This window comes from Pollutimonas rozaliensis (assembly GCF_048751585.1).
In the GTDB taxonomy this organism is placed as follows: domain Bacteria; phylum Pseudomonadota; class Gammaproteobacteria; order Burkholderiales; family Burkholderiaceae_B.
Window position 1 is genome coordinate 55206 of record NZ_JAZHOB010000007.1, and the last position, 57671, is coordinate 112876.

The 57671-nt window shown below is 61.2% G+C and carries 54 protein-coding genes (2 of these 54 cut by a window edge); 15 read left to right on the forward strand and 39 right to left on the reverse strand.

Features of this window, described 5'->3' with window-relative positions; genetic code table 11:
• Positions 1-314, forward strand: partial view of a redoxin domain-containing protein gene (locus tag V0R37_RS13885; protein ID WP_420375088.1) — the 3' portion only. 169 nt of this gene lie to the left of the window's left edge; the window shows 314 of its 483 coding nt (coding positions 170-483); the start codon falls outside the window, past its left edge; the stop codon is at positions 312-314.
• Here V0R37_RS13885 and V0R37_RS13890 read toward each other — a convergent pair.
• The 6 genes from V0R37_RS13890 to V0R37_RS13915 form a co-directional block, all read right to left on the reverse strand.
• Positions 311-1072, reverse strand: a complete 762-nt coding sequence (locus V0R37_RS13890; RefSeq protein WP_420375089.1) for a slipin family protein — start codon at positions 1070-1072, stop codon at positions 311-313. The genes V0R37_RS13885 and V0R37_RS13890 overlap by 4 nt on opposite strands.
• Positions 1062-2426: an NfeD family protein gene (locus tag V0R37_RS13895; protein ID WP_420375090.1), complete on the reverse strand. Its 1365-nt coding sequence runs from the start codon at positions 2424-2426 to the stop codon at positions 1062-1064. The genes V0R37_RS13890 and V0R37_RS13895 overlap by 11 nt, the downstream gene beginning before the upstream one ends.
• Before the next feature lie 109 nt (positions 2427-2535).
• The gene (locus tag V0R37_RS13900) at positions 2536-2898 is read right to left on the reverse strand and encodes a DUF488 domain-containing protein (RefSeq protein ID WP_420375091.1); all 363 of its coding nucleotides are present in this window, start codon (positions 2896-2898) and stop codon (positions 2536-2538) included.
• Positions 2899-2916: 18 nt separating this feature from the next.
• Positions 2917-4311: a class II fumarate hydratase gene (gene fumC / locus V0R37_RS13905; protein ID WP_420375092.1), complete on the reverse strand. Its 1395-nt coding sequence runs from the start codon at positions 4309-4311 to the stop codon at positions 2917-2919.
• 130 nt (positions 4312-4441) lie between these two features.
• The gene (locus V0R37_RS13910) at positions 4442-5467 is read right to left on the reverse strand and encodes a type I glyceraldehyde-3-phosphate dehydrogenase (protein WP_420375093.1); all 1026 of its coding nucleotides are present in this window, start codon (positions 5465-5467) and stop codon (positions 4442-4444) included.
• A gap of 127 nt (positions 5468-5594) precedes the next feature.
• Positions 5595-7103: a CoA-acylating methylmalonate-semialdehyde dehydrogenase gene (locus V0R37_RS13915; protein ID WP_420375326.1), complete on the reverse strand. Its 1509-nt coding sequence runs from the start codon at positions 7101-7103 to the stop codon at positions 5595-5597.
• A gap of 155 nt (positions 7104-7258) precedes the next feature.
• On the opposite strand from V0R37_RS13915, the gene V0R37_RS13920 reads away from it, so the two are divergent.
• Positions 7259-8188 carry a LysR family transcriptional regulator gene (locus V0R37_RS13920; RefSeq protein WP_420375094.1) on the forward strand — a complete coding sequence of 310 codons (930 nt, stop codon included), beginning with the start codon at positions 7259-7261 and terminating at the stop codon, positions 8186-8188.
• A gap of 20 nt (positions 8189-8208) precedes the next feature.
• Here the strand turns inward: V0R37_RS13920 and V0R37_RS13925 are convergent, their stop codons facing one another.
• The 3 genes from V0R37_RS13925 to V0R37_RS13935 are packed head-to-tail and all read right to left on the reverse strand — an operon-like array spanning position 8209 to position 11171.
• Positions 8209-8982, reverse strand: coding sequence for an SDR family oxidoreductase (locus V0R37_RS13925; protein ID WP_420375095.1), 774 nt, complete (start codon positions 8980-8982; stop codon positions 8209-8211).
• A 23-nt stretch (positions 8983-9005) separates the two neighbouring features.
• Entirely contained in the window at positions 9006-10157 is a 1152-nt protein-coding gene (locus V0R37_RS13930) for a glycerate kinase (protein ID WP_420375096.1), read from the reverse strand.
• Between the two features lie 42 nt (positions 10158-10199).
• Positions 10200-11171 carry a D-2-hydroxyacid dehydrogenase gene (locus tag V0R37_RS13935; protein ID WP_420375097.1) on the reverse strand — a complete coding sequence of 324 codons (972 nt, stop codon included), beginning with the start codon at positions 11169-11171 and terminating at the stop codon, positions 10200-10202.
• Between the two features lie 115 nt (positions 11172-11286).
• Between V0R37_RS13935 and V0R37_RS13940 the strand changes: the two genes are divergently transcribed.
• From V0R37_RS13940 to V0R37_RS13950, 3 genes are all read left to right on the forward strand, one after another.
• Positions 11287-13131 (forward strand): alpha/beta hydrolase family protein, encoded by a 1845-nt coding sequence (locus V0R37_RS13940; protein WP_420375098.1) that lies wholly within the window; start codon positions 11287-11289, stop codon positions 13129-13131.
• 25 nt (positions 13132-13156) lie between these two features.
• Positions 13157-13768 (forward strand): glutathione S-transferase family protein, encoded by a 612-nt coding sequence (locus V0R37_RS13945; RefSeq protein WP_420375099.1) that lies wholly within the window; start codon positions 13157-13159, stop codon positions 13766-13768.
• Positions 13769-14274: 506 nt separating this feature from the next.
• Complete coding sequence (locus V0R37_RS13950) at positions 14275-15513, forward strand: MFS transporter (RefSeq protein WP_420375100.1); 1239 nt, start codon at positions 14275-14277, stop codon at positions 15511-15513.
• Here the strand turns inward: V0R37_RS13950 and V0R37_RS13955 are convergent.
• The 6 genes from V0R37_RS13955 to proC all read right to left on the reverse strand — a co-directional run bounded on the left by V0R37_RS13955 (position 15510) and on the right by proC (position 21422).
• Complete coding sequence (locus V0R37_RS13955; protein ID WP_420375101.1) at positions 15510-16211, reverse strand: ABC transporter ATP-binding protein; 702 nt, start codon at positions 16209-16211, stop codon at positions 15510-15512. The genes V0R37_RS13950 and V0R37_RS13955 overlap by 4 nt on opposite strands.
• On the reverse strand, positions 16211-16978 hold the full coding sequence (gene livG / locus V0R37_RS13960) for a high-affinity branched-chain amino acid ABC transporter ATP-binding protein LivG (RefSeq protein ID WP_420375102.1): 768 nt from the start codon (positions 16976-16978) through the stop codon (positions 16211-16213). Before livG ends, V0R37_RS13955 begins: the two co-directional genes overlap by 1 nt.
• Entirely contained in the window at positions 16975-18201 is a 1227-nt protein-coding gene (locus tag V0R37_RS13965; RefSeq protein WP_420375103.1) for a high-affinity branched-chain amino acid ABC transporter permease LivM, read from the reverse strand. Before V0R37_RS13965 ends, livG begins: the two co-directional genes overlap by 4 nt.
• Positions 18201-19127 carry a high-affinity branched-chain amino acid ABC transporter permease LivH gene (gene livH, locus V0R37_RS13970; protein ID WP_420375104.1) on the reverse strand — a complete coding sequence of 309 codons (927 nt, stop codon included), beginning with the start codon at positions 19125-19127 and terminating at the stop codon, positions 18201-18203. The genes V0R37_RS13965 and livH overlap by 1 nt, the downstream gene beginning before the upstream one ends.
• Before the next feature lie 106 nt (positions 19128-19233).
• Positions 19234-20355, reverse strand: a complete 1122-nt coding sequence (locus tag V0R37_RS13975; RefSeq protein WP_420375105.1) for a high-affinity branched-chain amino acid ABC transporter substrate-binding protein — start codon at positions 20353-20355, stop codon at positions 19234-19236.
• A gap of 233 nt (positions 20356-20588) precedes the next feature.
• A complete protein-coding gene (gene proC / locus V0R37_RS13980) occupies positions 20589-21422 on the reverse strand; it encodes a pyrroline-5-carboxylate reductase (protein WP_420375106.1) in 834 nt (277 codons plus the stop codon).
• Positions 21423-21588: 166 nt separating this feature from the next.
• On the opposite strand from proC, the gene ugpB reads away from it, so the two are divergent.
• The 4 genes from ugpB to V0R37_RS14000 all read left to right on the forward strand — a co-directional run bounded on the left by ugpB (position 21589) and on the right by V0R37_RS14000 (position 25895).
• Positions 21589-22896, forward strand: coding sequence for a sn-glycerol-3-phosphate ABC transporter substrate-binding protein UgpB (gene ugpB, locus V0R37_RS13985; protein ID WP_420375107.1), 1308 nt, complete (start codon positions 21589-21591; stop codon positions 22894-22896).
• 103 nt (positions 22897-22999) lie between these two features.
• The gene (gene ugpA / locus V0R37_RS13990) at positions 23000-23881 is read left to right on the forward strand and encodes a sn-glycerol-3-phosphate ABC transporter permease UgpA (protein WP_420375108.1); all 882 of its coding nucleotides are present in this window, start codon (positions 23000-23002) and stop codon (positions 23879-23881) included.
• Between the two features lie 35 nt (positions 23882-23916).
• Complete coding sequence (ugpE, locus tag V0R37_RS13995; RefSeq protein ID WP_420375109.1) at positions 23917-24759, forward strand: sn-glycerol-3-phosphate ABC transporter permease UgpE; 843 nt, start codon at positions 23917-23919, stop codon at positions 24757-24759.
• A 50-nt stretch (positions 24760-24809) separates the two neighbouring features.
• A complete protein-coding gene (locus tag V0R37_RS14000; RefSeq protein WP_420375110.1) occupies positions 24810-25895 on the forward strand; it encodes a sn-glycerol-3-phosphate import ATP-binding protein UgpC in 1086 nt (361 codons plus the stop codon).
• Between the two features lie 51 nt (positions 25896-25946).
• On the opposite strand, the gene ampC is transcribed toward V0R37_RS14000, so the two are convergent.
• The 9 genes from ampC to V0R37_RS14045 all read right to left on the reverse strand — a co-directional run bounded on the left by ampC (position 25947) and on the right by V0R37_RS14045 (position 35519).
• Positions 25947-27122, reverse strand: coding sequence for a class C beta-lactamase (ampC, locus tag V0R37_RS14005; protein WP_420375327.1), 1176 nt, complete (start codon positions 27120-27122; stop codon positions 25947-25949).
• A gap of 50 nt (positions 27123-27172) precedes the next feature.
• A complete protein-coding gene (locus V0R37_RS14010) occupies positions 27173-28579 on the reverse strand; it encodes a 3-deoxy-D-arabino-heptulosonate 7-phosphate synthase (RefSeq protein ID WP_420375111.1) in 1407 nt (468 codons plus the stop codon).
• Positions 28580-28612: 33 nt separating this feature from the next.
• Entirely contained in the window at positions 28613-29017 is a 405-nt protein-coding gene (locus V0R37_RS14015; protein ID WP_420375112.1) for a VOC family protein, read from the reverse strand.
• Positions 29018-29203: 186 nt separating this feature from the next.
• Positions 29204-30328: a branched-chain amino acid ABC transporter substrate-binding protein gene (locus V0R37_RS14020; RefSeq protein WP_420375113.1), complete on the reverse strand. Its 1125-nt coding sequence runs from the start codon at positions 30326-30328 to the stop codon at positions 29204-29206.
• A gap of 185 nt (positions 30329-30513) precedes the next feature.
• Entirely contained in the window at positions 30514-31035 is a 522-nt protein-coding gene (locus tag V0R37_RS14025; protein WP_420375114.1) for a Dps family protein, read from the reverse strand.
• 90 nt (positions 31036-31125) lie between these two features.
• On the reverse strand, positions 31126-32082 hold the full coding sequence (locus V0R37_RS14030) for a LysR substrate-binding domain-containing protein (RefSeq protein ID WP_420375115.1): 957 nt from the start codon (positions 32080-32082) through the stop codon (positions 31126-31128).
• A gap of 34 nt (positions 32083-32116) precedes the next feature.
• On the reverse strand, positions 32117-34180 hold the full coding sequence (gene recG / locus V0R37_RS14035) for an ATP-dependent DNA helicase RecG (protein ID WP_420375328.1): 2064 nt from the start codon (positions 34178-34180) through the stop codon (positions 32117-32119).
• Positions 34181-34218: 38 nt separating this feature from the next.
• Entirely contained in the window at positions 34219-34605 is a 387-nt protein-coding gene (locus V0R37_RS14040) for a Rid family detoxifying hydrolase (protein ID WP_420375116.1), read from the reverse strand.
• A 137-nt stretch (positions 34606-34742) separates the two neighbouring features.
• Complete coding sequence (locus V0R37_RS14045) at positions 34743-35519, reverse strand: ferredoxin--NADP reductase (RefSeq protein WP_420375117.1); 777 nt, start codon at positions 35517-35519, stop codon at positions 34743-34745.
• A 381-nt stretch (positions 35520-35900) separates the two neighbouring features.
• On the opposite strand from V0R37_RS14045, the gene V0R37_RS14050 reads away from it, so the two are divergent.
• From V0R37_RS14050 to V0R37_RS14060, 3 genes are all read left to right on the forward strand, one after another.
• Positions 35901-36950 carry a Fe(3+) ABC transporter substrate-binding protein gene (locus tag V0R37_RS14050; protein WP_420375118.1) on the forward strand — a complete coding sequence of 350 codons (1050 nt, stop codon included), beginning with the start codon at positions 35901-35903 and terminating at the stop codon, positions 36948-36950.
• 73 nt (positions 36951-37023) lie between these two features.
• Positions 37024-38691, forward strand: coding sequence for an ABC transporter permease (locus tag V0R37_RS14055; protein ID WP_420375119.1), 1668 nt, complete (start codon positions 37024-37026; stop codon positions 38689-38691).
• Positions 38692-38696: 5 nt separating this feature from the next.
• A complete protein-coding gene (locus V0R37_RS14060) occupies positions 38697-39479 on the forward strand; it encodes an ABC transporter ATP-binding protein (protein ID WP_420375120.1) in 783 nt (260 codons plus the stop codon).
• 26 nt (positions 39480-39505) lie between these two features.
• Here V0R37_RS14060 and V0R37_RS14065 read toward each other — a convergent pair whose 3' ends face one another.
• The 7 genes from V0R37_RS14065 to V0R37_RS14095 form a co-directional block, all read right to left on the reverse strand.
• On the reverse strand, positions 39506-40099 hold the full coding sequence (locus tag V0R37_RS14065; protein WP_420375121.1) for an acyloxyacyl hydrolase: 594 nt from the start codon (positions 40097-40099) through the stop codon (positions 39506-39508).
• Positions 40100-40166: 67 nt separating this feature from the next.
• The gene (gene ntrC, locus V0R37_RS14070; protein ID WP_420375329.1) at positions 40167-41642 is read right to left on the reverse strand and encodes a nitrogen regulation protein NR(I); all 1476 of its coding nucleotides are present in this window, start codon (positions 41640-41642) and stop codon (positions 40167-40169) included.
• Positions 41642-42688 carry a nitrogen regulation protein NR(II) gene (glnL, locus tag V0R37_RS14075; protein ID WP_420375122.1) on the reverse strand — a complete coding sequence of 349 codons (1047 nt, stop codon included), beginning with the start codon at positions 42686-42688 and terminating at the stop codon, positions 41642-41644. The genes ntrC and glnL overlap by 1 nt, the downstream gene beginning before the upstream one ends.
• 49 nt (positions 42689-42737) lie before the next feature.
• A complete protein-coding gene (gene glnA, locus V0R37_RS14080; protein WP_420375123.1) occupies positions 42738-44150 on the reverse strand; it encodes a type I glutamate--ammonia ligase in 1413 nt (470 codons plus the stop codon).
• 187 nt (positions 44151-44337) lie between these two features.
• Positions 44338-45564, reverse strand: a complete 1227-nt coding sequence (hemW, locus tag V0R37_RS14085) for a radical SAM family heme chaperone HemW (RefSeq protein WP_420375124.1) — start codon at positions 45562-45564, stop codon at positions 44338-44340.
• 64 nt (positions 45565-45628) lie between these two features.
• Complete coding sequence (rdgB, locus tag V0R37_RS14090) at positions 45629-46231, reverse strand: RdgB/HAM1 family non-canonical purine NTP pyrophosphatase (RefSeq protein WP_420375125.1); 603 nt, start codon at positions 46229-46231, stop codon at positions 45629-45631.
• Positions 46224-47138: a LysR family transcriptional regulator gene (locus V0R37_RS14095; RefSeq protein WP_420375126.1), complete on the reverse strand. Its 915-nt coding sequence runs from the start codon at positions 47136-47138 to the stop codon at positions 46224-46226. Before V0R37_RS14095 ends, rdgB begins: the two co-directional genes overlap by 8 nt.
• A gap of 113 nt (positions 47139-47251) precedes the next feature.
• Here V0R37_RS14095 and V0R37_RS14100 point away from each other — a divergent pair, with 113 nt between their 5' ends.
• Both V0R37_RS14100 and V0R37_RS14105 read left to right on the forward strand, forming a co-directional pair.
• Positions 47252-48412 (forward strand): acyl-CoA dehydrogenase family protein, encoded by a 1161-nt coding sequence (locus V0R37_RS14100; protein ID WP_420375127.1) that lies wholly within the window; start codon positions 47252-47254, stop codon positions 48410-48412.
• A gap of 52 nt (positions 48413-48464) precedes the next feature.
• Positions 48465-49814 carry an MmgE/PrpD family protein gene (locus V0R37_RS14105; RefSeq protein WP_420375128.1) on the forward strand — a complete coding sequence of 450 codons (1350 nt, stop codon included), beginning with the start codon at positions 48465-48467 and terminating at the stop codon, positions 49812-49814.
• 65 nt (positions 49815-49879) lie between these two features.
• Here the strand turns inward: V0R37_RS14105 and rph are convergent, their stop codons facing one another.
• Positions 49880-50617, reverse strand: a complete 738-nt coding sequence (rph, locus tag V0R37_RS14110) for a ribonuclease PH (protein ID WP_420375330.1) — start codon at positions 50615-50617, stop codon at positions 49880-49882.
• Between the two features lie 139 nt (positions 50618-50756).
• Between rph and V0R37_RS14115 the strand changes: the two genes are divergently transcribed.
• Entirely contained in the window at positions 50757-51686 is a 930-nt protein-coding gene (locus tag V0R37_RS14115) for a YicC/YloC family endoribonuclease (RefSeq protein WP_420375129.1), read from the forward strand.
• 12 nt (positions 51687-51698) lie between these two features.
• Here V0R37_RS14115 and V0R37_RS14120 read toward each other — a convergent pair whose 3' ends face one another.
• From V0R37_RS14120 to V0R37_RS14150, 7 genes are all read right to left on the reverse strand, one after another.
• The gene (locus V0R37_RS14120) at positions 51699-52679 is read right to left on the reverse strand and encodes a Bug family tripartite tricarboxylate transporter substrate binding protein (RefSeq protein WP_420375331.1); all 981 of its coding nucleotides are present in this window, start codon (positions 52677-52679) and stop codon (positions 51699-51701) included.
• Positions 52680-52704: 25 nt separating this feature from the next.
• The gene (gene nadC, locus V0R37_RS14125) at positions 52705-53532 is read right to left on the reverse strand and encodes a carboxylating nicotinate-nucleotide diphosphorylase (RefSeq protein ID WP_420375332.1); all 828 of its coding nucleotides are present in this window, start codon (positions 53530-53532) and stop codon (positions 52705-52707) included.
• 254 nt (positions 53533-53786) lie between these two features.
• Positions 53787-54713 (reverse strand): NUDIX hydrolase, encoded by a 927-nt coding sequence (locus tag V0R37_RS14130; RefSeq protein ID WP_420375130.1) that lies wholly within the window; start codon positions 54711-54713, stop codon positions 53787-53789.
• A complete protein-coding gene (locus V0R37_RS14135; protein ID WP_420375131.1) occupies positions 54697-55749 on the reverse strand; it encodes an AI-2E family transporter in 1053 nt (350 codons plus the stop codon). Before V0R37_RS14135 ends, V0R37_RS14130 begins: the two co-directional genes overlap by 17 nt.
• A gap of 85 nt (positions 55750-55834) precedes the next feature.
• Positions 55835-56299: a PaaI family thioesterase gene (locus V0R37_RS14140; protein WP_420375132.1), complete on the reverse strand. Its 465-nt coding sequence runs from the start codon at positions 56297-56299 to the stop codon at positions 55835-55837.
• A gap of 68 nt (positions 56300-56367) precedes the next feature.
• Entirely contained in the window at positions 56368-57282 is a 915-nt protein-coding gene (locus V0R37_RS14145; protein ID WP_420375133.1) for a DUF808 domain-containing protein, read from the reverse strand.
• 125 nt (positions 57283-57407) lie between these two features.
• On the reverse strand, positions 57408-57671 hold the 3' portion of the coding sequence (locus tag V0R37_RS14150) for an efflux transporter outer membrane subunit (protein ID WP_420375134.1). Its footprint extends 1218 nt past the window's final position; only the last 264 of its 1482 coding nucleotides appear in the window; its start codon lies beyond the right edge, outside the window — the gene reads right to left on this strand; it ends in the stop codon at positions 57408-57410.

A 57671-nucleotide genomic window follows, 5' to 3' on the forward strand; every position in this document is an offset into this window, starting at 1 on the left:
TTCATGCCGCATTTCCGCCCGACAAGGTCAGGGTGATAGGCCTGCACACCGTATTCGAGCATCATGCCGCGATGGGGCCGGTTTCGCTGGAGGCCTTCGTGCATGAGTATCGCCTGGGTTTCCCTATAGCCATCGACACGCCGGCCGACAATGGGCCCATCCCCGTGACCATGCAAGCCTACCGGCTGCAAGGCACGCCCAGCCTGATATTGATCGATCGGGCCGGCCACATACGCCTGCATCATTTCGGGCAGCTGGACGATTTGCGGGCGGGAGCGGCCATCGGGCAATTGCTGGCGGAACAATCGGGCTAGCCGGACTTCTTGCCCACCAAGGACGACAGCAGATCGACCGGTATCGGAAAAACCAGGGTCGAGCTTTTATCCCCCGCCACCTGGGTCAAGGTCTGCAGATACCGCAGCTGCATGGCCGAGGGCTGTGTGGCCAGGATTTCCGCGGCCTCCATCAGCGCCTGGGCCGCCTGCTTCTCGCCTTCGGCATGTATGACCTTGGCGCGCCGCTCGCGCTCGGCTTCGGCTTGCCGGGCGATGGCGCGGATCATGTTCTCGTTCAAGTCTATGTGCTTGATCTCGACATTGGTGACCTTGATACCCCAGGAATCCGTTTGCGCATCCAGTATCTGCTGTACGTCCAGGTTGAGCTTTTCGCGTTCGGACAGCATTTCATCCAGTTCGTGCTTGCCCAGCACGGCGCGCAGCGTGGTCTGCGCCAGTTGGCTGGTGGCCTCCAGGTAGCGCTCGACCTGGATGATGGCCTTGTCAGGGGCCACCACGCGGAAATACAGGACCGCATTGACCTTTACTGATACGTTGTCCCGGGAAATCACGTCCTGGCTGGGCACGTCCATGGTGACCACCCGCAGGTCCACACGGACCATCTGCTGGACCACCGGAATAACGAACACCAGGCCCGGTCCTTTCACGCTGGTAAAGCGGCCCAGGGTGAAGACGACGCCGCGCTGGTATTCCCGCAGGATTTTCAGGGCATTGAACAGCACCAGCAGCAGAACGATGACGATGGCCGCCAGGCCGATATTGAAGCTATAAAACATGACGTTCCCCCTTTGAGCGCATGGCGGTTCCACCGCCGGCGCGAACACGGATGACTTGCAGGATGAGGCCGTCCAGCGCCACCACCTGTATGGCATCGCCCGGCGATAATGGTTCCTTGCACTGGACGCGCCAGTTTTCCCCCCGGATTTCGGCGTATACGACGCCGTCCTCCCCCACCGAGCTTACAACGCCGGGCAGGCCGGGCATTTCCTCGCGCCCGCTGACCACCGCCCGCTTATGGGCGCGGGCCGCCAGCGCGCCTATCGCCATGATCAGCGCCGCGCTGACAATGGCGATACCGATCAGGAAGGGCACGGAAAGATCGAAGCCCGGTATGCCCGTGTCGGTCAGGAACAGGCCGCCCAGGATGAAGGCGATGATTCCTCCCACTCCCAAAGCGCCGAAGCTGGGCAGGAAAGCCTCGGCTATCATCATGGCGGTGCCCGCGGCAATCAGGCCCACCCCGGCCCAGTTGACGGGCAGCATCTGAAATGCATACAGTCCCAGCAACAGGCAGATAAGGCCCGCTACGCCGGGCAGCGCCGCGCCTGGGCTGGTCAGCTCGAAGAACAGGCCGTAGATGCCCACCATCATCAGTATCAGGGCCACTTGCGGATTGGCCACAAGCGACAGGATACGGGTGCGCCAGTCCGGCGCCAGCCGCTCGATGCGGGCGCCGGCGGTGGACAAAGTGATTGTTGCGCCGCTGTCCAGTTTGACCTGGCGGCCGTCGATGCGGGCAAGCAGGTCTTCCACGCTGGCCGCGACCACATCGATAACGCCGGCTTTCAATGCCTCCGGAGCGGACAGGCTGCGCGCCTCCAGCACAGCCCGCTCCGCGAAATCAGCATTTCGCCCACGCAACTGGGCCAGGCTGCGTATATATGCCGCGGCGTCGTTGGCCGCCTTATGCGCCAGGGTTCCGCCATCGGTTTTTTTGTTCTCGCCGCCGGCTTCGGGGGCTTGCTCGGGACCGGGCCCGCCTATGGACACCGGCGTGGCCGCGCCCAGATTGCTGGCCGGCGTCATGGCCGCGATATGGCTGGCATACAGTATGAAGGTGCCGGCGCTGGCGGCGCGCGCTCCGCCGGGGCTGACGAAGCTGGCCACAGGGATGGGCGCAGCCAATATCTGCCGGACGATCGAGCGCATGGAGGTGTCCAGGCCGCCGGGCGTATCCAGTTCTATCACCGCCAGCACGGCGCCCTCGTCGGCCGCCTGCTTCAGGCCCCGGGTAATGAAATCGGATGTGGCCGGGCTGATGATGCCGTCCACCTGCAGGACTTTGACGACGGGCTCGGCCGCGGCTGCCGGGTTTCCAGCCAGGCCGAAAATTGCCAGCAGACCCGCCATCGCGCTGCATGCGAACCATCTTGATCGTCCCCTGCACATATCGGTTTCCCCATTAGCATTGACAGGCCGCTGCGGCGTTCCCATGCCAGGCGTATGCCGTAGCGCGGGTTCAGTATAGTCTGTCGATCTCCGCCGCCAGTATCAATGCATGATTGTGCTGCGCATCCTTGGCGGCGTACACCAGCGTGATCGGCCGGCCGTCGGCCGCCTTGATAAGATCGCGCATACGTGCGATCTGCTCAGGAGCGCGCAGCTCGGTCTGGTAACTGTCGCGAAACTGATCCCAATGCTCCACCTTGTGGCAAAACCACTTGCGCAGCGAAGGGCTGGGCGCCAGGTCCTTGTTCCAGGCATCGTATTTCAGATCCTGCTTGGATACCCCACGCGGCCACAGTCGATCCACAAAGACCCGATAGCCGTCCTTTTCGGCGGCCGGCTCGTAGGCGCGCTTTATGTGAACATGCTTTGCCATGACCTTCCATGCCTCCTGTCAGGTGTGCGTCATGTCGATGGGCTTGATCCATGCGTCGTACTGTTCGGCGCTGACGTAGCCCAGCGTCAGGGCCGCCGCGCGCAAGGTGGTTTTTTCCTTCTGCGCCTTCTTGGCGATGGCGGCCGCCTTGTCGTAGCCGATATGGCGATTCAAGGCCGTAACCAGCATCAGATTCTTTTCCAGGTTTTCGGCAATGCGTTCGCGATTGGGCTCGATGCCGGCGGCGCAATGATCGTTGAACGCCAGGCAGGCATCGCTTAGCAGCTCTATGCTTTCCAGGACATTGTGCACCATCACAGGCTTGTAGACGTTCAGCTGGAAATTACCCTGGCTTCCGGCGAAGGCCGTGGCGGCGTCATTGCCGAATACCTGAACGCATACCATTGTCATGGCTTCGCATTGCGTGGGATTGACCTTGCCCGGCATGATGGAGGAGCCAGGCTCGTTATCGGGAATGATCAGCTCGCCGATGCCGCAGCGCGGGCCGCTGGCCAGCCAGCGGACATCGTTGGCCATTTTCATCAGGGCGCCGGCCAGGGTGCGCAAGGACGCCGACAAATTGACCAGGGCATCGTGGGCCGACAAGGCGAAGAACTTGTTCTGGGCGGAGCGGAACGGCAGGCCGGTTATTTCTGCGATATGCCCGGCCGCGGTTTCGCGGAAGCGGGGATGCGCATTCAGGCCCGTGCCGACCGCCGTGCCGCCGATGGCCAGATCGTAGATGCCGGGAAGATCCGATTGCACGCCGTCCAGCGCGAAATCGATCTGCGCCACCCAGCCGCCTATTTCCTGTCCCAGCGTAATGGGCGTGGCGTCCTGCAGATGCGTGCGCCCCGTCTTGACGACGTCGCTGTAGGCTTCCGCTTTTTCCGCCAAGGTGTTGCGCAGGGCGCCGACCGAAGGAAACAGCTTGCGCGCCAGTTCCTGAGCCACGGCGATATGCATGGCCGTCGGAAAGGTATCGTTGGACGATTGTCCGCGATTGACATGGTCATTGGGATGCACAGGCGTTTTGCCGCCGCGCGCGCCGCCCGCCAGTTCGATGGCGCGATTGGAAATGACTTCATTCGCGTTCATGTTGGATTGCGTGCCCGAGCCGGTCTGGAAAACCACCAAGGGAAACTCGTCGTCCAGCTTGCCCTGTATGACTTCATCGGCGGCGCGCGTGATCAGGCCGGCAATATCCTGGGGAAGCTCGCCCAATTCGGCATTGGCCTGCGCGGCCGCCTTCTTCAAGATGCCCAAGGCTGAAATAATGGGAGCCTGCCACTTGAATCGAGCCACGCCTATCGGGAAATTCTGTATCGAACGCTGGGTCTGCGCTCCCCAGTAACGGGACGCCGGAACCTCGATTTCCCCCATGGAATCGGTTTCGATGCGAGTCGCTGCCATAGTTGCTCCTGTAGTGTGAATAGCGTGTGCCCGCATCCGTGCAGGCACGATCCAGACTTCAACTATACGCCTGTGGCGGGCTCGCATGCAGGTATAACGGCGCGGCCGTCATGGGGATATGGACCGGTGGTCAGAAGCGATCCGACCAGGCCTTGGCCACGTCGAGCATGCGATTGGCGAAGCCCCACTCGTTGTCGAACCACACGAACAGATTGGCGAAGCCATCGCCATTTGTGCGGGTCTGGCTGCCATCGATGATGGCCGAATGCGGATTGTGATTGAAATCGACCGATGCATGCGGATGGTTCGAATAGGCCAGAAGGCCGGCATAGCGGTTGGTCGACTCCATCAGCAAGGCATTCAACTCCGACGCGGCCACATCGGCTTGCAGCTTCACCATCAGGTCGATGGCTGAAACATTCAGTATGGGGACCCGTATGGCCTTGGCCTGCACCTTGCCGGCCAGTTGCGGCAGCAGGCGCTCCACGCCCTGGGCCAGCCCGGTTGCCACCGGGATGATGGACTGCATGGCCGAACGGGTGCGGCGCAAATCGGAATGATGATAGCCGTCTATCATGGGCTGGTCGTTCATGACCGAATGCAGCGTGGTCAGGAAGGCGTGATCCACGCCAAAGGCGGCATCCAGTTCGGACAGCACGGGAATGATGGCGTTGGTGGTGCACGAGGCGTTGGATACCAGCGTTTCCCGACCAGTCAGGCCGGCATGGTTGATGCCGTAGACCACCGTATAGTCGACGTCTTGGGCGCTGTTGGCCGGCTGCGAAACCAGCACCCTGGGGCAGCCCGCATCCAGGAATTGCTGCAACTGCTCGCGCGAGCCGTAGCGGCCGGAGCACTCCAGCAGCAAATCGATCTCCAGGCTTTTCCAGTCCACTTCTTCGGGCCTGCGGGCATGGCTGATATGTATGGCCTGGCCATTGACGATCAGGGCATCGCCGGCCTGTTCCACCTTGCCCGGGAAAACGCCGTGGGTGGAATCGAATTGCGACAAATAGGCCATGGTCGCCAGATCGGCGGGCTCGTTGATCGCTACAATCTGGAAGGTGTCGCGCAAGGGCGACTCGTACAAGGCCCGCAATACACAGCGGCCTATGCGGCCATAACCGTTGATTGCCAGACGTAAAGGACGGCTCATGCAAAGCTCTCGATGATGACAATGGGGAATGCCGTCACTTTACTACTTATGCGGGGCGGAAGAAGGCGGGGGCCGCAAGCCCCCTCCCCGCGGGCGCCGGCCTTGCGGGCCAGGCCTGTTTCCTTGCCTACATGGTGGGCATGATGAACTCATTGCCCTTGGTGATGTTTTCGGGCCAGCGCTGCATGATGGATTTCTGCTTGGTGTAGAAGCGCACGCCCTCTTCGCCATAGGCATGGGTGTCGCCGAACAGGCTGCGTTTCCATCCCCCAAAACCGTGCCACGACATGGGAACGGGGATGGGCACATTGACCCCCACCATGCCCACTTGTATGCGCCGCGCAAACTCGCGGGCGGCGTGGCCGTCGCTGGTGAAGCAGGACACGCCGTTGCCGAACTCATGGCGATTGACCAGATCGATGGCCGCACCCAGGTCGTCCACGTGAATGCAGGCCAGGACCGGGCCGAAGATTTCCTCTTTGTATATTTTCATGTCGGGCGTGACCTTGTCGAACAGCGTTCCACCCACATAGAATCCGTTCTCGTGGCCGGCCACCTTGTAGCCCCGGCCATCGACCAGCAGTTCGGCGCCCTGCTCCACCCCCAGCGCGATATAGCTTTCTATACGCAGCAAGGCTTCCTTGCTTACCACCGGCCCCATCTCGGCATCCAGGCTCATGCCGTCCTTGATGTTCAAGGTCCTGGCGCGCTCGGCCAGAGCGGGCATGATCTTCTTGCCGACATCCCCAACCATCACGGCGACGGATATCGCCATGCAGCGTTCGCCCGCCGAGCCGTAGGCCGCGCCGACCAGCGCATCGACCGTGCGTTCGATATCGGCGTCGGGCAGAATGACCATGTGGTTCTTGGCGCCGCCCAGCGCCTGCACCCGCTTGCCGAAATGCGCCCCGCGTTCGTAGATGTACTGCGCGATTGGGGTCGATCCGACAAAGCTCAGCGCCGCCACGTCGGAATGCTCCAGCAAGGCGTCGACAACGACCTTATCGCCCTGGATCACGTTGAACACGCCATCGGGCAGGCCGGCCTCCTGAAATAGTTTGGCGATGAACAGCGAAACGCTGGGATCGCGTTCGCTGGGTTTCAGGATAAAGGTATTGCCGGCGGCGATCGCCACGGGGAACATCCAGCAAGGCACCATGCAGGGGAAGTTGAACGGTGTAATCCCGGCCACCACGCCCAAGGGCTGGCGCAGGGTCCAGTTGTCGATGCCGTTGGCGACCTGCTCGGTGTAGTCGCCCTTGAGCAATTGCGGTATGCCGCAGGCGAATTCGATCACGTCGATGCCGCGCGCGACCTCGCCTTGCGCATCCGTGAATACCTTGCCGTGTTCGGCGGTGATCATCGCCGCCATGGCGTCGGTATTGTCATTCATCAAGCGCAGAAATCGATTCATGATGCGCGCGCGGCGCACCGGCGGCGTATCGGCCCAGGCCTGCGAAGCCGCTTTTGCCGCCGCAACCGCCGCATTTACATCGTCCAGGGTGGAAAGCGCCACCTGCCGGGCCACTTGACCGGTGGACGGATTGAATACATCCTGCTTGCGATCGCCGCTGCTGGGGGTCAGCCGGCCGCCAATGAAATTGACCACATCGTTTTTATCGGTGTAGGCGGGAATGGCGGCGGTTGTACTGTTCTGATCTTTCACTATGGTCTCCTGGCGAATGGGGGAATGAAAAAAGTATAGGCAGCGCGGAGACTGCATACAAGGCCTTATTGCTGGATACATTGTTTAATTTATTAGACAATACGGAATAGCCGCCAAGGAACGCCATGAAAGAACACCAGAAAGAATTGATGTGGTCGCATATATATTGGCTGGGCGTGCTGGGTGCCGCGGGCAGCTATACCGCGGCGGCCAAGCGCCTGGGAGTCAGCAAGGGCGCCGTCAGCCTGCGCATCACCGAACTGGAACAGGTATCGGGCGTCGCGCTGGTGCGGCGCACGACGCGCAGCGTGCGCCTGACCGAAGCGGGCCAGGCGCTGGTCGACGGCACCCGGCAGGCATTCCTTGCCATCGAGCAGGGATTCGACAGTATTCGCGATCTGGCGGAAGAACCGCGTGGCGTGGTTCGCGTGACGGCTCCGGTGGCGCTGGGCAGACAGAAGATCATTCCGCTCATCAGTCCTTTCCTGCAGGCCTGCCCCGATGTGCGGATTGAAATGGAACTGTCCGATCACTTGAGTTCGCTGGCGCGGGAAGGCTTCGATCTGGCCATACGCCATAGCAGCAATGTGCCTGAAACGCATGTGGCATGGCTGCTGCGCCCTTCCATCACCATGCTGGTGGCGGCGCCGTCCTATCTGGCCCGGCATGGCATCCCCAAAACCCCGGATGACTTGACCGGTCACAATTGCCTGTATTACCTGCGCTCGGCGGCGGCGCCCGCCTGGAGCTTCGCGCCCGTCCGGCGTCCGGACGAGCGCCGCAGCGTGGCGCTGCGGGGCAATTTCTGCGCCAACAACAGCGAAGCCCTGCGCGAGCTGGTTCTGGCCGGCCAGGGCATCGCCCTGCTGCCCGATTTCAGCGCGCGGGACGAAGTCGATACCGGAGCGCTGGTGCGGCTATTGCCGGCCTGGAAGCCCGTGGGCGTGTTCGGCGATGCCATCTATGCCATACGGCCCTATAGCGCCTACGTGCCGCGCGCCGTCCGCGCATTTGTGGACCACCTGAAAGCGCAATTAAGCGTCAGAGCCGGTTAACGCGAAAAGGCTGGAACACGCTAAAACGTGATCGAGAAACCGCCATCCACCACCAGAATATGGCCGTTCACGTACGAGGCGCTGGGAGAGGCCAGGAAGACGGCCGCTCCGGCGATCTCGGATGGATGAGCCCAGCGCGCCATGGGATTGCGTCCCAGGACGATGGGGCCCTTGATGGGATCGTTCGCCAGGCTGGCGTTGGTTTCGGTCGCGAAGGTCCCGGGAGCGATCCCGTTGCTCGTGATGCCCTGGTTGCCGTATTCGACGGCCAAGGCCCGCACCATGCCGGCCAGGCCCTGCTTGGCAACCGGATAAATGGCGTCGCCCGGCCGGGCGAGTTCGCCGGCGATCGATGTCAATGTAATGAAGCGGCCTTGCAAGCGATGCTCCACCATGGCGGCGGCCGCAAGCTTGGACAGATGAAGAGCCGCGATCAAGTCCACGTTGATCAATTCCAGCATGTCGGCCAGCGTGGCGTCTTCAAGGGACTTGCGTATGCGGATCCCCACGTTATGGACAACGATATCGGGCACACCCGTTCGTTCGCACAGCTCCTGAAAGGCCGGGGCCTGACCGGCAAGGTCGCCGATGTCGCAGACAAAGGGATGGGCATCATGACCGTTGTCCGCCATGCCGGCCACGGCGGCGCCGACGCGGCCGGCATGGCGGCCGTTGATGATGACGCGCGCGCCGCTGGCCCCATAGGCCCGCGCGATGGCCAGCCCCAATCCTTGGGTCGAACCCGTGATCAGGGCCAGTTTGCCTTTGAGCGAAAAATCGGGAGCGTCAGACATAAGGTTCAGATAAGGTTGCCCGCTTAGATGGATGCATGCGCCCGGGATTGTCCGGACAGCCAGACCCTCATGCAATCGCCGGCGCGCTGGCGCAGATAGCCTTCAGCCTGGGCGCAGGCCTGCTCCAGCGTCACCGGACCGGGCGCAAGGCTGAACGCGGCCGTGATGCCGGCGGCGTACAAGGCTTCGTAGCCTTCCCCCAGCGACCCGGCAATGGCAATGACCGGTATGCCCTGCCGTTGCGCATAACGGGCGACGCCCGCGGGCGTCTTGCCCAGCAGGGTTTGCGCGTCCATGCGGCCTTCGCCGGTAAATACCAGGTCCGCTCCGCGCATGGCCTCGGCCAGCCCCAGGAGCTCGGCCACCAATTCCACTCCAGGCCTGAAACGGGCCTTGAAACAGGTCTTGACCGCGAAGCCCAGGCCGCCAGCCGCACCCATTCCGGGAGTATCCCGCTCGTCTTTATGGAACTGCCGGGCGCACACGTCGGCAAAATGCGCAATGGCGGCATCCAGGACCGCGACGTCGGCGGAGGATGCGCCTTTCTGGGGGCCGAATATGGCCGACGCCCCGCGCTCGCCGCATAAGGGATTATCGACATCGACAGCGATCTCGAACTCGGTTTCCGCCAAGCGCGGATCGACGTCGTCCAGCGACAGGCGCTCAAGCATCTGCAAGGCCGCCCCGCCCGCCGGCAATTCCTTGCCCTGCTTATCGAGCAGGCGCACGCCCAGCGCCTGCAGCAGGCCGGCGCCGGCGTCGTTGGTGGCGCTGCCGCCCAGGCCCAGCACGATATGCCGGGCGCCTGCGTCCAGCGCGTCCTTGATAAGCTGCCCCACGCCATAGCTGCTGGCCTGCAAAGGCCGGCGCTCTTGTGCGGGTATCTGCTCCAGCCCTCCCGCGGCGGCCATTTCGATAAAGGCCTTGCCGTCGCCCAGCCAGCCCCAGCTGGCATCGCAGGGCTCGCTGTTGGCGTTCTGCACCATGACTGTACGGCGTTCTCCCGAGCTTGCGGCCAGCACGGCATCGAGCGAACCTTCGCCGCCGTCGGCCATGGGGACGCAGACCGTGTCGGCTTGCGGCAAGACGTCGCGCACACCCGATTCGATGGCTTGGGCGACCGCCGCCGCGCTCAAGCTTTCTTTGAAGGAGTCGGGAGCTATGACAACGCGCATGATGTAAACCTTGATGGGAAATTGGACATTTGTGGGTGGATTCTAGCCGGCCACCACATTGCGGGGGGCTCCCCGATGAAAGGCCTCGATGTTATCGACGAGCTGATCGGCCAGGCCCTGCATGGCCTCATCGCTGGCCCATGCAACGTGCGGAGTCAGGATGAAATTGGGCAGATCCAGCAATTGCACCAGTGGATGGTTGTTCTCGGGCGGTTCAGGCGTCGTGACGTCGAAGCCGGCGCCGCCCAACTGACCGGAGCGCATGGCATCGGCCAGCGCCGCCTCGTTGACCAGACCGCCACGCGCGGTATTGATCAGCAGCGGCTTACGCTTCATCTGCGCAAATTCGGGCGCGCCGATCAGATCGCGCGTTTGATCGTTCAGCGGGCAATGCAAGGTAATGATGTCGCTTTCCTGAAGCAGTTGCTCGAATGGCGTATACAGACTGCCCTGCTTGCCCGCCCCTTTGCGTCCCGCAAACAGCACACGCATGCCCAGCGCCCGGCCGATGGCCGCCACCGATTGGCCCAGCGCGCCTTCGCCGATGATGCCCAGCGTGGATCCGGCCAGATCCTTGATGGGGTAGTCGAAATAGCAGAACTGCTGGGCGTCGTACCACCGCCCCGCCTTGACCGATTCACGATAGGCGACGATGCTGCGGCGCAGCGCGAAGATCAGCGCGAAGGTATGCTCGGGCACCGTATGGACCGCATACCCGCGTATGTTGGATACCGTTATGCCTTTTTTTGCGCAGGCGGCCAGGTCGACGTTGTCGGTGCCGGTGGCGGCCACGGCCACGAATTTCAGGCGGCTGGCCTGTTCGATGGCCTCCTGGCGCACGGGGACCTTGTTGGTGATGACGATATCGGCATGGGCGATGCGCTCGGCCACCTGTTCACGCCGGGTACGGCCGAAAACCTGAAGTTCGTGCTCGAACGACAAGGGGCGCAACAGGGTTTGCGGGGAAATGGTGTCCCGGTCCAGGAACACCACCTGCAAAGATCGATCTGCCATGAAAAATCCTTGTGTGGCGGTAAGCGCTATGCATGCGCGGTAATCCGATATAGTAATGGGATTCTCTCATTTCTCAAGCAGGCCAGCATGCTGCGCCTCAAGGATGTCTTCGCCCATGCCGCCAAGAAAGTATGCCGTCCAGGATTTCTTCCGCAACCCCGATCGTGGATTTTTCCGCTTGTCCGATGATGGCGCCACGCTGGGCTTCATGGAACCTGCCAGCATACAAGGCGGGCCCGCCCGCATGAATATATTCGTCCAGGCGCTGCGGGGCAGCACGCCGGTTGGGGCGGCACGGCGCCTGACGAGCGAAACCGAAAGGGACATCGCCCAGTTTTTCTGGAAAGGGTCCGACACCGTCATTTACGAAAAAGACTTCAACGGCGACGAGAACTTCCATGTGCTGGCGGTCGACGCCCGTAGCGGCATCTTGACTGATCTGACACCTTTTCCAGGGGTGCGTGCCAGCATCGAGGACGATCTGCAAGACGATCCGGATCACATCCTGATCAGCCATAACGGCCGCAATCCCGAAGTATTCGATGTCTACCGGGCCAATATCCGGAGCGGCGAACTTGTTTTGGCGGCCGAGAACCCCGGCAACATCGTCGGATGGCAAACCGACCACCGGGGGCGCTTGCGGGCCGCCATGACCAGCGACGGACTGCACACCACCCTGCTGTATCGCGACTCCGACGCTGACCCGTTCCGGCCCATCGTCACCACAGATTTCCGCAGCGTGGTCAGCCCGGAATTCTTCAGCTTCGACAACCAGCGCCTGTATGCCTTGAGCAATCGGGGGCGCGACTGCCTGGCTTTGGTATTGATCGATCCAAACGACCCCGACCAAGAGCAGGTAATTTTCCAGGCCGACAAGAACGACCTGGACGGCGCGGGGTACTCGCGCCTACGGCAAGTGCTGACCGTAGCCGTTTACCAGACCGACAAACCGCAATATCATTTCTTCGACGAGGAAAGCGCGCAGCGCCACGCCCGGATTTCGAAGAAGCTGCCGGGCTACGAAATTTCGTTTCAGAGCGGCACACGCGACGAAACGAAATTCATCGTTGCCGCCTACAACGACCGCACGCCGGGCAGCCGCTACATCTACGATGCGGGCAGCGATACGCTGGACAAGCTGGCCGATATCAATCCCACGCTGGCCGAAAGCGACATGGCGCCGGTACGGCCCATACAGTACGCCTCGCGCGACGGCCTGACCATACACGGCTATCTGACCCTGCCGAAGGGCCGCCCCGCGCGCGGCCTGCCATGCATAGTGAATCCGCACGGCGGACCCTGGATGCGGGACGGATGGGGCTTCAACCCTGAGGCCCAGTTTCTGGCCAATCGCGGCTATTGCGTGCTGCAGATGAACTACCGGGGTTCGACGGGCTACGGCCGGAAGTTCTGGGAAGCCAGTTTCGGCCAATGGGGGCTGAGCATGCAGGACGACATAAGCGATGGCGTGGAATGGCTGATTTCGCAAGGCGTCGCCGATCCGGACCGCGTAGCGATCTACGGCGGCAGTTATGGCGGCTATGCAACGCTGGCGGGCATTGCCTACACCCCCGATCTGTACGCCGCCGCCGTGGACTATGTGGGCGTGTCCAATCTGCTGACCTTCATGAATACGATTCCGCCCTATTGGAAGCCGATGCTGACGAAGATGCACAGCATGGTGGGCGATCCTGAAGCCGACCGCGATCGGCTTGTGGCCACTTCACCAGCCCTGAATGCTGACAGAATCAGAACGCCGCTGTTCATTGCGCAAGGCGCGCATGATCCGCGCGTCAACAAGGACGAAAGCGACCAGATGGTCGCCGCGCTGCGGGCGCGCGGGATCGAAGTGGAATACATGGTGAAGGATAATGAAGGGCATGGTTTTCACAACGACGAGAATAAATTCGAGTTCTATGAACGCATGGAAGCGTTTCTTGCTGCGCACTTGAATCCTTAACCCACTTTTTACAAGGGAATACACAATGAAGCTTTATTATTTGCCCGGCGCCTGCTCTCTTGCCTCGCACATTGTCCTGGAATGGATAGGCAAGCCTTATCAAGCGCAAGCCGTCGGCCGCGACGAGATGAAGCAGGCCCCGTTTCTTGCGCTTAATCCCCTGGGCGCCGTGCCGGTGTTGGTGGATGGCGATATGACGCTTACGCAAAGCTCGGCAATTCTGGAATACCTGGCGGAGCTGAATCCGGAAGCGAAGCTGTTGCCGGATACGCCGCGCGGTCGCGCGGAGGTGCGCCGCTGGCTGGGCTTGGTGAACGCCGACATTCATCGGACGTTCGCGAATGTTTTCGCGGCGGGCTACTTCGCGGGCGACAACGAGGAGTTCCAGCGGAAGTTGACCGAGACGTCGACGGCGAAGCTGCTACAGTTGTTCGGCGTGGCGGACAAGCAACTGGAAGGCAAGGATTGGATAGCCGGGACGCGTTCGGTGGCGGATCCGTATTTGTACACGGTCTTGCGGTGGGCGAAAGGCAAGAACGTGGATCTTGGAGCCATGAAGAATCTGCAGGCTTTCTTTGCCCGCATGGAAGCGGACTCCGGGGTGCAAGCGGCATTGAAGGCGCAGGGGCTTTCTTAAGTGTTGATAGGTTCAGGTCTGGTGGGCTGCATCCGGACTTGAGCGGGTCGAGCGCCTCGGCTTATTGGCCGGGGTGAGTGACGAACCCGATTTTTCGGTTTCTTAAACGGCGCGGCCGGCGGGCCGGAGCCGTGCTTCCATCGCCGCGGCCCCTTCGGGGCTGCCTTGCCGTCGCTTCAAGGCGGAGGCCGGGCGTGAGCTCATGAATCATCAGCCGCCTGTGGGCTGATGACTCATTCAAACAGCACGCCCTCTTACGCCTCCACCTTGAAACGACGGCTGCGGCTTGCTTAAAGTCGCCCGTCCCCGGCCCGCCAGCCGCGCCTCAAAATTTCCGTATAACGTGGCGTTGAAATCACTGGGTTTCACCAACGGCGTAGCTGGGAAGAATATCGAAAGCAAGAAACAGAGTGCTCCTCAAGGCCTGCTAAAGCAAGATAGCGCGAATTGGCCAAGGAAGGCCTTGCCGGTCGCGATCAAGGCGGCTATGACGATAAGAGGCCGACATGGGGACACCGACGCGTTTCAGCCCGCCGTTCAAACGACTGGTCTGGTCAAATCTGCTGGCACAGGCGGCCGAACAAATCGGGCTTGCGACGGCGCCGCTATTGGCGGTCTTTCTTTTTAGCGCAAGCACCAGCCAGACAGCGGCGCTGCAGATGGTGCAGACCCTGCCGTTCTTATTGCTGGCGATTCCCGCGGGCCTGTTGGCGGATCGCTCTTCTCGCAAGACCGTCCTTGCCTTCGCGGAAGGGCTGCGGGCGTTTTCCTTTGGCTTGATTCTTTTACTGATCGCGCTGGAAAGCTTGACGCTTTCAACCCTGGCCTTGCTTGGTTTCGTAGGTGCCATGGGCACCGTGGCATACAACGTAACTACGCCTGGCCTGGTGCCTCATCTGGTTGCAAGGCCTCTGCTTTCCATGGCAAACAGCCGGTTGGAACTTGCACGCAGCATCGCCTTTACGTCGGGCCCCGGTGTGGCGGGGCTGGTCTTCAGCTCTATGGGTGCATCCTTCTCTTACTGCCTTGCCCTGGTCTTTTCCCTTTCAGCCGTTAATTTCTTGCGCTCCCTGCCTCCCAATCCTATCGTGCCGAGGCATGGAAGACTATGGGCGCAGCTGAGCGAAGGTATGTATTTCACACTCGCCAGCCCTCTTTTACGGCCAGTTCTGATAACCGCCGTCATCTTCAATATGTCGTGGTTCATGCTTCAAGCGGCATTTGTCCCTTATGCGGCTGAACACTTAGAGCTATCCGCATTGGAAGTAGGTATCACGATGGCCTGCTATGGCCTTGGCATGATCGCGGGCGCGGTAGCGGCTCCATGGGCCGGCCGGCAATTCTCGTTTGGTTCGATGATTATTTCAGGACCGATCGGCGCCTTGCTTGGCGCGGCGGCAATCGCATATTCGATTTGGTATCCAAGCCTTGCCCTGGCGTGCGCCAGCTTTTTTCTTTTCGGAGCCGGGCCGATTCTTTGGACGATTTCGACGACAACCCTTCGGCAAGCGGTCACCCCGCCCGACCTGATCAGTCGCGTTTCCGCGGTAATCATGACGATGACCTATGGCACCAGGCCGATTGGAGCCTTGATGGCAGCCATGATAGGAAGCATTTACCCTGCGGAATATTGCATACTCGCCGCGGCAATCGGCTTTATTGCGCAGCTTGCCGTCATAGTATGTTCGAACGTCCCCAAGCTGGCCGGCATACCGGGGCCGGAGCCCCGGGCTTTGCCTGGCTAGGCGCCCAGATAGGCTTTGCGGACTTCGTCGTTGACAAGCAGGTTGGCGCCGGTATCGGCCAGGACCACTTTGCCGGTTTCCAGCACGTAGCCGCGGTCGGCGACCTGCAAGGCCTTGTTGGCATTCTGCTCGACCAGGAAGACGGTGACGCCCTCTTCGCGTATGGTGCGGATGATATCGAAGATTTGCGCGATGATCAGCGGCGCCAGCCCCAGCGTAGGCTCGTCGAGCAACAGCAAGGTGGGCTTGGTCATCAGGGCGCGCCCGATGGCCAGCATTTGCTGCTCGCCGCCCGACATTGTGCCGGCGCGCTGGTTGGCGCGTTCCCTTAGCCGGGGAAACAGGTCATAGACATGATCCAGGCCTTCCTCGACTTCTTTGGCCTTCAGGAAGAACCCGCCCATTTTCAGGTTCTCCGCCACGGTCAGGTCGGGGAAGACACGGCGGCCTTCGGGCGAGATGGCGATGCCGCGGCGCATGATGGTATGCGTGTCGGCCTGGGTGATGTCTTCGCCCAGAAAACTGATGGAGCCGCTGCTGGCGCGGGGAGAGCCGCAGACCGTCATGAGCAGTGTGGTCTTGCCTGCGCCGTTGGCGCCGATCAGGGTGACGATCTCGCCTTTGTTGACCTCTACGGAAACATCGTTAAGCGCCTGGATGGCACCATAGTAGGTATGTATGTTTTGGAGCTTGAGCACTATTCTTCCCCCAGATAAGCTTTGATGACACGAGGGTCGACGCGAACATCGGCGGGCAGGCCGGTGGTGATGGGCTTGCCATGCTCCATGACGAGAATGCGGTCCGATACGCCCATGACCAGGCTCATATCGTGTTCGATGAGCAGAACGGCCACGCCGAATTCCCGGCGCAACTGATCGATAAGCTGCTGGAGATCGCGTTTTTCCTGGGGATTGAGCCCTGCGGCCGGTTCATCCAGCATCAGCAGGCGCGGCCGGGTGATCATGCAGCGGGCGATTTCCAGCCGGCGCTGATGGCCGTAGGCCAGATTGCCGGCCTCGCGGTTGGCAAATTGCCGTATGCCCATGAAGTCGAGCCAGTCGACCGCGTTTTTTTGCGCTTCATGTTCAGAGCGGCGGTAGGACGGGACCTTGAACAGGCCCGGCAACAACCTGGTCTCGATATGGGTGTGTTGCGCGACCAGAAGGTTTTCAAGGACGGTCAGGTTCTTGAACAGGCGCACGTTCTGGAAGGTGCGCACCAAGCCCTGCTGGGCCACCTTATGGCTGGGCAGGCCATTGATTTTTTTCCCGTCCATCAGGATGTCGCCCGTGGTGGGCTTGTAGAAACCGCCCACGCAATTGAACACCGTCGTCTTGCCGGCGCCGTTGGGTCCGATGATGGCGAAAACCTCGTCGCGCTTCACGTCGAACTCGACCTGGTCCACCGCAAGCAAACCGCCGAACCTCATCGTAAGGCCAGATACCTTAAGCAATACCTCGCTCATACTTTCAACTCCACCTGCGGGCGCTTGACGGGCAGCAGGCCTTGCGGACGCCAGATCATCATCAACACCATCACCAATCCAAAAATCAACATGCGGTATTCCGCGAATTCACGCGCTATCTCGGGCACCACGGTAAGCACGATGGCGGCCAGGATGACGCCCACCTGCGATCCCATGCCGCCCAGCACCACGATGGCCAGGATCAGCGCCGACTCCATGAAGGTGAAGGATTCGGGATTGACCAGCCCCTGGCGCGCGGCGAAGAACGCGCCGCCGAAGCCGGCGAACATGGCGCCCATGGTGAAGGCCGACAGCTTGATGCGGGTGGGATTCAGGCCCAAAGAGCGGCAGGCGATCTCGTCTTCGCGCAGGGCTTCCCAAGCTCGTCCGATAGGCATGCGTATGACTCGGTTGGACACGAACAAGGTCAGCAAGGCCAGGCACAGCGCCATCAGGTATAGGTAGATGATGACGTCCTGGTTGTCGAAGTTCCAGCCCACCAGCTCGTGGAAGGTGGTGACGCCTTCAGGAGCGCGACGCGCCATGGGAAAACCCAGGACGGTCGGCTTGGGAATGCCGGAGATGCCGTCGGGCCCCCCGGTAAGGGAATACAGGTTGATCAACAGCAGGCGGATGATCTCGCCAAAGCCCAGGGTGACGATAGCCAGATAATCGCCCCGCAGCCGCAACACCGGAAAGCCCAGCAGAAAACCGAACAACGCCGACATGGCGCCCGCGAACGGCAGCGCTTCCCAGAAACCCCAGCCCGCCCAATGGTAGAGCAAGGCGTAGGTGTAGGCGCCCACGGCATAGAAGCCCACGAAGCCCAGATCGAGCAGGCCGGCAAAGCCCACGACGATGTTCAGGCCGAGCCCCAGCATGATGTAGATGAGCACCAGAGTTGCGATGTCGACCTGCGCCCGGCCGGTAAAGAACGGCCATACCAGCGCAATGGCGACCAGCAGAAAGATCAGGCCGCGCCGCACGGGTTCGGTCAGCACCGGCATCGCGCGGGTCTTTCCGCTGCGCTTGAATACGCGCGCCAGCAGCGGCCGTATCACCTGGAATACGAATACGATGGCCATGCCGGCCAGGATCATGTTCCATTCCGGCTTCAGATGGGTTTGCATGCCGCTGCGGACAATTTGCAAACCGAAGATGGGCGCAATAATGACCCCGGCCATGAAGGCCGCGATCAGCGCGTTCTTGACGTTGTTACCCATTACACTTTTTCCACTTCGGGTTTACCAAGCAGGCCGGTCGGTCGGAACAGCAAGATGAAGACCAGCAAGCCGAAGGCGACGATATCCTTGTACTGGGACGAGATATACGCGGCGGCGAAGGTTTCCGCCAGGCCCAGAAGCACCCCTCCGAGCATGGCGCCGGGGATGCTGCCGATGCCGCCCAGCACGGCGGCGGTGAACGCCTTGATGCCGGCAATGAAGCCGATGAAGGGATTGAGCTTGCCTATGGCCAGCGCGATCAGGACCCCGCCAACGGCGGCCAGCATGGCGCCGATGATGAAGGTGAAGGAAATGATGCGGTTGGTATCGATGCCCAGCAGGTTCGCCATGCGCAGGTCCTGCGAGCATGCGCGCGAGGCGCGGCCGATGCGCGAATACTTGATGAACAGCGACAGCGCGATCATCAGCAGCACCGTGACGACGATGATCATGATGCGCGAATACGGCGCGGTGATGACAAAATCGGAACCCAGCTGGAATTGGACCGAGCCGGTGACGAGCGCCGGAACGGCCATGTCGCGCGCTCCCTGGCCGATCGCCACCCAGTTCTGCAGAAAAATGGACATGCCGATGGCGGAAATAAGCGGCACCAGGCGCGGGCCGCCGCGCAAGGGCGCATAGGCGACTTTTTCGGTGGCATAGCCATACACACCCGTAACCAGTACGGCGACTATCAGCATGACCAGAATAAGTATGGGCAGCGGCAGACCGCTGTTCACCCCAATGGCGGACAGGGTAACCAAGCCGACGTACGCCCCAATCATATAGATTTCGCCGTGCGCGAAGTTGATCATGCCGATGATGCCATAGACCATTGTGTAGCCGATGGCGATAAGCGCATAGATGGCGCCCAGCGACAAGCCGTTGAACAGCTGTTGCGTAAGTTGGGGTATGAGTTCAGACATAAAACGGATATTCCGGAACGTCGGCCCGGCAAAACGACTGCGAGCCAACCGAGGGAAGAAAAGAAATGCTCCAGCCCTTGGCAGGCTGGAGCATGCAGCGCTGCGTTTAGAGTTTCAGCTGCTCAAGGTTGCCGGCCTTGTCCCATTTGAAGACAGCGAATTCAAATTCCTTCAGGTCGCCCTTGGCATCGTATTCGACCTTGCCGATGGCGGTGTTGAAGGCATGGCTGTGCATGTAGTCGGCCACCTTGGCGGGATCTTCGCCGACGGCGTTGATGCTGTCGACCAGGATCTGCACGGCTGCATAGGCGGTCAGCGTGAAGGCGCCGTCAGGACTGCGCTTGTACTTTTTGAAGTGCTCAAGCACTTTCTCGTTGCCGGGCAGCTTGGTGAAGTCGGAAGGCAGCGTAACCAGCAGGCCTTCGACGGCCGGGCCGGCGATGGCGACGAGGTCTTTATTGGCCACGCCTTCAGGACCCATGAACTGGGTCTTGAGGCCTTGCTCGCGCGCCTGGCGCAGCAGCAAGCCCAGCTCGGCATGGTAGCCGCCGAAATAGATCAGGTCGGGGTTGAGCGACTTGAGCTTGGTGATGACCGCGGAATAATCGCTGTCGCCCACGTTGATGCCCTCGAACAGAGCCACTTCGGCGCCGCCCTTGGTCAGGTTGTCGCGCACTTGCGTGGCCACGCCCGAACCGTAGGTTTGCTTGTCGTGCAGGATGGCGACCGTTTTGGGCTTGAGGTGCTTGATGATGTAATTGGCGGCGAAAGGACCTTGCTGGTCGTCCCGTCCGATGGTGCGGAAGAAGAAATGGGGCTTGATGGTGTCGGTCACCAGCGGCGACGTGGCCCCCGGGGTGATGGCGACTATGCCTTCTTGTTCGTAGACGTTCACGGCGGGGACGGTCGTGCCCGAGCATGCGTGGGCAACGGCGAACTTGGCGCCGGAATTGATGACCCGGTTGGCCGCCGGAACGGCCTGTTTGGGCTCGCAGCCGTCATCGATGAGCAGGGGTTCGAGCTTTTTGCCTTTGACGCCGCCCGCCGCATTGATGGCTTCGATGGCTGTCAGCGCGCCGGCCTGGATCTGGTCGCCGTACTGGGTGGCGGGGCCGGTCATGGGTTGAGGTATGCCGATTTTGATGGTATCGGCCGCCAAGGCGCTGCCGGCGATGGCCATGGCGCCCAGGGCCATGACTAAGGGTGATACTCGTTTTAAGGACTTCATGCCTGCAAATCTCCGGTTAAGCCTGCCGTATGAGCAAATTCATGTTACGAATTCACATGCTTTGTTACGGCAAGCCATTGTTATTAGCTTCCGCCTGAAACGGCTAGCGTATTCTGACGATTCGCTGAGTGCATGTCACTACGGATAAGCCCTTACGGAATCGGATTTATTTCAGTCGCAAAAAGGCGTATTTGGAGGCTTGCGGGATTAGGGCAGCGCCCCGCCCCATGATTTCATTTGGCAAACTCGTCGGATAGCTCGGCGGCGCGGTCGCGCGCGGCCTGCATGGCCAGCTGGACTATGGCTGGAAAGTCTTTGCTGTAAAGGACATCGAGCGCGGCGGCTGTCGTGCCGCCCTTGGAGGTCACCCGTTCGCGCAGGACGGCCAGGCTTTCGTGCGACAGGGCCGCCAGTTGGGTTGCGCCGTTGAGGGTGGCCAACGCCAAGGTACGCGCCTGATCGTCGCTCAGGCCTTGTTCGATGCCGCCCTGTATAAGGGATTCGAGAAACAGGAAGACATAGGCCGGGCCGCTGCCCGACAAGGCGGTGACGGCATCGATTTGCGCATCGCTTTCAACCCAGACCACTTCGCCCACGGCGCGCATGAGCTGCTGCGTCACGGTCCTGTCGTCTTCGGAGACGCCGCTCAAAGCCATTAGGCCGCTGGCGCCCGAACCGATCAGAGCCGGGGTGTTGGGCATGCAGCGCACCAGGCGGGTCCAGGGCTTGTCGGCCGTGCCCAGCCACTGGCTGATCGTCTCGGCTGAGATTCCGGCCGCAATGCTGATGACCAGCGTGTCGTCCCGCAAGAAAGGCCGGCAGCTTTCGACCGCCGCCTTCAGGTACTGAGGCTTGACGGCGAAGATCCACACGCGGCGGCTGGCCAGCGTGGCGTCCGGCGCCGCGGCGACCGACACGCCCTGCTGCGACCATTTTTCAAGGACGGAAGCGGTGACGTCGACAACATGGACATCGTGGGCGCCGCAGCGCTTGCCGATCAGGCCCGCCGCCAGGGCGGTGGCCATATTGCCGCCGCCGATAAAAGCAATAGTAAGTTCTTGGGTCATAAGGCCGATATTGTACGATTTTCGAGATCCGGACACGGGTATATTTGCATTGACCTTCTTCGCGTATTGTCGTTACAGTCACGCCAATGTCATAAACACGTCATAAGCTTACAACCGAATTTCGGCGGACACCCCGGCCGGACAGGATTCTTCAGGAGAACATCTTATGCGAGCAAAGCTTTTTGCATTATCACTGGCTGGCGTGATCGCCGGCATGGGTTCGGCCCATGCGGCCACCGACATCAACTTCTGGCACTCCATGCAAGGCGCCCTGGGCGAGCGTGTGAATGGCCTGGTGAACGAATTCAATAAAAGCCAGTCGGACTATGTGGTCCATGCCATCTACAAGGGCGCATACGGCGAATCCATGAATGCCGGCATCGCCGCCTTCCGCGCAGGCAATGCACCCGACATCCTGCAGGTGTTCGAAGTGGGCACCGCCACCATGATGTACGCCAAGGGCGCCGTCCAGCCTATTCAGGAAATGTCCGAAAAAGTGGGCGACCCCATCAATCCGGCCGACTTCCTGGGCGCGGTGGCGAGCTACTACTCTTCATCCGACGGCAAGCTGGTTTCCATGCCGTTCAACAGCTCGACGCCTGTTTTCTACTACAACAAGGACGCCTTCAAGAAAGCCGGACTCGACCCCGAGCATCCGCCCAAAACCTGGAAGGACGTCGCCGAAGCGGGCAAGAAGCTGCGCGCCGCAGGCATGGAATGCGGCTACACCACATCGTGGCCCTCATGGATCCAGCTGGAGACCTTCGGTGCCTGGCATAACACGCCCTACGCATCCAAGGACAACGGCTTCGGCGGACTGGACGCGCGGCTCGAAATCAACAAGCCCCTGTTCGTGCGCCACATGACTTTCCTTGCCGACATGTCCAAGGAAGGCACGTTCACCTACGGCGGCCGCGGCGACGCCTCAGGCGCCCTGTTCACCTCCGGCAAATGCGGCATGTTCACCGGCTCCAGCGGCAACCGCGCCAACATCATCAAGACGGGCGGATTCGAGTTCGGCACCTCCAGCCTGCCCTACTATGACGACGTCAAGGGCGCGCCGCAAAACTCCATCATCGGCGGCGCCTCGCTGTGGGTGTTCGCCAAGAAAACCCCCGAGGTCTACAAAGGCGTGACCAAGTTCTTCAAGTTCATCTCCAGCCCCGAGAAGGCCGCCGAATGGCACCAGGGCACAGGCTATGTGCCGGTGACCAAAGCCGGCTTCGAGTTGACCAAGAAATCGGGCTTCTACGACAAGAATCCCGGCACCGACGTTGCCGTCAAGCAGTTGGACGCCACCACGACGGAAAACTCGCGCGGCATCCGTCTGGGCTACCTGCCGCAGATCCGCGATATCGAAGATGGCGAAATGGAGCAGATTTTCGCCGGCAAGGTCACACCCGAGGCGGGTCTGGAAAACATGGTCAAGCGCGGCAACGAGCTGCTTGTGCGTTTCGAGAAAAGCGTAAAGTAAGACCTTGGACTAGAACAGCAGCCGTGGGAAATGGCCGTATTCCGGACGTTTCCCGCGGTTTTTCGCTTATGCGACAATAGCGCCTTTTTTTGCCGGCTTCCACATGGAAAAACGCGTCGTCTTCAGCCATAAAACCCTACCCTATCTGCTGCTTGCGCCGCAGTTGGCGATTACGGTTATTTTCTTTTTCCTGCCCGCCGGGCAAGCCATGTGGCAATCGTTCAGGCTGGAAGATCCTTTCGGCCTTTCGTCCCAGTTCGTGGGGCTGTCCAATTTCGCCGAACTGTTTTCCAATTCGGATTACGTCGACTCTTTCAAGGTGACCGCGCTTTTTTCTGTGCTGGTTGCCGTGCTGGGGCTTAGCATTTCGCTGCTGCTGGCCGTCATGGCCGACCGCGTGGTCAAGGCCGCCGGCGTGTACAAAACCCTGCTTATCTGGCCCTATGCGGTGGCCACCGCTGTTGCGGGCGTCCTATGGCTGTTCCTGTTCTCGCCGTCGGTAGGCATACTGGCCGTTTTCCTGATGGAATCGGGCATTGCATGGAACCCCAGGCTGGATGGCGACGATGCCATGATACTGGTCGTGCTGGCCTCGGTCTGGAAACAGATTTCCTATAACTTCCTGTTTTTCCTGGCCGGCCTGCAATCCATTCCGCGCTCCCTGATCGAGGCGGCCGCCATCGACGGTGCCAGCCCCTCCCGCCGTTTCTGGACCATTGTGTTCCCCCTGCTTTCGCCGACCACCTTTTTCCTGCTGGTCATCAATGTGATTTACGCCTTCTTCGATACCTTCGCCATCATCGACATCATGACGCAAGGCGGTCCGGGCTCCAGCACATCGATTCTGGTCTACAAGGTGTATAACGCCGGTTTCAAAGGGCTGGACATCGGCTCGTCCGCCGCTCAGTCGGTCATCCTGATGATCATCGTCGTACTGCTAACTGTGGTGCAGTTCCGCTATATCGACCGCAAGGTCAATTACTGACGCGCCCATCGACGCCCGATACTGCAAAGCCAATCATGATAGAACGCCGCCCCATACTCGACATCGTTACCCACCTTGTGCTGATACTCGGGGTGGCCATCATCGCCTTCCCGCTCTACGTAACGTTCGTCGCCTCCACCCAGACTACGCAGGAAGTGGCCCAGGCGCCCATGTCGCTGTTGCCCGGCAGCCATTTCCTTGAAAACTATCGCACGGTGCTGACGGGCGAGGCCGCCAATACGCCCGCCGTAGCGCGCATGATGTGGGTCAGCACCGTGATGGCGCTGGTCATCGCCATCGGCAAGATCGCGATCTCCATGCTGTCCGCCTTCGCCGTGGTCTATTTCCGCTTCCGCTTCCGGATGTTCTTCTTCTGGATGATCTTCGTCACGCTGATGCTGCCCGTGGAGGTGCGCATCGCGCCCACTTACAAGGTGGTTGCCGACCTGGGCATGCTGAACAGTTTCGCCGGCCTGACCCTGCCGCTGATTGCCTCCGCGACGGCAACCTTCCTGTTCCGCCAGTTCTTCCTGACGGTGCCCGACGAACTGATCGAAGCGGCCCGCATCGACGGCGCCGGCCCCATGCGCTTCTTCAAGGACGTGCTGCTGCCCTTGTCGCGCACCAGCATCGCCGCCCTGTTCGTGATCCAGTTCATCTACGGCTGGAACCAGTACCTGTGGCCTCTTATCATTACCACGCAGGAAAACATGTACCCGGTGGTGATAGGCATCAGGCGCATGATCGCCGGCGGCGACGCCGTGACGGAATGGAATCTGGTCATGGCCACCGCCCTACTGGCCATGATCCCACCGGTTGCCGTCGTGATCTTCATGCAGAAATGGTTTGTGAAAGGGCTGGTGGACTCGGAAAAATAAACGCCGCCGCCCCACCCGGCGCACTACTAAACACCGATTTGGAATTACACATGGCTACATTGAGTTTTCGCAACGTAAAGAAGGTCTACCCCGGCGACATCGCGGTGATACACGGCATAGACATGGACGTTGCAGATGGCGAGTTCATTGTCATCGTCGGCCCATCGGGCTGCGGAAAATCCACACTGATGCGTATGGTCGCCGGCCTGGAAAGCGTGACCGGCGGCGATATCCTGATCGGCGACAAAGTGGTGAATACGCTGGAGCCGGCCGAACGCGACATTGCCATGGTGTTCCAGAACTATGCCCTGTACCCGCACATGACGGTCTTCGACAACATGGCTTACGGCTTGAAGATACGCAAGCTGAGCAAGGAAGACATCAAGGCCCGCGTGCAGGACGCGGCCCAAATTCTAGAGCTGACGCATCTGCTGGAACGCCGTCCGCGGCAATTGTCGGGCGGCCAAAGGCAGCGGGTGGCCATGGGCCGCGCGATCGTGCGCGACCCCAAGGTATTCCTGTTCGACGAGCCTTTATCCAACCTGGACGCGAAGCTGCGCGTACAGATGCGGCTGGAAATACAAAAGCTGCACCGGCGGCTGAAGACGACCAGTCTGTACGTGACGCACGACCAGGTCGAGGCGATGACCCTGGCCGAGCGCATGGTGGTGATGAACAAGGGCGTGCCTGAACAGATCGGGACGCCTATCGAAGTGTTCGAAAAGCCGGCTTCTCTATTTGTGGCAAGCTTCATCGGCTCGCCTCCAATGAATCTGATTCCGGTGCTGGTGGATGGCGATCGCCAAGTAAGGGATGAAGACGGGGCGGTGCTGCAGTTCGATCCAGCTCTGGTGCCGGCTTCGGTGGCCAACCGCAAGGTGATCATGGGTATGCGCCCGGAGCACATAAAGCTGCATGCCAGCGGTATTCCCATGCACGTGGAAATGGTGGAGATCCTGGGGTCGGAGCAGCTGATACACGGCCGTCATGGCGATACGCCCATAGTCCTGCGCTGCCCGGTGGGATTGACCAAGGATTACCCGCTGCAAATCGGCGAGGCGGTGCAGATAGGAAACGACTGGGATCATCCTTTGCACTGGTTCGATCCAGAGACGGGGAAGCGGATCGACGATTGATCCGCTTCGGCGGCGCCCTTTCTTGGCTTGCGGGCGCGCAGGAAAATTGTCCTATCTTGCTTGTGGTGGGAGTTGCTCCAGGATTTCATGAGCGGCTTTTATGCGGGCAGGAATCGGAAAATTCCTGTTTGCAAGCATTACGATGCCTATCTTCTTTTCCGGCACGAATGCCGCGTAGGCGCCAAATCCATTTGTCGAGCCGGTTTTATTGAACAATACTGAGGCTGAAGCCATCCGCACAGGATCAATGCGCTGCGCCGCATTGGCTTCCATGCTCATGGCCGGTGAGTTTCCGGCTTGTAGACGCTCCAGGCCGATGGGATAGGGATATTGCTCCCACCCTAGCCCCTGCACCATATCTCCGATTTTGAAATAGCCTGCATGCGTGCCTTCAATTGCGCGCCGAATCGGCTCTTCCAGGCTTGTGGGGTCGATATTTGCCTGTACGAAACGGATCATATCGGATGCCGTCGACTTGACGCCATAGGCCTGGGCATCGAACATGCCGGGATTGACCCGGACAGGCTTGTTCACCTTGTTATATCCCCAGGCATAGTCGGGCATCGCATTTTCCGGCACATGGATATGACTGTGATTGAGTCCCAGCTTGGGGAAAAGCAGGCTTTCCACGGCCACGAAAAATTTACTCTCCAAAGCGAGTCCCGCGATGTGCCCCAGCAAGCCTATGCTGGGATTGGAATATCTGCGTTGCGCGCCAGGCGCCGCATTCGGTCTCCATTCTCGGAAATAACTGATCATCGCGTCATCGCCCAAGATGTCATCGGGAAATTGCAGCGGCAGGCCGCCCGCGGTGTAGGTACCCAGATTAAGAAGGCTGGCCCTAGCGATCGCGCTACCCCGCAGCGCCGGAATGTATTGGCCGGGACTATCGTCAAGTGACAATTTACCGAGCACCTGCGCATACGAGACCAGCGTTCCCGTGAAAGCCTTGCTGAGCGACCCGAGTTCGAAGAGCGTGAACTGGCTGACCGGCGTGTTGCTCTCCGTGCTGGCTACTCCGTAGTTGAAGAAGAACGGCTCGCCATCGACAATAATTCCGACCGCCATGCCGGGCACATCGTGCTCTGCCATGACAGGGCGAATAGCGGCGTCAACGATGCCGCGCACATTGGCATGATGGCTGGACGCCCGGCTGGCGACGGAAAGGCAGCAAGCGATGATGCTGGCCAGCGCAATGAGACAAATGCGTTTAGGCGGGAAGGTCAAAACGGTTTCCTGATTTCTGGAGGAATTCAACAAGGAGACAGTCTATGGCATCACGCCGAAGATGGCTCGCCTCGGCTCACTCGGTGGACCGCATCCAACAGGTCGTCAGTATGCACCATCAATTCTCGCACCTGGCGCAGCATGGCGGATTGATGCAGCACGGCTCCCCAGCTGGGCGAATCCAGCAATTGACGCCAAATGGACTCCAGGCTTTGAGGGTTCGCATCGTGTTTCTCCGCCAGGCTGTCGGCGAACTTCAGGCTCGCCGTCGCGGACAAAAGCTGCATCCGGCTGGCGGCGCCGAACAGGCGCGGAGCCGCGTCGGCGGGCGCATCGCAGCAATAAAGGACGGTCCCGGCCAGACCCGCCTCGTCGTGCCTAAGCGCCCTTAGCGATGAGCCGAGCAGCTGCATTGTCCCTTCCTCGGTCCTGAAGGGATAAACGGCATTTTCTTCGGCCTGTGCAAGCAGGCGCAGCCCGCGCAACAGCCGCGGAAGATCGCTTGCCGCGGCATCCACCGAAGCCTTGGCCTCGACGAGCAGGCAAACCTCCCACACTGGCCTTGCATCCATGGCCTGCGCACGCCTGAGCAGGGCTACGTCCCACTCGGTTTTGGCCCGATGAGAACTGCCGGGTATGGAAGCCGGTACGCGCATCGATGTCACGGCACGATATGGCGCGCCACTCCCCTCCTTCTCGTTGAGCCGCCGAGCCAGCGCCTGGATTGCCCGCGCCGCCAACGCTTCGACTGCGGCGCCGCGCTGCTTCGAAACGCTGCCTTGCGCGAAGGCGGCGGGACTGCCCGAGCGGGGGCCGTGGCGGTCCCATAGCGACTGATAGCGGCGCACAAGCTCATCCGATGCCAGGGTTTCCAGGCGCCTCAAGCGCTTCAATGCCGGGCTGTCCAGGAGCTTCGTCAAGCCGCGCTCCAAAGGCGATCCGTCCGCAATCTCCGGCATGGCCAGTAGGGTTCGCGTGGTATCGAAAAGTTCAGACCAGGATGCGGCGGATGCGAGCGCGTGTACATTGGCCAAGCTATCGCGTTGCCGGCCCAACGCAAGCCGCTGCTGTTTGGCGGGGTGGGCGATAGCATCAACCACCGTATGAATCAGACGGCGGTCCTGATCGGCGTGCGCGGACAGCGAAGCATACTCGCGTACCTGGGCTGCCCCGTGCCTAAGCACCATGGCCTGAAAGGCGGGGTCTCCGGATTCCGGGCGCATCGCCTCCCGGATCATGCGTGCCAACGCTTCGATGAAAACGCGTTTCAGCTCTGGATCAGGCGTTTCGCCGCGAACCTTTGCCTCGCGCGCCTTCTCGATTACCATGGCAATCGCGGCCGACGGATTGGCTTTTTTTATCTGATCGGATCTGTCATCCATCGCCGGCAGGCGATAACGGCGAGCGACAGCGCGGAGCGTCTGGTCTAGAAAAGGGAGGGATGGCGGCATAGACATGACGGTGGCGGGGATCTCGGCAAGGCGGGCAGTTCAATCAGCGTCGCCGCTGTAGGTTTCGCCAGCGAATTCGATAAGGCAGAAGCCATGGCCGAAGGGGTCTGAAAAGCTTATGCATTTCGATCCCATCCATTGGACGCAGCCTCCCTCCTGCAATGCACCCGCGCATAGGGCACGCTTGGCGGCTTCCTCGATATCGTCCACAACGAAATCGACATGCACCGGCGTCCAGTGCCTGGTGTATCGGCGACCATAGACGATACTTTCCGCAGGAGGCGAGCCTGCCGCCTTGCGCAAAAGATAAATAGTGGAAGACGCCCCGGTCAGTTCCGCAACATCGTCGTCAATAACGCGGCCAAGGCTCAGGGATAAAGCGGCGCTGTAGAAATCGATGGCGGGGCCAAGCTCCGGAACGTCAATGTTTATCAGTATCTTCATTTGGCCTGACCGTCCTGTATATGCTTTGGTCGCAATACGTGTTTTCAACTTGCTATGGCAGCACAGCATAACAAGCCAGCCCCGCAAGCATCAATAACGCGGAAAGAAAAAACCCGCATCATCCGATGCGGGTTTCAATTCCCGCCATACTCTCATCAAGAGCGGCGGAACAGGAGCGAAATCAGCTTATTTGTAAACCGACTTCGACCCATCCTTGTGCCAGGTGAACACGTCGAACTTGAAATCGTTCAGGTCGCCCTGCTTGTTCCAGGAAATCTTCCCGATAGGCGTAGCCACCGAATTCTTGTGCAGATAAGCCGCCACTTTCACCGGATCGTCCGCGCCCGCGCCCTTGATGCCTTCGGCGATCGCCGTCATCGCCGAATAAGCCGTCAGCTGGAACGCCCCGCTGGGATCGCGCTTCTTGTCCTTGAACGCCTTTACGATAGCCGCGTTCGATGGGTCCTTGGTGAAGTCGGCCGGCAGCGTCACCAGCATGCCCTCGACCGAAGCGCCGGCGATGGCATTGATGTCGGGATTACCCACGCCTTCCGGACCCATGAACTTCACTTTCAGGCCCTGCTCCGCGCCCTGGCGCAGCAACAAGCCCATTTCAGGGTGGTAGCCGCCGTAATACACGAAATCGGCGCCCGAGCTTTTCAGTTTGGTGATGACGGCCGAGTAATCGCTGTCGCCGGCATTGATGCCTTCGAACATCGCAACCTTCACGCCCGCCTTCTCCAGCTCGCTCTTGACCGAGCTGGCGATGCCTTGGCCGTACGACTGCTTATCGTGCAGCACCGCGACCAGCTTGGGCTTGATCTTTTCGATGATGAACTTGGCCGCCGCCGGACCTTGCTGATCGTCGCGCCCGATCGTGCGGAAGATCATGTCGTAGTTCTTGCCGTCGGTAACGGCCGGCGACGTTGCCGAGGGCGTGACCATGACCACGCCTTCATTGTTGTAAATGCTGGTGGCGGCAATGGTGGCGCCCGAGCATACGTGCCCGACCACATAATGGATCTTGTCGTTGACCACGCGGTTGGCCACCACCGGACCTTGCTTGGGCTCGCAGCCGTCGTCGATGGTCACGGCTTCAAGCTTCTTGCCCAGCACGCCGCCACCGGCATTGATCTGCTCGATGGCGGTATCCACGCCTTCCTTGACCATCGTTCCGTATTGGGTAAGCGCGCCGGTAAAAGGCCCTGCAATCGCAATCTTGATGGTGTCCGCCGCCATGGCGCCGCTTGACATCAGCATCCCGGCAGCCAGGCCGACAGCGGCCGTTAAGGGGGTAAAACGAATGTTCATATAGCCTCCTGAAAGTACGCAGCAAAGCATACACCGAAAGATTCGCCCATGCCCGCGGTACGCTTCAGGGTTTTCGCTATGGGCGAGGCGAAAAAAAAGCCCCGCCGATCAAACCGATTACGGCATCCGGATGAGGATGCCGCCATATGGATAGGTTTGAAAAACGGGGCTTGGACGCCGGGCGCCTATTGCAACAGGCTGCGCAGCATCCAGGCGTTTTTCTCGTGGATATCCAGCCGTTGCGTGAGCAGGTCGACCGTGGGCTGGTCGTTGACGCCATCGGCCTTCTTCAGTGCGGCGCGCGCCGTCTTGGCGACGGCCTCGTTGCCCTTGACCAGCAGCGCCACCATCTCTTCGGCAGCCGGCACGGATGTCGGCTCGGCAATGGAGGAAAGCTGCGCATACTGGGCATAGGTGCCGGGAGCGAAATGGCCCAGGGCGCGGATGCGCTCGGCGATGCTGTCCAGCGCCTGCCATTGCTCGGTGTACTGCGTCATGAACATGGTGTGCAAGGTGTTGAACTGCGGACCCGTGACGTTCCAGTGAAAATTGTGCGTCATGAGGTAAAGCGTATAGGAATCGGCCAGCATCTTGGATAGCTCGGTCGTGACCGCGGCCCGGTCCCTATCGGAAATGCCGATATCGATAGGCAGCCCCTTGTCGCTGATTTTTGCCGTTTTGTTGGCTGGCTTGCTTGCTTTTGCCATACACACCTCCGAAGAAAAATTGCGATTCGAATGACGTAAGCAGAATACCATGCCGCCATGAAGCCTGCATGACGGCAGGCTTGATTTTCGTCAAGCCGGATCGAGGGCGGCAACCGGCGCGGGATCCAGGTAATCCACCCCTGGCAAATCGCATGCGCGCACCGCGTTGATCAATGCCTCGATGGCGGCCGGGCGCGGAAAGCTCTTGCGCCAGACCAGCACCACGCGCCGGTCGGGAACAGGTTTCTTGAACGGGATATAGGTCAGCAGATTGTTTTCCAGTCCGGGCATGGACAAAGAGCTGGTGGGCAATACCGTGACGCCGATTCCCGCCGCCACCATATGCCTGATGGTCTCCAGCGAAGACCCTTCGAATGTGCGCTGTATGCCTTCGCTGGCGGCGGAAAATCGCGACAGTTCGGGGCACACTTCCAGCACCTGATCGCGGAAACAGTGGCCGGTGCCCAGCAACAGCATGGTCTCGTCCTTCAGGCTGGCCGCGTCGACCTCCTTTCTGTTCGCCCAGGCGTGATTCTTGGGGACGGCGACCAGGAAAGGCTCGTCGTACAGGGGATGCACCATCAGGCCCGACTCGGGCAGCGGCAAGGCCACGATGGCGCAATCGATCTCGCCCTGGCGCAACAGTTCCAACAGGCGAGCCGTGAAATTTTCCTGAAGCAGCAGCGGCATTTGAGGCGTGGCGGCTATCTGGGTGGGAACCAGGCGCGGAAGCAGATATGGCCCTATGGTGTGTATGACCCCTACCCGCAATGGCCCGGCCAGCGGATCGTGCCCCTGGCGCGCGACCTCGCGCAGATTCGCGCTTTCTTCAAGCACGCGCTGGGCCTGGGCCACCACGCGCAACCCGATGGGCGTGATGCCCACCTCGGTGCCGCCGCGCTCGAACAGCACCACGCCCAGTTCGTCCTCCAGCTTGCGTATGGCCACGGACAAGGTGGGCTGGCTGACAAAACAGGCTTCGGCGGCGCGTCCGAAGTGCCTTTCGCGGGCGACCGCCACAATGTATTTCAGCTCGGTCAAAGTCATTGAATATCTCGCAAAAAAATAGGGTGCTGCCGCGCTAGCTGCGCAAATAGTCTTGTTTGTCGCGCATCCAGCGCCGCAGGTGGGCGTGGGCATGCTCCGGGTATTGGTCGCGCAGCTCTTTGACGGCCTGCTGGGCCTGCTCGATGATGCGGGCGTCCGTTTCAATGCTCGCAAAGCGCAGGAGCTCCTGGCCCGACTGCCTTGTGCCCAGGAATTCGCCGGGGCCGCGCATGTCCAGGTCGCGGCGGGCAATTTCAAAACCGTCGCATGTCTCATACATGGCGCGCAATCGCTGGCGCGCAATCGCCGACAGGGGCGACTGGTACATCAGCACGCAAATGGACTGCCGGCTTCCCCGCCCTACCCGGCCGCGCAACTGATGCAACTGCGCAAGGCCGAAGCGTTCGGCGTGCTCGATGATCATGAGCGAGGCATTGGGCACATCAACGCCCACCTCGATCACGGTGGTGGCCACAAGCAGATCTATCTTGCCGGCCCGGAAGTCGTTCATGACTTCCTGCTTGGCCGAGGCCGGCAGCTTGCCGTGCACCAGGCCGACCCGCATGCCCGGCAGCGCCTGGACCAGCCGCACATGGGTATCCACCGCTGTCTGCAATTGCAAGGCCTCGCTTTCTTCGACCAGCGGGCAGACCCAATATGCCTGGCGGCCTTTCCGCACTTCGGCAATCACGCTGCCCAGCACCTCGTCGCGCCGGCCATCGTCGATGAGCTTGGTCAGCACAGGACTGCGTCCCGGCGGCAATTCATCGATGACGGATACGTCCAGATCGGCAAAAAAAGTCATGGCCAGCGTGCGGGGGATGGGGGTGGCGCTCATGTTCAACTGATGCGGAATGTCGGTACCGTGCCCGTCCGGCTCTTCGCCCTTGCGGCTTAACCGCAGCCGTTGACCAACGCCGAAACGGTGCTGCTCGTCGAGTATTGAAAGGCCCAGCCGTGCGAAGACGACTTTGTCCTGGATCAGCGCCTGTGTGCCCACAATAAGCTGCGCCCGCCCCGACTCGATGGAGTCGATGGCGGCCTTGCGCGCCTTGCCGGTCAGGCTGCCGGTTAGCCAAGCCACCTGCACGCCCAGCGGCTGCAGCCAGGAAGACAGCTTCTGAAAATGCTGTTCGGCCAGGATCTCGGTGGGCGCCATGATGGCCACCTGGCTGCCGCTGGAAATTGCCTGCGCCGCGGCAAACGCGGCCACAATGGTCTTGCCGCTGCCGACATCGCCCTGCAACAGGCGGTGCATGGGAAAGCGGCGCGCCAGATCGCCGGATATTTCCTTGATGACGCGGCGCTGGGCGTCGGTCAGGGTGAATGGCAGGCTGGAGTGCAACGCCTGCACCAGTTGGCCATTGCCGCCGTCCAGCGCGCCTGCCCTCTGTCGGCGGCGCGCGGCGCGGGCGGCGGCCAGCGACAGTTGCTGGGCGAGCAGTTCATCGAACTTGATGCGGATCCAGGCCGGATGGCCGCGTTCGATCAGGTCGGCGTAGGAAACGTTGGCGGGAGGATGATGCAGAACGCGGATCGCTTCGGCAAACGGGACCAGCCCGTAGCGCTCGCGAATCTCCGGCGGCAAGGTGTCCGACAGGTCGGCCTGCTGCAAGGCCTTGTCGATGGCCTTGCGCAAGCTGATTTGCGATAGTCCATCGGTCGTTGGGTAGACGGGCGTCAACGCGTTGGGCAGAACCGTGCCCGCCGCCGACACCTTGGGGTGCACCATTTCGTGGCCACCAAAACCGCTACGCACTTCGCCGCGCACACGCACGCGCTTGCCGGCCTCCACCTGCTTTTGCTGGCTGGGATAGAAATTGAGCCAGCGCAGGGCAAGCTGCCCGGTGCCATCCTCGATGATGGCGTGTAGCTGGCGCCGGGGCCTGAACTGCACTTCGCTGCGCACGACCTCGCCCTCGACCTGCGCGGACATGCCGGAGTGTATGGCCGAAATCGGCGCGATGCGCGTTTCATCTTCGTAGCGCAAAGGCAGATGGACGATGAAATCGGAAGGGTCGCGCAAGCCCAGATGCAGCAGCTTGCGCTCCAGCAGCGATGTCGGGCCGCCTGCGGGCGGCTGGGCGGCGGCCTGCATTTTCCTGGTCGATGCCGTGGAAAGCGCCAATAGCGGTCCTAAAGGACTATGACCGCTTCGACTTCGAACTGCGCGCCTTTGGGCAGGCTTGCCACGCCTATGGTCGAGCGTGCCGGATAAGGCTGGGGGATGATGTCGGCCATGATGGCGTTGGCGCTGGCGAACTTGCTAAGATCGGTCAGGAACAGGGTAAGCTTTACGATGCTGTCCAGCGTGCCGCCGGCCGCCTCGATGACCGCCTGCATATTGGCGAACGACTGCCTGACCTGCCCTTCGAAGTTCTCGGATACCAGCTCGCCGGTGCCCGGCTCCAGGCCGATCTGGCCCGACAGGTAGACAGTCTTGCCGGACCCGCAGGCCACGGCTTGCGAATAAGGGCCGACGGCCGCGGGCGCCGCGTCGGTATGGATGATTTGTTTGGCCATAAATAGTTTCTCTGAAAAATATCTAAAAACAACTATCAGAGTTTAATCATCTATAGCTAGAATTAAAAGCCCCCCCTGCCCCAGGCCTTTCGCCGGAGGCCTGATCGCCTGGAATCCGGCCATCCGGCCCAGCTTATCTATTTTTCGACGAAAGCGCGTTCAATGACGTAGTCGCCGGGCTGGCCAACGCCGGCCGACACCACGAAGCCGCGCATGTCAAGCATGCCGCTGACATCGGCCAGCATCTGCGGACTGCCGCAAAGCATGGCGCGATCGATAGCGGGATCAAGCGGCGGCAAGCCTATGTCGGCAAACAGCCTGCCGGTTTCGACCACGTGGGTGATGCGGCCTTCGTTGCGGAACGGCTCGCGCGTGACACTGGGGTAGTAAATCAGCTTGTCGCGGACGACATCGCCGAAATACTCGTTATTGGGCAACTCGTTCTGTATGAAGTCCGAGTAGGCCAGTTCGTTCTTGAAGCGCACGCCGTGAAGCAGCACGATTTTTTCGAAGCGCTCGTAGATATCGGGATCTTTGATGATGCTCATGAAAGGAGCAAGGCCGGTGCCGGTGGCAAACAGGTAAAGATGCTTGCCCGGCTTCAGGTCATCCGCGACCAGCGTTCCGACCGGCTTCTTGCTGACCAGGATGGAGTCGCCCTCTTTCAGGTGCTGCAGGCGCGAGGTCAACGGGCCGTCCTGCACCTTGATGCTCAGGAACTCCAGATTTTCCTCGTAGTTGGCGCTGGCGATGCTGTAGGCGCGCATCAGCGGCTTGCCGTTGACTTCCAGCCCCAGCATGACGAAGTGGCCGTTATGGAAACGCAAGGCGGGATCGCGCGTGGTCTTGAATGAAAACAGGGAATCATTCCAGTGGTGGACGCTAAGAACCTGTTCTGTATTGAAAGCTGCCATGTGTCTATGAAAAGTAGTTGCCCGCGGCATGAAAATAGCGAAACAGCAGGAATGCGGCATCGCACAAGAAGGCATGATTTTAGCCGACCGGGGACGGACCATTCCAAAAGCCCCGCCCTCTTGACGGATATTACGGCACACCTCCGCCATTTCAAGACAGCGGGCCGGCGTTACGCGCATCTTGTTTAAGATAAATCAAATAAAGGAAAAAAAACGATCGACGGCGGCGCAATATCGCTTTATCAGCTGAAATCCAGTTGAATAGTTAGGGATACTCTGCTATCTTTCGCTTATCTATATGAGAATCATTACTATTTATGCATAGTAACCCGATTCTTGGCCAGCAATGAATTCCCTCACCATCCTATCTGGAGATCCCTGATGCGCTCAGTAAAAGAGCTCAAGCCTTTGTTCCGGTCGTTCGCACTGGCGGGCATTGCCGCGTTTTCCACCTTGTCCGCCACGGCATTTGCCGCTGACGTCAGCCTGTACACCACGCGCGAGCCCAAGCTTATACAGCCTCTGCTTGACGAGTTCACCAAAGACACCGGCGTCAAGGTGAATACGGTGTTCGTCAAGGACGGCCTGATCGAGCGCGTCAAGGCCGAAGGCGACAAATCGCCCGCCGATGTCCTCATGACGGTCGATATCGGCAATCTGCTCGACCTGGTCGAAGCCGGCGTCACCCAGCCGGTAAACTCCAAGATCCTGAACGAAACGATACCCGCCAACCTGCGCGGCGCCGACAATCAGTGGTATTCGCTGTCGCTGCGTGATCGGGTGGCCTATGTCGCGAAGGATCTGGACGTCAATGCCATCACCTATGAAGCCCTGGCCGACCCCAAATGGAAGGGCAAGGTCTGCATACGCTCGGGCCAGCATCCTTACAATACCGCGCTCATCGCGGCCATGATCGCCCACAACGGCGCTGAAGCCACGGAAGCCTGGCTGCGCAATGTCAAGAACAACCTGGGCCGCAAGGCGGCCGGCGGCGACCGCGACGTGGCGCGCGATATCCTGGGCGGCATCTGCGATATCGGCATTGCCAATGCCTACTATGTCGGACGCATGAAGAACGCCGAGCCAGGCACCGATGCGCGCAAATGGGGCGACGCCATCAAGGTCGTTCGCCCCACCTTCGCCAATGAAAAAAGCCGCGGCACGCATGTTAATATTTCCGGCGCTTCGGTGGCCAAGCATGCGCCCAACAAGGAAAACGCCGTCAAGCTGCTTGAATACCTGGTATCCGACAAGGCACAAAGCCTGTACGCCAATGCCAACTACGAATACCCGATCAAGCAAGGCGTCAAGCTTGATCCCGTCGTAGCCAGCTTCGGCCCCTTGGTTGTCGATCCCTTGCCATTGACCGAGATCGCCAAGCATCGCAAGCAGGCCAGCGAGCTGGTGGACAAAGTTGGATTCAACAACTGATCCTCTGGTTCTCTCCACTGAAACGCGGGCCCGCCGGCCCGCGTTTTCTCGACTTTTGCAGGAAAATCCGCAGTTGCCTTCCCGTCGTCTACTTTCGTTTGAATCCGGCCTGGGTTGGCGCGTTGCCGCATTTCTGATCGCGCTGTGCGTGATCGCTCCCATTGTGACTTTATGCTGGTACGCCCTGCAGGGATCGCTGGACCATTGGGCGCATCTGCTGAATTTCGTTCTCCCCGTGGCGTTTCGCAACACCGCCCTGCTGCTTGCCGGCGTTGGCGTCCTGGTTGCATGCCTGGGCGTGGGCAGCGCATGGCTGATCACCGCCTACGATTTTCCCACCCGCCGCACGCTGTCCTGGGCGCTCTTGCTGCCGCTGGCGGTACCCACCTATATCGTGGCCTTCGCCTATCTGGACATCCTGCATCCGATCGGACCGGTGCAGACGCTGCTGCGCGACCTGCTGGGCTATGACAGTCCAAGGCAGTTCCGCCTGCCCGACCTGCGTTCGCTGCCCGGAGCCATATTCCTGCTGGGATTCGTGCTTTACCCTTACGTTTACCTTAGCACCCGTGTCATGTTCGCCACTCAGGCCGCCAGCCTGATCGAGGCCGCAAGAGTACTCGGTTCATCCGGCCGCAGCGCCTTTTTCCGCGTCGCCCTGCCGCTGGCGCGGCCGGCCATCGCCGTGGGTGTCAGCCTGGCCTTGCTGGAAACCCTTAACGATATTGGCGCCTCCGAGTTCCTGGGCGTTCAAACCCTGACAGTATCGGTCTATACCACCTGGGTCACGCGTTCCGACCTGGCCGGCGCGGCTCAGATAGCCCTGGCCATGCTGGCCATCGTCGCCGCCCTCATCCTGCTTGAACGGCACGGTCGCCGCCGCCAGCGCTACGCCAGCACCCAGCGCGCGCGGGCCGTCCAGCCTCGAAAACTGCGGGGACCCGCCGCGGCCATCGCCTTTATCCTGGGCTGGCTGCCCATCATCATCGGCTTTGTCGCGCCCGCCGTGTACTTGCTGAACGAAACCATCAAGCATTTCCACACGGTGGGAGCGGTATCCGACCAGTTGCTGCTCAGCGGCTACAACACGGTCAGGATTGCGCTGATTGCCACCCTGGCCACGCTGGCATGCGGACTGATCGTCGCCTGGACCGCCCGGGCCATACGCAACGGCGCGCCATCGCGCCTGCCGAAACTGTTCGCCCGCGTGGCCACGTCCGGCTACGCCATCCCCGGCACCGTCCTGGCCATCGGCTTGCTTATGCCCATCATGCTCATCGACAGCCTGGCCTCATGGCTATGGCAGGCGCTGGGCAACGCCGATCCCGGCCTGCTGTTGATGGGGACCAGCACCGCATTGGTCTGCGCCTACGTGATCCGCTTTCTGGCCATTTCAATCGGCGGCATCGAGGCCGGACTGGCCCGCATCCCTCCTTCCATGGAGCAAGCCGCCCGTCTGCTGGGCGAGACATCCACGGGCACTTTGAAACGCATACATTTGCCCCTGCTGCGGCCCGCGCTGGCGGCAGCCGCCTTGCTGGTCTTCGTCGACACCATGAAAGAACTGCCCGCAACGCTGCTTCTGCGGCCCGTCAATTTCGACACCCTGGCCACCTGGCTTTACGCCGAGGCGGCCAGGGGAACCTATGAAGAAGGCGCCGTGGCGGCGCTGGCCATCGTGCTGGCCGGCCTGCTGCCAGTCATCCTGCTGGCGCGCACCCAATTCAAATCAACCCATTGACCCGAATGTCCGAATTGCTGAAACTGGATCGAATTTCCCTGGCCTACGATACTCCCGAAGGCCTGACCCCCGTCGTGCAGCATCTATCCCTGGATCTAGAAAAGGGCTGCATAGGCTGCCTGCTGGGCGCATCGGGCTGCGGCAAGACGACAGTGCTGCGCGCGATCGCGGGGTTCGAACCGCTTAGAACCGGATCGATCTCCCTGGGCAGCATCACACTGTCGGGCATCGGCAGCCAGGTCGAGCCGGAAAACCGGCATGTGGGCATGATGTTTCAGGACTACGCGCTCTTCCCTCACCTCAGCGTCGAGAAAAACATCGCCTTCGGCCTGCGCAAGTGGGACAAGCAGCGCCGCCGCGATCGTGTGGATGAACTGTTGTCATTGACCGGACTGGAAGAATCCGGCCATCGCTATCCGCATGAGCTGTCCGGTGGGCAGCAGCAGCGCGTGGCGCTGGCACGCGCGCTTGCGCCCGAACCGGAACTGCTGCTGCTGGACGAACCTTTTTCCAACCTGGATGTGGATACGCGCGAACGGCTGGCATTCGAAGTACGCGACATTCTCAAGAAAACCGGCCACACGGCGCTGTTGGTCACCCACAACCAGGCCGAAGCGTTCGCGATTGCCGACCGGATAGGCATTATGCAAAATGGCGACATCGTGCAGTGGGATACTCCCTACAATCTTCACCACAAGCCGGCCAGCGCCTTCGTGTCCGACTTCATCAAGCGCGAAGCATTGATGGCGCAACGCGCCCAGGCCTATCTGCGTGGTGAAGCCGGTTAAGGGCTCCCCGCGGGGCCTTATCGCCCTCAGTATCGATAGGTATAGGTAAGCTGCAGCATGTCCAGCCCTGGATTCGGCTTCTTCAATCCGGCGTTGGAGAAATGCGAATAGCGCAAGCCTATCCGATGCGCGTCGTTTATCAGGACGCCCACCCCGGCATGGTTTCCAAATTGAAAGGCGGAACCCAGATCCCGTCCCGCAAAGTGCGTGCGGCTCAGTCCGGTGACGCCCACGCCGATTTCGGCATAGAAGAATTCCGTCGGCCACCAGCGCAGCATCGGCGTCGCGCTTAACTGCCACATCGAGTCCGGGTGCCCGCTTTGAGCGTCCCAATACGATATGCCCAGCTCGGCCCCAAGATCCAAGCGGCCCCACCTGCCCGATGGACTGCTCCACCATGACGGCGTCTCGTACATCAGGCCTATCTTTCGATAATCGCTGTTATAGCCCAGCCGCAATCCCCAGGCGCCTGAAGGCGATTGCACTGGGGGCGCGGCCGCCGTCCCGGGTGCGCCGACCGGTTGCGCAAATACGGCGCCGCCGCCCATAAAGCAAGCGCCGAACACTAGCAGGAAAGCATGGACGCAAAAGGACACTGTACTGCCGGACGGACGGGTCATATGGACTCCCTTTATTGCCAAGGACAGCCCCAAGAAGCAATATCCATGCCCAGCGCACGGCGCTATCCTATCTATCCTCTGTCTCGTTCAGCCCCAATTCCGCGCATTTGCGGGTCAGCGTATTGCGCCCTATGCCCAGCCGCTGCGCGGCTTCCATGCGCCGGCCCCGACTGTAGCCCAGGGCCGTTTCCAGCAATGCACGTTCGAAATCGCGCGTCAGCGTTGCCATGACGGCCGGCTCGTTGCGCAGCAGCCTTGCCTGGGCTTCCTGCGCCAGCATATCCAGCCAGGATTCGGACCGTGCCGTACCGTCCGGCTGGATGCCTGCGTCTTCCGACTGGGGCTCGGGCGTACCGGAATCGGCCTCGCCTTCGGTCTCGGCCAGCACCTCTGGCGGCAGATCCTTGGCCTCGACCACTTGGCTCGACGACATCACCGTCAGCCATTGGCAAAAGTTCTCCAACTGGCGGATATTGCCCGGGTAGTCGAAGGCGCCGAGCATGCGCATGGCATCCGGCGCGACGCGGCGCACCGGCACACCCAGATCGTTGGCGCTGTTCTGCATGAACAATTGGACCAGCGCCGGTATGTCTTCCTTGCGCTCGCGCAGCGGCGGCAGGCGCAGGCGTATGACATTCAAACGATGGAAAAGGTCTTCGCGGAACCGCCCTTCCGCCACCCGCTGTTCCAGCGGCTGATGCGTTGCGGCCACAATACGCACATCGGCGTGTATGGCCTGGGAGCCGCCCACCCGGTAAAAACTGCCTTCGGCCAGGACGCGCAACAGCCTGGTCTGGAGCTCGAAGGGCATATCGCCGATCTCATCCAGGAAAAGCGTGCCATTGCGGGCCTCTTCGAAACGTCCACGGCGCTGCTGCGTGGCCCCCGTAAACGCGCCGCGCTCATGGCCGAACAATTCGGCCTCGAGCAAGTCTTTCGGTATGGCTGCCGCATTGAGGGCGACAAAAGGCCCGCTCGCCCGCGTGCTGTGCTCGTGCAGGGCGCGCGCGATCAGCTCCTTGCCCGTTCCCGACTCGCCGGTGATCAGCACCGTTACGCTGGATGCGGCCAGGCGCCCTATGGCGCGAAAGACTTCCTGCATGGCCGGCGAGGACGACTGCACCATGATGCGTCCGGCGCTGGGCGGCTCGGTAGACAGATCCTCGTCCAAGGATTCCCGAGGGCTGGTTTGCGCGGCACGCTGCACCAGAGCCACGGCGGCATTCACATCGAAAGGCTTGGGCAAATAGTCGAACGCGCCTTTCTGAAAGGCGGCCACGGTGCTGTTCAGATCGGTGAATGCCGTCATGACGATGACGGGCAGATCGGGATGATCCTGCTTGATGCGATGCAAAAGGCTTAGGCCATCCTGCCCGGGCATGCGCACGTCGGTCAGCAGCACGGAAGGCAGCGTATCCCGCAACGCTTCCAGCGCATCGGCGGCCGAGGCGAAGCTCTGGGCCGGAATGGCGACCCGCGCCAGCGCTTTTTCAAGCACCCATCGTATGCTCTGGTCGTCGTCGACTATCCATACCGGTTTCATCATTGCTCCAAGGGCAGGATCATGCGGAACTCCGTGTGTCCCGCCTGCGAATCGAACTCCACGATGCCGCCATGCTGCTGGACGAAATCTTGCGCGAGGCTCAGGCCCAGGCCCGTTCCGCTGGCGCGGCCCGTAACCAGGGGATGGAAAATCTTGTCATGCAACAGCGGCGGCACACCCGGACCGTTGTCGATTATGGATACGACCACGCCCAGTTTTGCCTGGTATGCCGCCAACAGCAGCTGCCGCCCTATGCGCGTGCGCAGCACCAAGCGCGCGGATCCCTGGGGCGGCGTTTCCGTCAAGGCCTGCGCGGCATTGCGCACCATGTTCAGCAAGGCCTGCAACAAGCGCTCGAAATCGCCGTTCAAATCCGGCACGGATGCGTCATAGTCTCGAATGAAATCGATCCTGGGAAACTCCGCTCCGACCAGCCGGTATACCCGTTCGCAAATTTCATGAATATTGAACGCGGTTTTTCGCAAGGTCTCGCCCTGCGGCGCGATCAGGCGGTCCACCAGACCGGCCAGGCGGTCCGCCTCGGCGATGATGACCTGCGTATATTCATGCAAGGCGCCGGGGCCCAGCTCGACATCCAGCAATTGCGCCGCCCCGCGTATCCCGCCCAAGGGGTTCTTGACCTCGTGGGCAAGATTGCGCAGGGACTCCCGTTGCGCGGTCAATTCCTTGCTTAATTGCTGATGTCTGTCCAGCAGGATGTGATGTTCGATGACGCGCACCTCCAGCAAGGCCGCCCAGGGCTGCCTGTGCAAAGGCACGATGGCCAGGCTTACCGCAACCTGGTCGCCCCGGCGATCAATCACCAGATCCTGGCGCAGTATTCCAAACTTGCCGTCGATGGCGTCGGGCAAGCGCTCGGCCAGCGCCGGATCTTCGCCGAAAAGGGCGTGAATCCGCTGTCCGGCCAATTGCCTGCGCGAGACGCTGAACAATTCTTCCGCCGCCGTATTGGCGTGCTCCACCCTGGCCTGGCCGTCCAGCAGCAGGACGGCGGTCGAGAGCAGATCGTAACTGGCTACGTCCATGATTCTTCCGGATTTTGCCAAGGGCGGCCCCGCGGCCGCCCCTCGCCCATTACAGGCTGTAGTACATATCGAACTCGACCGGATGAGTCGTCATGCGCAAGCGCGTGATCTCGGCCATCTTCAGTTCAATATACGCATCCAGCATGTCGTTGCTGAAAACACCGCCACGGGTCAGGAATTCGCGATCGGCGTCCAGCGCGGCAATGGCCTCTTCCAACGAAGCGCAGACCGTCGGGATCTTCGCGTCTTCTTCGGGCGGCAGGTCGTACAGATTCTTGTCGGCGGGATCGCCGGGGTGGATCTTGTTCTGCACGCCGTCCAGGCCGGCCATCATCAAGGCCGAGAAAGCCAGGTAAGGATTGGCCAGCGGATCGGGGAAGCGGGCCTCGACGCGGCGGCCCTTGGGGCTGCCGACATACGGAATGCGTATGGATGCGGAGCGGTTGCGCGCCGAGTAGGCCAGCTTCACGGGAGCCTCGAAGTGAGGCACCAGGCGCTTGTACGAGTTGGTGCCCGGATTGGTGATGGCGTTCAAGGCCTTGGCGTGTTTGATGATGCCGCCGATGTAATACAGGGCGAACTCGGACAGGCCGGCATAGCCATTACCCGCAAACAGGTTTTGTCCGTCTTTCCAGATGGACTGGTGCACATGCATGCCCGAGCCGTTGTCGCCGACGATGGGCTTGGGCATGAAGGTGGCCGTCTTGCCGTATACGTGGGCCACATTGTGCACGGTGTATTTCAGGATCTGGTTCCAGTCGGCGCGCTCGACCAGGGTGCTGAACTTGGTGCCGATTTCAAGCTGGCCCTGGCCCGCCACTTCATGGTGGTGGACCTCGACCGGAACGCCTTGCTGCTCCAGCAGCAGGCACATTTCCGAACGCATGTCCTGGAAACCGTCGACCGGCGATACCGGCACATAGCCGCCCTTGACGCCCGGACGATGGCCCAGGTTGCCGCCTTCGAGCTCCAGGCCGCGCGACCAGGGAGCTTCTTCGGATTTGATCTTCACGAAGCAGCCCGACATGTCGTCGTTCCAGGTGATTCCGTCAAAAACGAAGAATTCCGGTTCCGGACCGAAATAAGCCGTATCGCCCAAGCCGCTGGACTTCAGATAGGCCTCGGCGCGCTTGGCCAGCGAACGGGGGTCGCGGTCATAGCCCTTGAGATCGGAGGGCTCGACCACGTCGCAGGTCAGGTTCAGCGTGGTCTCTTCGCGGAAGGGATCCATACGCGCGGAGCCCGCATCGGGAATCAGGACCATGTCCGACGCTTCGATGCCTTTCCATCCCGCGATCGACGAACCGTCAAACGCCACACCCGTCTCAAGTTTTTCTTCGTCGACCGTATGAGCGGGAACGGTCAAATGGTGTTCTTTGCCCAGGGTATCGGTAAAGCGGAAGTCCACAAAAGTGACTTCGCGTTCTGCAATGAGTTTGACTACTTCTTCGGGGGTGGGCATATAGGTGGCTCCTGAACCAATGAAATCAGAAAGAGAGTAAAACAACACACGTTTACGCAATAAGCGTGCCAGCATTTAACAAGGCATGGCGACAAATAGAGAGAGTCAGGGCAACGATCATTCACCATTATGGGGCAATTTGCACCTTATTGGTGCAAATTTTAGTGCGTGACGGCTTGATGAGCCTTTAATCCAGAAACTCCGACAGCAGATCATTCAAAAACTCCCAGCCCCGGGGTGTGGCTTGGAGCCTGGCGGGATCGGGTTCCAGCAGACCCTTGGCAACCGCCCTTTCGATAGCGGGCGCTACGGCCAAAATGGATTGACCGGTGCGTTCAATGAAGCTGCTGCGCTCCACCCCCGACTTCAGGCGCAGGGCATTCAGCATGAACTCGAAGCCCAGCTCCTTCCATTGGACCTCGCGGTCTTCCGCCAGATGGCTGCCATCCCGCCTAAGGGCCTTTTCCATCCAGGAGGCCGGATTCTTCAAGCGGGCCTGACGGACGATACGATCGTGGAAGGACAGCTTTCCGTGGGCTCCCGGACCGATGCCCAGATAATCGCCGAATTCCCAATAGTTCAGATTATGGCGGCAGCGTTCGCCCGGCCGTGCATAGGCCGATACCTCGTAACGCTCCCACCCCCCCGCTTCGGTCGCCTGGGTGATCAGGTCCTGCATCGCGGCGCTTGAATCGTCGTCGGGAAGCGCTGGCGGGTACTTGGCAAAAACCGTGTTCGGTTCCAGGGTCAGGTGGTACAGGGACAAGTGACCGGTCTGGAAAGACATGGCCTGACGCAGATCGTCTCCGCAAGCTTCCAGCGACTGTCCTGGCAAGGCATACATCAGGTCCAGGTTCACACGCGGAACCGAGCGCTGTGCAAATTCTATGGCGGCGCGCGCCTGGCGCGCATCGTGGATCCGGCCCAGGGACTTCAAGGCGCGATCGTCAAAACTCTGTATGCCCAGTGAAATGCGGTTGACGCCGCTGGCCGCATAATCGGCGAAACGGCCCGCCTCGGCCGTTCCCGGATTGGCTTCCAGGGTCACCTCGGCATCGGGCAGCAGGTTCAGATAGGCCCGAAACATGGCCAGCATCCGATCCAGGGCGCCCGCCGACAGCAGGCTGGGCGTGCCGCCGCCGATGAAAACCGATATGACCTGCCGGCCCCAGATCAGCGGCAAAGCCTGCTCCAGGTCCGCCTGCAAGGCATCCAGGTATTCCTGCTCGGGCAGGTCCTGGCCCAGCTCATGCGAATTGAAGTCGCAATAAGGACACTTGCGCACGCACCAGGGCACATGGACATAAAGGGACAAGGGCGGCAGGCTGGAAAGTATGGTTCGGCCGCCGGGGCCGGCCGGGACTACGCCGGGCTTCCTGGCAGGGGCCGTTGCGGAAGTATCAATAGGCTGCACGGAATTTATCCTGGAAAATCAAGCCCCGCCGGTAAACCCGCGGGCGGCCGTGGATGGCCGGTTTTTAAGGCTGGCGGCTGCGCAGGGCCTGCAGCAAGGCCGTCAGGGCCTGGGCGCGATGGCTTAGCGCGTTCTTTTGGTCGGGCGACAGTTCGGCAACCGTCTTCCCCAGCGCAGGCAGATGGAAATGCGGATCGTAGCCGAAGCCGTTGCCGCCGCGCGCCTCGTCGACAATGATGCCGTCCCAACTGCCCTCCGCGATGATGGGCCGGGGGTCGTCCGCCGATTCGACGTAAACCAGTACAGCCACGTAACAGGCCGATCGATCCTCAGCTTCCGCCAGTTGCGCAAGAAGATGGCGATTATTGGCTGCATCGGATTTCTCACCGCCGGCCAGCGATGCATAGCGGGCCGAGAAAACCCCGGGTGCGCCGCCAAGCGCATGCACGCACAAGCCAGAGTCGTCGGCCAATGCCGGCAAGCCGGTCTGCCGGCTGGCATGCCGCGCCTTGGCCAGCGCATTTTCCACAAAAGTGGCGTAGGGTTCGTCGGCCTCGGCCACGCCCAGTTCCCCCTGGGGAACCATGCTTATATCGGCTTGCGCAAGAATGGCGGAAAACTCCCTGAGCTTGCCCGCGTTATTGGAAGCCAGTACCACTTTAGTCATGTTTCTGTCCTTCTGCGGCGTCCTTGACCAGCAAGGAAACCAGTTCCTTGGCGAACACCGGTAATTTGTCGAATTGCCGCACGCAAATATGCAGCCGCCGCAACGCCCACGAATCGTTCAAGGAAACAATCTTCAGGGGCATCTCTTTTACATAGCGGCGGGCGGCCGATTCTGGGATGACGCCTATGCCGACATGGGCGGCAATCATGCGGCAAGCGGCCTCGAAGTTGCTGACCTCGACGCGAAAGCGGAGCACCCTGCCCAGGTCGTCCGCGGCCTGCAATAAAAACGCATGGATGGCGCTGGTCTCGGACAGGCCGACGTAGTCGTAGGAAAGCGTATTGTCGAAATCGACGGCCTCTCCCTCGGCCAGGGGATGATCCTTATGCGTGACCAGCACCAGGCGGTCGCTGCGGTAAGGAAGGAATTCAATGTTCTCGCCGCCGCCCGCCTGCGCGGTGATGCCGATGTCGGCGGATCCGTCCGCCACCGCCTTGACCACCAGATAGCTCAGCCGTTCGCGCAGCTCGACATTGACGTCGCGGTGCGCGCCCAGGTACAAGGCCAGGATGTTGGGCATGAATTCATTCATGGCGGTGGTGTTGGCGTACACCCTGACGCGGCCTTTGACCCCGCTGGCGTATTCCTGGATGTCGCCGCGCAGGTGCTCCAGCTGGCGCAGGACGATGCGCGCATGCCGTACGAAGGCCTCGCCCGAGGGTGTCAGGGTAACCCCCTGGCTGTTGCGATAAAAAAGAGCCGTGCCCAGATGGGCTTCCAGGTTCTTGACCCGGTTGCTGGCGGCCGGCAGCGACAAGAATGAGCGTTCGGCGCCGCGAGTCATGCTTTGCGCGGTGGCGACATTCACCATCAACTGCATATCCGTTAAATCAAAATGCATCGCCATGCGGACATTCTCTTCAAAATTGGCAAACCCCCGCTTAAGCAAGCAATAATTGGCAAGCCTCCAGCGTTCAGGCAAAGTAATGGCTATTGTAATGAACCCCGGACTTCCCCATCATGACCCAGGACACACCCGCCTTTCAGGACATTCGCGACGCCATCCGCGACCTTTGCGCGCAGTTTCCCCCGGAATACTTCCGCAAGATCGACGAAGAACGCGGCTACCCCGAAGAATTCGTCAACACCCTGACCGAGGCGGGATGGCTGGCCGCGCTGATTCCCGAGGAATTCGGCGGATCGGGCCTCAGCCTGACCGAGGCTTCGGTCATCATGGAGGAAATCAACCGCAACGGCGGGAATTCCGGAGTATGCCACGGCCAGATGTACAACATGGGCACCTTGCTGCGCCACGGCTCGGCCGAACAGAAAAAACTCTACCTGCCCCGTATCGCCAGCGGCGAACTACGCCTGCAGTCCATGGGTGTGACCGAGCCCACCACCGGCACGGACACCACCAAGATCAAGACCACCGCCGTCAAAAAAGGCGACCGTTACGTCATCAACGGCCAGAAAGTCTGGATTTCGCGCATACAGCATTCGGACCTGATGATATTGCTGGCCCGCACCACGCCGCTTGACGAGGTCAAGAAAAAATCCGAAGGCATGTCCATCTTCCTGGTCGACCTGCATCAGGCCATCGGGCACGGCATGGAAGTGCGCCCCATTCCCAATATGGTCAATCACGAAACCAACGAACTCTTCTTCGACAACCTGGAAATTCCCGCCGAGAACCTGATTGGCGAGGAAGGCAAGGGTTTCAAATACATTCTGGACGGCCTGAACGCCGAGCGCGCATTGATTGCCGCCGAATGCATAGGCGATGGGCATTGGTTCATCGACAAGGTAACGGCCTACGCAAAAGAACGCATCGTGTTCAATCGCCCCATTGGGCAAAACCAGGGCGTGCAGTTTCCCATAGCGCGGGCCCACATCAATATAGAAGCCGCCAGCCTCATGCGGTTCGAAGCCTGTCGGCTGTACGACGCGCACAGGCCTTGCGGCGCGCAGGCCAATATGGCCAAGCTGCTGGCCGCCGACGCATCATGGGAGGCCGCCAACGCCTGCCTGCAATTCCATGGCGGCTTCGGTTTTGCCAACGAATACGACATCGAGCGCAAGTTCCGCGAAACGCGGCTGTACCAGGTGGCCCCCATCTCCACCAACCTGATTCTTTCCTACGTGGCCGAACACGTGCTGGGCCTGCCACGCTCCTTCTGACACCATTGATTTCCACATAACATAGCGCATGCGCCGCATGCCGGAGACGACCATGAACCATCCCAGTGCGGAACTTGCCGAGTTCGCCGCTCAACTGACGTACGACGATATCCCCGCCGATGTGCTGCGCCGCACGGAAGACCTTATGCTCGATTGCCTGGCATCGGTGCTCGCCGGCTCCAGCGCCCGCCCCGTTCAAGCCATGGCCAAACTGGCGGACACCATGGGACCGGCCAGCGGCCCCTCGGAAAACATCGTCACGCGCAAGACCACCAGTCCCCTGTTCGCGGCCATGGTCAACGCGGCGGCGGCGCACATGGTGGAACAAGACGATGTGCACAACGGATCGGTGTTCCATCCGGCCGCCGTCATCTTCCCACCGGCCATTGCCGTGGCGCAGGCGCTGGGACGATCCGGACGGGACCTGCTGGTCGCCTCGGTGGCCGGTTACGAGACGGGCATCCGCGTCGGCGAATTCCTGGGCCGATCGCACTATAAAATCTTCCATACCACCGGCACCGCGGGCCCGCTGGCCGCAGCGGTCGCGGTGGGCAGGCTGCTTAACCTGGACAAGCATCAAATGCTGCATGCCTTGGGATCGGCCGGCACGCAATCGGCCGGCTTGTGGGAATTCCTGCGCGACGCCGCCGACTCCAAGCAGCTTCATACTTCCAAAGCGGCCGTCAACGGCCTGATCGCCGCCTACCTGGCGCACGACGGCTTCACGGGCGCCCAGCACATACTGGAAGGTCCGCAGGGCCTGGCCGCCGGCATGTCCACCGACGCGGATCCGGCCAAGCTGACCGACAGGCTGGGCTCGCGCTGGACCGTGCTGGAAACCTCTTTCAAGTATCACGCATCGTGCCGTCACACCCACCCGGCGGCCGATGCGCTGCAAAAAGTGATACGGTCGCAGCATATCGAAGCGGGCGATATTTCATCCGTCGTGGCGCATGTGCACCAGGGCGCCATCGATGTCCTGGGCCCGGTCGTGAATCCCGCGACCGTGCATCAGTCCAAGTTCTCCATGGGCACCGTTCTGGGCTTGATCGCGCTTCACGATCGCGCGGGCCTGCCGGAATTCGACGCGGCGCTGAACGATCCGGCCGTCGCGGAATTCCGCGATCGGGTAAGCATGGAGCTGGATACCGAGGTGGACGCGGCCTATCCGGCGCAATGGATAGGCAAGGTCACCGTTCACACCCGCGATGGCCGCAATTTCTCCGCGCGCGTCGACGAGCCCAAGGGCGATCCGGGCAATACGCTGTCGCGCGCAGAGCTGGAGGACAAGGCCCTGCGCCTGGGAACCTACCGCAATGCGGCCAGCACCGACGAAGTCCAGGGGCTGATCCAGCGCATCTGGGCCCTGGCCGACACCGAAATGGTGGGCCGCCTGGTCTAAGGCCATGCCGGCGCCTCCGCGGCGCCGGCCCTTTCACAGCCACCAGACGGAAGTAGCCGAATCGACTAGCCGTTCAGCGCCTGCTTCTGCAAGCCGATCAATTCGGCAATGCCGTTTTGGGCCAGGTCCAGCAAGACGTCCAGCTCGGCGCGCTGGAATGTCTGCCCTTCGGCCGTACCCTGCACCTCGACGAAATCTCCCGCACCCGTCATGACGATGTTCATGTCGGCGCCGCAGCCTGCATCCTCGATGTAATCCAGGTCCAGAACCGCTGCTCCATTCACCAGCCCCACCGACACGGCGGCGACATGATCCCGTATGGGGTTGACGGAAACCAGACCCTGCTCGACCAGCTTGCGGCTGGCGATGGCCGCGGCAACCCAGGCGCCGGTGATGCTGGCGCAGCGGGTTCCCCCATCGGCCTGCAGGACATCGCAATCCAGATGCAGTGTCCGCTCTCCCAGCGCGGTCAAGTCGAACACCGCGCGCAGGCTGCGGCCTATGAGGCGCTGAATTTCCTGGGTGCGGCCGCTTTGCTTGCCTCTGGCCGCCTCGCGGTCGGAGCGGGTATGCGTCGAACGGGGCAGCATGCCGTATTCCGCCGTTACCCAGCCTTGTCCCCTGCCCTTCAGGAAAGGAGGCACTTTTTCCAGGACGCTGGCATTGCAAAGCACATGCGTATCGCCGGCCTTGACCAGGACGGAACCCTCGGCATGCCGGGTATAGCCCAGCTCCAGAGAAAACGGGCGCAATTGGGCGGCATGGCGCCCCGATGGGCGCACAAGGCCGGAAGAGGATGACAAGGGGGACTCGGACACGGAAAACTCCTGGATTCAACAGCGGATAACGACGGATTCTCTCATGAAGCGCGGCCGGCGCGCGAAACCGCGGCCGGGACCGGCATACAATAACGCCTTTCCATCCGTAAACAGGACTTCGTTCATGATCCGTAGCATGACCGCCTTCGGCAGCGCGCGCGCCGAATCCGAGCAAGGCAGCGTTACCGTAGAGTTCCGCAGCGTCAACAGCCGGTTCCTGGACATCAATTTCCGCCTGCCCGAAGACCTGCGCATAGCCGAAGGCCTGATCCGGGAACAGTTGGGCCGCGCCGTCAAGCGCGGAAAAGTGGACATCCGGGTGAACTACAGCCGGGCGCCAACGCAAGCCTCGGCAACGCTGGATGAGGATTATTTATCCACCGTCGCCAGCCAATTGCTGACGGCACGGCGCATGATCCCCGACGTGCCCGCCCCGCAACTGGCCGAATTGATTTCGGGCGCCGGAAGCGCGGAAAACAATGCCTTCGATCCTGAAATCTGGTCAGGCATGTGCTCGGAAGCCGCCGCCCATGCGCTTGATGAGCTGCAGGCTGCCCGCGAGCGCGAAGGCCAGCGACTGGCCGAAATGATGCTGGACTGCGCCCGCGAGGTCGGCGCCATCGTCGAACAGGTTGCGCAAGACTTGCCCGTATTGCTGGCGGAGCATCAGGAAAAAATCAGCACCAAGCTGCGCGACGCGCTGATGGCGGCAAGCCCCGAGGGGTTTGCGCAGATAAGCGGCGCGGAATTATCGGCCCGCATCGCGCAGGAAGCGTCGCTGTTCTCCCTGCGCATCGACGTGGCCGAAGAGTTGTCGCGCCTGCGGTCGCATATCGCCGAGCTGGAGCATTTGCTGCGCAGCGGCCAGGCCAGCGGCAAGGACAAGAAGAACAGCGGCAGCGCCGGCAAGCGCCTGGACTTCCTGTTTCAGGAAATGAACCGCGAAGCCAATACCCTGGGATCCAAGGCCAGCGCGCTAAGCGTCACCCGTGCGGCCATCGACCTGAAGCTGCTGATCGAGCAGATGCGGGAACAGGCGCAGAACATCGAATAGCGCCGCCGGCGGTTAATTCACTTCCAGCCCCATTTTCATGGTCAGCCGTCCAAACCTGGCTATGTCCCGCTGAATCAAAGACTGGAATTCCTGCGAAGTGCTTGCCGTGGTGTCATAGCCCAGCGCGCGCAAGTCAGCCACCAACCGAGGCTTGCTCATGATGGCGGCGACGGCCGAATTGAGCCGCTCGATGACAGCCGGAGGCGTGTCCGCCGGCGCCAGTATTCCATGCCATTGATCCAGCTCATAGCCGGGCAAGCCCTGCTCCGCCACGGTGGGGACATCGGGCAGCAGCGGCGAGCGCCGGGGCGAAGTCACGGCCAGCGCCCGCAAAGCTCCGGCTTGTATCAGCGGCAAGGCGCCCGAAGCGGTCACGAAGCCGACGTCCACGGTATGCGCCAGCAAGCCCGTCAGGGCGGGACCGCAACCGCGATATGGCACGTGCAGCCAGGCGGCGCCGGTCCGGCCCATCAATTGTTCGCCGGCCAGATGCTGCGGCGTGCCGTTGCCGCAACTGGCGTATGAAAGCGGGGTCTCCTGCCGCTCGCCGATATGCGCTTCCAAAGCCTGCGGCAGGCTTTTCCACGGAGAATCGGCCGCGGTCGCCAGCACCGAAGGCACGAAGGCAATATTGATCACCCCCACCAGGTCTTTTTGCGGGGAGAAACCCAGATTGCGATACACGCCGGGATTGATGGCATAACTGCTGTTGACCATCAGCAGGGTGTATCCGTCAGGCTTGGACCGCGCCACCATTTGAGCGCCGATGTTCCCGCTGGCTCCGGCCCGGTTCTCCACCACCACCGGCTGACCCAGCGCTCCTTCCATGTGCACGGCCAGGCGGCGGGCCAGCATGTCGGTCCCTCCGCCGGGCGGAAACGTGACGACCAGAACGATGGGACGTGTGGGATACGCGTCGCCGGCATCCGCGTCCGCCGTCCCGGCCCGCGCCGTACCGGCAATCAGCGCGGCCGCCCAGAGGAACGCCGCCATCCGGACCGACAAGGAAGCGCCGCGCCTAGACATGATCCGCATCCAGGCCGATATCCAGGACCGGCGCGCTGTGCGTCAACCAGCCGACGGCGATCAGGTCGACGCCTGTCGCCGCCACGGCGGGCGCGGTTTCCGGTGTAATGCGTCCGGACGCTTCGGTTATGGCGCGGCCGTCCACCATCCGCACGGCGCGCTTCAAGGTTTCCAACGGCATATTGTCCAGCAGCACCGCATCGACCCCGCAGTCCAGTCCTTCCTCCAATTGGGCCAGCGTATCGACTTCCAGCTCGATGCGCACCATGTGTCCTATTCCCGCCCTGGCCCGCGCTACCGCCTCGCGCACGCTGCCCGCGACGGCAATATGGTTGTCCTTGATCAGCACGGCATCGTCCAGGCCGAAGCGATGGTTGCTCCCGCCGCCCACCCGGACGGCGTATTTCTGGACCGCCCGCAAGCCCGGCATGGTCTTGCGGGTACACGTGACGCGTGTGCCGTAGCTTCTTATGGCATCGGCGATGGACGCGGTTGCGGTGGCCACGCCGCTTAAGTGGCACAGGAAATTCAAGGCGCTGCGCTCCGCGCCCAGGATAGCGCGCGCGCCGCCTTCGATGGTGGCGATCTCATCGCCCGGCCGCAGCCTCGCGCCATCTTCGCGCTGCACGCGCACATCGACGCCCGCGTCCATAAGCCGGAAAGCGAGCCGGGCCAAATCCAGGCCGGCCAGCACACCGGGCTGGCGAGCCGCCAGCCGCATCCGGGCCCGGGCATCCGGGGGAATGATGGCGTCTGAAGTCAGGTCGCCGGCGCGGCCGAGGTCCTCGCGCAGCGCGCGCTTGACCAGTGGTTCCAGCATCACGCCCGGCAAGGGTGGAATCGGATGCGCAGCCGTGGCGACGGATGACGGATGGAAAGTCGTTTCAGTGCGTTGTGCCAGTTCAATTATGCTCATAATGAGTATTAGTAAGGTAAAAAATTGGGAAAATCACCATCGCTTATGGGGAAAGCATGAAATCGCACTTCCCTTCCCCGCCCGGCGTCGAAGTTCAACGTTTAATTATGCTCACATCTAGCACAATTAAACGTCAAGCCGGCCCTCATTGCAATCATTTATTTGGACAGGGGCAGTTTGCTGCCGGCGATGGCGCGTTCCTGCATGACATCGCCACGGAACTGGAACAGCTTGGCCGGCCTGCCCGCCGCGCCGCGTATCATGCGGCCCGTCTCCTCGACCAACGCCTGCTGCTCGATGACGCGCCGGAAATTCTGCTTGTGCAGCCGGCGTCCGGCCAGGGCCTCGAAAGCCAGTTGCAACTGGAGCAGCGTAAAGGCCGGCGGCATGAGCTCGAACACCACTGGACGATAGCGTATCTTGGCGCGCAGGCGCGCCATGGCCGTCGCCAGAATGCGGCGATGATCGTGCAGCATGGGCTCGCCGGGCAATGGGGCTACGGCATCGGCCCCCAGCCGCTTGGCGGCCTCGGGCACCAGGCCCGCTTCAAACAGCAGCTCGTAGCGCTGTAGAACGAATTCCTCATTCCACGCGGCGGCATCCCGTCCAAAAGTGTGATCGACGCGTTGGCGCCGCTGACGCCTTGCCGCGATGCCGGATCCCTGGGCGCACCAGCCGCGCAAGGCGGGCAATATCCGCCGGCTTATGATCTCCGGACAGCCCTCGCGCCAATCCTCCCAGGGAAAATAACGGTACCAGTCCTGCCATCCCACGGAATCGATATCCAGGTTCTCGGACTCCCGCGTCAGCCCCAGATAGCTGACCGAGATAATGCGCTGGCCCTGCCAGTTGGCCCGATCGCCGTCAGCGAAGGTATAAAGCTGTTCGACATAGCCTATGGGGTGGTGCGTCTGGGCTTCCACCCAGGCCCGCAAGCCTGCCTGCAATGAGCGGTGCGACGACTCGAACGGCCCCGCGGGCAGCGCGTGCGAACAATCGCGCGTCAGCACTCGGGGCTCTCCCCCGCTGACCGCGACCAGCACCGCCACCAATTCGGCCGTTACGGCGTCATTGTTCTTCTTCATGTATCCACTCGCGCCATATGGCCACCAGCAGGGCCATCAGGACCGGGCCTATGAAAAGGCCCACGATGCCCATGGTCTTGACGCCGCCGACCAGGCCGAAGAAGGTCGGCAGGAAAGGCAGCTTGACGGGCCCGCCCACCAATCGCGGGCGCAATGTCTTGTCGACGATGAACAATTCCACGGTGCCCCACAAGAACAGGCCCAGGCCGGCCATGGGGTGCCCCGAACCGACCAGATACAGCGAAACCAATGAAAACGAAAGCGGCGCGCCGCCGGGAATCAAGGCCATGAAGCCCGTGATGACGCCCAGCAATACCGGCGACGACACGCCCGCCACCCAATAAGCAATACCCAGCACCACGCCCTCTCCCAAGGCGATCAGGCCCATGCCTGTCACCGTGGAGTTGATCGTGGCCGGCACCACGCGGGAAAACCGCTGCCAGCGGTCCGGCAGTATGCGTTCCCCCACGATATCCAGTTGTCCCAGAATGCGGGCGCCGTCCTTGTATATGAAAAACAAGGTGATCAGCATGAAGACGACCGTCAGCAACAGTTGGAAGATATTGCCGGTGGCCGACAGCATCATGCGATAGATGTTGCCCAGATGCTCGCCGCTGACGATCTCGACCACTGTTCCCAGGGCATGTGGCTCGCCCAGGTAAGTCGTCCAGTATTCGGCCAGCCGTCCGCCCACCACGGGCAGCGCGAATATCCATTCTGGTGTGGGCACGCCATTGCGATTGGCGGCCAGGGCCCAGGCGATGAAACTGCTGGCTTCCTGAATCGCATACGTCAATGCCAGCGACAGCGGCACGATAAGCACGAGGATGACGATGAGCAGGGCCAGGGTGGCCGCCAGCGCATTGCGGTCGCCGCAACGGCGCAGCAGGCGCTGATAGGGCCGCCAGCTTGCCAGGCAGATGATCAGCGCCGCCAGCACGGGTACCAGGAAGCCGCTAAGGAAATAGAGTCCGGTAAGGACCAGCAGGACCAGCAGCCACCGGGCGATCAGGAAAGCAGGCAATACAGGGTGCATAAGATGATGGGCTTTTCAAACTTGAAGAGAAGGCATCCGGAAGATACGCAAGGTTTTCACAATATCACGGAATGTTGTCCGAACTTCAATTCGTGTCGGGCTTGCCATGCATGCACATCAAGGTTTGCTGCCCTACGGCGACCAGATCCCTGCCCTGTGGCGTGACGCCGAAGACCTCCAGCTGGCAAATCGTAAGCGTCCGCCCCGAGCGCAACACCTTGCCCACCGCAAGCAGGTAATCGCCCCGGGCCGGCGCGACAAGATTGATCTTGAACTCCACCGTCAACACCGAACTGCCATCTGGAAACAAGGTGAATCCGGCGTAGCCGCCCGCCGTATCGGCAAGCGCGCTGCTGGCGCCGGCATGGAAAAAACCATGCTGCTGAGTCAGTTCGGCGCGGTAAGGCAGTTTCAGCCTGACCTCGCCGGGCTCGATGCTTTCGATGGAAACGCCCAGATGGCGCATCAGGCCCTGGCGGTCGAAACTGTCGCTCACGCGCTTGCGCATTGCAACGAGGCTGTCCGGTTTGTGCGCCTGATCTTGGGGCATCTGCATCGCTCTGTGGAGGTCCGAGTTGGCGATGAGAGTAGCAGAAATAGGCTGCGGGCGGAACGCGGCTAAGCCCGCATCCGCTTGATCAGGGTTACCACGGCCAGCGCGGCAAAGCCGGCGGCCATGCCAGTCAACGCAGCCGCTACGGAAGGTCCCAGCGCCTTCCAGGCGGCGGCGGGAAAGCCATTCGCCCGCGGCGAGGCAAAGCCCATGAGTTCGCCGGCATAGTGTTCGGCGCCCGGTATCCCATGAAGCAGGATTCCCCCGCCCACCAGGAACATGGCAGCCGTGCCGGCAATGGAAAGGGCTTTCATCAAGTATGGCGCCATGGCAAGAATGCCTGCCCCCAGGGCGCGCAGCAAGACGGCAAAAACGGCATGGCCTCTGCGCTGAGCAAGATACAGGCCTGCGTCGTCCAGCTTCACGATGCCCGCGACCAGGCCATACACGCCTACCGTCATGGCAAGGGCAACCCCGGCCACGACGGCCGCCTGCACGGGAAAGACCGCGCTGGCCACGGTGCCCAGGGTGATTGCGATGATTTCGGCGGACAGGATGAAATCGGTGCGTATGGCGCCCTTGATCTTGGCCTGTTCCGGCGTCGGCCCGACAGGCGCGTCATCCAGGTGGGCGGATTCGCCGCCATGAAAAAGCGAATGGATGATTTTCTCGACGCCTTCGTAGCACAGATAGATGCCGCCCAGCATCAGCAAGGGGATGATGGCGACCGGAAGGAAAGCGCTTATGGCCAGCGCCAGCGGCACCAGGATCAGCTTGTTGACGAAGGACCCTTTGGCCACCGCCCAAACCACCGGCAGCTCGCGCTCCGCGACCACGCCGGTGACCTGTTGGGCATTGAGCGCGATATCGTCGCCCAGCACGCCGGCGGTTTTCTTGCTGGCGGCCTTGGTCATCAACGCGACATCGTCCAGGACGCTGCTTATGTCGTCCAACAATGCAAGCAAACTGGCTCCGGCCATCGTGCGTGTCCTATCGTGGATGCAAGCTATGGCACGCCCTTGCCATAAGCAACCATGGCTCAGGCGGCGCTTTCCTTGTCCGCAACATTAGCATGAAAAGCCGTGAACACATGACAAGTTCAGGATCAAGATGCCTGGGATGCCGAAGCCTGTTTTCCCAGACCGTCCCACCCTCCGCCTATCGCCCGGATAAGATCCACCGCGGCATGGGCCCGCTGGCCGTCGAGCTGGACGGCCACCCGCCTTTGCTGAAGCACCATGCGATCGGCATCGATAACATCCAGGTAGCTGACCGAGCCTTCGCGATACTGTATCTGCGAAAGCTCCGCCGCCCTGGCCGCCGACATGACGGCGGCATCCTGAACCTGCGATTGCTCGCCCAATATACG

Bases quoted from the DNA above. Each gene is read 5' to 3' on its own strand.
- nadC (WP_420375332.1), bottom strand. From the start codon at position 53,532: ATGCTGGAACCACTGGTCAAGCGCGCGCTGCGCGAGGACCTCGGCCGC.
- recG (WP_420375328.1), bottom strand. From the start codon at position 34,180: ATGCAGGCCGCCGCCCAGCCGCCCGCAGGCGGCCCGACATCGCTGCTG.
- V0R37_RS14135 (WP_420375131.1), bottom strand. From the start codon at position 55,749: ATGCACCCTGTATTGCCTGCTTTCCTGATCGCCCGGTGGCTGCTGGTC.
- ugpB (WP_420375107.1), top strand. From the start codon at position 21,589: ATGCGAGCAAAGCTTTTTGCATTATCACTGGCTGGCGTGATCGCCGGC.
- ugpA (WP_420375108.1), top strand. From the start codon at position 23,000: ATGGAAAAACGCGTCGTCTTCAGCCATAAAACCCTACCCTATCTGCTG.
- V0R37_RS14020 (WP_420375113.1), bottom strand. From the start codon at position 30,328: ATGAACATTCGTTTTACCCCCTTAACGGCCGCTGTCGGCCTGGCTGCC.
- V0R37_RS14115 (WP_420375129.1), top strand. From the start codon at position 50,757: ATGATCCGTAGCATGACCGCCTTCGGCAGCGCGCGCGCCGAATCCGAG.
- rdgB (WP_420375125.1), bottom strand. From the start codon at position 46,231: ATGACTAAAGTGGTACTGGCTTCCAATAACGCGGGCAAGCTCAGGGAG.
- V0R37_RS14105 (WP_420375128.1), top strand. From the start codon at position 48,465: ATGAACCATCCCAGTGCGGAACTTGCCGAGTTCGCCGCTCAACTGACG.
- V0R37_RS14145 (WP_420375133.1), bottom strand. From the start codon at position 57,282: ATGGCCGGAGCCAGTTTGCTTGCATTGTTGGACGACATAAGCAGCGTC.
- livG (WP_420375102.1), bottom strand. From the start codon at position 16,978: ATGAGCGAGGTATTGCTTAAGGTATCTGGCCTTACGATGAGGTTCGGC.
- V0R37_RS14040 (WP_420375116.1), bottom strand. From the start codon at position 34,605: ATGGCCAAACAAATCATCCATACCGACGCGGCGCCCGCGGCCGTCGGC.
- V0R37_RS14025 (WP_420375114.1), bottom strand. From the start codon at position 31,035: ATGGCAAAAGCAAGCAAGCCAGCCAACAAAACGGCAAAAATCAGCGAC.
- V0R37_RS14010 (WP_420375111.1), bottom strand. From the start codon at position 28,579: ATGTCTATGCCGCCATCCCTCCCTTTTCTAGACCAGACGCTCCGCGCT.
- V0R37_RS14060 (WP_420375120.1), top strand. From the start codon at position 38,697: ATGTCCGAATTGCTGAAACTGGATCGAATTTCCCTGGCCTACGATACT.
- V0R37_RS13935 (WP_420375097.1), bottom strand. From the start codon at position 11,171: ATGGCAGATCGATCTTTGCAGGTGGTGTTCCTGGACCGGGACACCATT.
- V0R37_RS14045 (WP_420375117.1), bottom strand. From the start codon at position 35,519: ATGGCAGCTTTCAATACAGAACAGGTTCTTAGCGTCCACCACTGGAAT.
- livH (WP_420375104.1), bottom strand. From the start codon at position 19,127: ATGTCTGAACTCATACCCCAACTTACGCAACAGCTGTTCAACGGCTTG.
- V0R37_RS14065 (WP_420375121.1), bottom strand. From the start codon at position 40,099: ATGACCCGTCCGTCCGGCAGTACAGTGTCCTTTTGCGTCCATGCTTTC.
- V0R37_RS13900 (WP_420375091.1), bottom strand. From the start codon at position 2,898: ATGGCAAAGCATGTTCACATAAAGCGCGCCTACGAGCCGGCCGCCGAA.
- V0R37_RS13925 (WP_420375095.1), bottom strand. From the start codon at position 8,982: ATGTCTGACGCTCCCGATTTTTCGCTCAAAGGCAAACTGGCCCTGATC.
- V0R37_RS13945 (WP_420375099.1), top strand. From the start codon at position 13,157: ATGAAGCTTTATTATTTGCCCGGCGCCTGCTCTCTTGCCTCGCACATT.
- V0R37_RS14100 (WP_420375127.1), top strand. From the start codon at position 47,252: ATGACCCAGGACACACCCGCCTTTCAGGACATTCGCGACGCCATCCGC.
- V0R37_RS14130 (WP_420375130.1), bottom strand. From the start codon at position 54,713: ATGAAGAAGAACAATGACGCCGTAACGGCCGAATTGGTGGCGGTGCTG.
- V0R37_RS14095 (WP_420375126.1), bottom strand. From the start codon at position 47,138: ATGGCGATGCATTTTGATTTAACGGATATGCAGTTGATGGTGAATGTC.
- V0R37_RS13930 (WP_420375096.1), bottom strand. From the start codon at position 10,157: ATGCGCGTTGTCATAGCTCCCGACTCCTTCAAAGAAAGCTTGAGCGCG.
- V0R37_RS13965 (WP_420375103.1), bottom strand. From the start codon at position 18,201: ATGGGTAACAACGTCAAGAACGCGCTGATCGCGGCCTTCATGGCCGGG.
- V0R37_RS14050 (WP_420375118.1), top strand. From the start codon at position 35,901: ATGCGCTCAGTAAAAGAGCTCAAGCCTTTGTTCCGGTCGTTCGCACTG.
- V0R37_RS14120 (WP_420375331.1), bottom strand. From the start codon at position 52,679: ATGGCGGCGTTCCTCTGGGCGGCCGCGCTGATTGCCGGTACGGCGCGG.
- V0R37_RS13910 (WP_420375093.1), bottom strand. From the start codon at position 5,467: ATGAGCCGTCCTTTACGTCTGGCAATCAACGGTTATGGCCGCATAGGC.
- V0R37_RS13895 (WP_420375090.1), bottom strand. From the start codon at position 2,426: ATGGCGGGTCTGCTGGCAATTTTCGGCCTGGCTGGAAACCCGGCAGCC.
- fumC (WP_420375092.1), bottom strand. From the start codon at position 4,311: ATGGCAGCGACTCGCATCGAAACCGATTCCATGGGGGAAATCGAGGTT.
- V0R37_RS13975 (WP_420375105.1), bottom strand. From the start codon at position 20,355: ATGAAGTCCTTAAAACGAGTATCACCCTTAGTCATGGCCCTGGGCGCC.
- V0R37_RS14015 (WP_420375112.1), bottom strand. From the start codon at position 29,017: ATGAAGATACTGATAAACATTGACGTTCCGGAGCTTGGCCCCGCCATC.
- V0R37_RS14030 (WP_420375115.1), bottom strand. From the start codon at position 32,082: ATGACTTTGACCGAGCTGAAATACATTGTGGCGGTCGCCCGCGAAAGG.
- ugpE (WP_420375109.1), top strand. From the start codon at position 23,917: ATGATAGAACGCCGCCCCATACTCGACATCGTTACCCACCTTGTGCTG.
- glnA (WP_420375123.1), bottom strand. From the start codon at position 44,150: ATGCCCACCCCCGAAGAAGTAGTCAAACTCATTGCAGAACGCGAAGTC.
- V0R37_RS13950 (WP_420375100.1), top strand. From the start codon at position 14,275: ATGGGGACACCGACGCGTTTCAGCCCGCCGTTCAAACGACTGGTCTGG.
- V0R37_RS13920 (WP_420375094.1), top strand. From the start codon at position 7,259: ATGAAAGAACACCAGAAAGAATTGATGTGGTCGCATATATATTGGCTG.
- V0R37_RS13890 (WP_420375089.1), bottom strand. From the start codon at position 1,072: ATGTTTTATAGCTTCAATATCGGCCTGGCGGCCATCGTCATCGTTCTG.
- V0R37_RS13940 (WP_420375098.1), top strand. From the start codon at position 11,287: ATGCCGCCAAGAAAGTATGCCGTCCAGGATTTCTTCCGCAACCCCGAT.
- V0R37_RS14140 (WP_420375132.1), bottom strand. From the start codon at position 56,299: ATGCCCCAAGATCAGGCGCACAAACCGGACAGCCTCGTTGCAATGCGC.
- ntrC (WP_420375329.1), bottom strand. From the start codon at position 41,642: ATGAAACCGGTATGGATAGTCGACGACGACCAGAGCATACGATGGGTG.
- V0R37_RS14000 (WP_420375110.1), top strand. From the start codon at position 24,810: ATGGCTACATTGAGTTTTCGCAACGTAAAGAAGGTCTACCCCGGCGAC.
- proC (WP_420375106.1), bottom strand. From the start codon at position 21,422: ATGACCCAAGAACTTACTATTGCTTTTATCGGCGGCGGCAATATGGCC.
- glnL (WP_420375122.1), bottom strand. From the start codon at position 42,688: ATGGACGTAGCCAGTTACGATCTGCTCTCGACCGCCGTCCTGCTGCTG.